Source organism: Variovorax sp. Varisp85 (assembly GCF_047304045.1).
Lineage (GTDB): Bacteria > Pseudomonadota > Gammaproteobacteria > Burkholderiales > Burkholderiaceae_C > Variovorax.
Genome location: NZ_JBGLYN010000011.1, coordinates 1 through 57,167 on the forward strand (window position 1 = coordinate 1; position 57,167 = coordinate 57,167).

Consider the following 57,167-nt stretch of genomic DNA (forward strand, 5'->3'; position numbering starts at 1 on the left):
CCCCCCCCCCCCCGCCCCCGGCGCCCCGCCCCCCGCCCCCCCCCCCCCCGGGGGGGGGGCCCGGGGGGGGCGGGCACCCAAACTGCCTTGACAAAATCAGAAGGCGAAGCGGCGAGATTTCATAGAGGACTTTGTCAATTCAATGTCACGGAATCGACTTCGATTTCGAAAAATTAGAAGGCTGGAGGTGCCCCGGGCGAACGCCGTGCTGCTGCACGGAGCACCGGGAAAGTCGTCGCCGGAGGGCTGACACGACCTTATGTCCCTCGTACCATGGCCCGATGCGAACACTCCAACTTCCCACCGGCGGCGAGATGCCCGTCCTCGGCCTGGGCACCTGGCGCATGGGCGAAAACGCGGGTCATCGTGCGGCGGAGGTGAAAGCCGTGCGCGAGGCCATCGCCCTCGGCTACCGGCTCATCGACACGGCCGAGATGTACGGCGAAGGCGGGGCCGAAACAGCGGTGGGCCAGGCCATTGCCGAGGCCCTGCGCGCGGGCGATGCACGGCGTGAAGAGCTCTTCGTCGTCAGCAAGGTTTATCCGCACAACGCCAGCCGGCGCGGCACGCGCGACGCCTGCGAGCGCAGCCTGAAGCGGCTTGGCCTCGACGCCATCGACCTCTACCTGCTGCACTGGCGCGGCAACCATCCGCTGCGCGAGACCGTCGCCGCGATGCAGTCGCTGGTGGCGGACGGACGCATCGGCCACTGGGGCGTGAGCAACTTCGACACCGACGACATGGAAGAGCTGATGCAGGCCGTGGGCGACGGGCCGGGCTGTGCGGCGAACCAGGTGTACCTGTCGCTCGGCGAGCGCGGCCCCGAGTTCAGCCTGCTGCCCTGGCAGCGCGAACGCGGCATGCCGCTGATGGCCTACAGCCCGATCGACCAGGGGGCGCTGGCCGAAGACGATGGGCTGAGCGAACTGGCCGGCCGGCTCGGCGTGACGGCTGCGCAGCTTGCACTGGCCGCCGTCGTCGCACGGCCCGGCGTGGCCGCGATTCCGAAGGCGGTGCGCAGCGCGCACCTGAAGGAGAACCTGGCTGCCGCCGATCTGCAGCTCGATGCGGCGACCCTGGCCGAGCTGGACCGCCTGCATCCACCGCCGCGGCGCAAGACGCCGCTGGCAGTGATCTGAGAAGAAGAAAGAAGGATCAGTGCGCCTCGGCCTGCTTGGCCGCGGCGATCACAGCCTGCTCGTCGTGCTTCGCGCCGTTGAGGAACAGGTTGAGAAGCACGGCCGCGATCGACGCCAGCAGAATGCCCGACTCGATCAGCGAGTGGATCGCGTGCGGCATCCATTGCTTGAAGTTGGGCGCGATCAGCGGAATCATGCCGATGCCGATGGACACCGCGACGATCATCGCGTTGTGGCGGTTGGTCTTGAAATCCACGCCCGAGAGAATGCGGATGCCCGTGGCCGCCACCATGCCGAACATCACGAGGCCCGCGCCGCCGAGCACCACGGTGGGCAACGATTCCACCAGCGCGGCCATCTTCGGGAGCAGGCCCAGCACGATCAGGATCACGCCGCCGGCCACGCACACGTAGCGGCTCTTGATGCCCGTGACGGCCACGAGACCCACGTTCTGCGAGAAGCTGGTGTACGGGAAGGTGTTGAAGATGCCGCCGATCAGCGTGCCCAGGCCGTCGGTGCGCAGGCCGCGCGCCAGGTCCTTCTGGCTGATCTTGCGGTCGGTCATTTCGCCGAGCGCGAGGAACATGCCGGTCGATTCGATCATCACCACGATCATGATCAGCGTCATCGTGAGGATCAGGATCGGGTCGAACTGCGGCATGCCGAAGTGAAAGGGCAGCACGATGTCGACCCAGGCGGCCTTGCCCACCTTCTCGTAGGTCATGAGGCCGGTGACCGAGGCCACCACCGCACCGATCACGATGCCCAGCAGCACCGAGATGTTGGCGATGAACCCCTTGGCGTACTTGACGATCAGCAGGATCGACACCAGCACCAGCGCCGCCACGCCGAAGCCAGAGAGGTCCGCGTACTTGGGGTTGGGCACCGTGGGCATGATCGCGAAGCCCTTGGGCACCGCGGGAATGGAACTGCCGGGCGAGGTGACCTCGGCCAGCCACTTCGCATACACCGGGTCGACCAGCGCGGGCGCGGTCGGGCCCACGGGGTTGCCGAAGATCCAGTTGATGCCCACGCGCATCAGGCTGATGCCGATGACCGCGATGATGGTGCCCGTGACCACCGGCGGAAAGAAGCGCAGCATGCGGCTCACCAGCGGCGCGATCAGTATCGATACGATGCCCGCGCCGATGATGGCGCCGAACAGCAGCTGCGCGCCGTTCTGGCCCGGGTTGGCGTTGGCGATGGCGACCATTGGCGCCACCGACGCGAAGGTGACGCCCATCATCACGGGCAGCTTGATGCCGAAGAACTGCGTGGCACCCAGCGCCTGGATCAGCGTGGCGATGCCGCAGCAGAACAGGTCGGCCGAGATCAGCAGGGCGACCTCGTCGGGCGAGAGCTTGAGCGCGCGCCCGACGATGAGCGGCACCGCGACCGCGCCCGCATACATCACCAGCACGTGCTGCAGGCCAAGGGCCGCGAGCTTGCCAGAAGGCAGGCGCTGGTCCACGGGATGGACTGTCGGAACAGTGGAAGAGGTCTCGGCCGTCATCGTGTATCTCCTGGCGCAGCAAGGGGAGAGAGGCGTGAACGGCGCGGTGTTCCGTGGCGTCCACCTGGTGTGTACGCCAAACTGTATACAATTTATGCGGCAATCCGGATGCAGGAAAACCCGCATCGCGGGCCCTGGGCGAAGACGATCAGTTTTCCAATTTCAGCCGCCGCATGAGCCAGTTCGCGGTGAACTCGAAGTGCTCTCGCATGTTCGACTCCGCCGTGTGGCCATCCTCCCCAAATACCAGTTGCGTCACATTGAAGCCAAGAGCCGCAAGGGACGCAGGTTCATCTCTGGAGACGAGATCTTCGCGGGCGCCGTTCACCATGAGAATGGGTTTGTGCAACTGCACCGCGGTTGGCATCTTCAATTGACGTGAGAGTTGGAATGCTTCGTAGTATTCGCACATCGCCTGACGGGGTGTCGTCTGCGGATTCATGTTGGCAAACACGGTGTAGGGCGCGACGATCCATGCAGGCGCCGTCTTGCAATGCGCTTGTCCGAAGCTCGAATCGCTGGGGCCGCCTATGTTGACGATCGCCTTGTAGAAGTCGTTCCTCAGCCCGCCAAGCGTTCCCAAGTAGCCTCCCATGCTCCAGCCGTACACGGCCACTCGGCTTGCGTCCAGGTCGGTGCGGCTCTTGATGTAGTCCGCAACCGTGTCAAGCATCGCGGAGGACTCCGGACGGAATCCCAACTGGTTCTCCCCAGTGTCCGGATTTTCCACAATGAGGGTTGCGAACCCGCGGCCCATGAAGTAGTCGCTGTGCCGGATCATCTCCGTCTTCAGGTTGTCGAGGCCGCCGAGGATGACCAGCACCGGCAGCTTCTCGTTGCTGCCGCGTCGTGCCGACGGGGCTCGGAAGTAGCCAATGAATTCTTTCTCTCCGGTCTTGAATGTGATCCGCTGGAGCGGCTTTCCCAGGACCGCATAGGCTCGTTCGGTCGCCTGCAGATCCGCGGCGGGGACACGCTTGGGCAGCCGATTCATCCGCAGATAGAAAGCGGCCTTCTTGTATTCGGCCGATGCGGCCGCGCTGTCGCCCCTCTCTTCGGCCACGCGGGCTCGTTCCAGATGCACCTGGGCGGGCTTGCTGAAAGTCGCTTGCCAGGCCGCCTGCGACGGCCCGGCATGTTCCGGCAGCGTTCCAACGACGTCGTCGAACGTGCTTGCTTCGATGCCGGCATCCTCGAGCCACCAACAGATGTTGAATTTGGACGAAGGATGCATGCGAGCGATGCCTCCCGGGTACTCCGCCTGTCCTTTCCTGCAGAACTCGGCCATGCTGTCCGCCGCCCTGGCCGAGGGGATGCCCTGTGCCGCGGATTCGTGCGGCGCTGCCGCGACAAGAAGGACGGCTCCGAAGGCCGTCAAGAGTTTCAAGATCAATTTGTTCGTCACGGTCTTTCCTTTATCGGGTTGGGCGGCTCGGGCCCGTCGCAAGGGCGAAAAAGCGATTTGCTTGGCGCTATCGGGGCGACGCACTGGGCAGCCAGCCATTGCCGCGATACCAGGCGACCGTATCGGCAACGGTTTGCTCGATCGGGCGAAACTTCAGTTGAAGTTTCTGCTCGCTCTTCGTGTGATTGAAATGGCTGCGCCCCGCCTCCTTGCGCATCAGCCGCACCGTCGCCAGGCTGAGCAGGATGGGTTTGCCGCTGATCCGCGCATAGAGCTCCTGTGCCGCCGCCAGGAGATACAGGAGCGGGAAGGGCAAGTTGCGTGTCGGCGTCTTGATGCCCGCGATCTTCCCCATCAAGGGCACCAGTTCCTGCATCGTCATGTGGCGGCCGGCAGCCAGATAGCGTTCGCCGCGCTGCCCGTGCTCCGCGGCCGAAATCTGCGCCCTCGCCACATCGCGGGCATCGACAACGGAAAAGCTCCCAGGCAGCAACCCAGGCAATTTTCCAAGCACCACATCGTTGACAAATTGTCCTGACGAGGTGGGGCCAATATCGGCCGGCCCCCACATCCACCCTGGCAAGACAAAGCTCGCGTGCATGTCCGGGTGCGCTGCAAGAAAGGCCGACACGACTTGATCGGCCAGTATCTTGCTGCGGTAGTAGTCGTCGTCGGCATCTGCCAGGTCACGCAGACAGGTCTCGTCGATGGGCATGCCCGGCTCGCCATTCAGCACCGCGATGGACGAGGTCTGAACGAAGCGCCGAATGCCGGCGTCGTATGCCCGCTCGATGAGCTGCTGCGTGCCGTCCACATTGATGCGTTTGAGCTCTTCCCAGTGGCTGCCGCCCTTGAAGTTGTCCCGGAAGAAGGCGGCGGTGTGGAACACCACGTCGCATCCTTGCAGTGCCTTGGAGAAAGCGGGTACATCCGCCATGTCGCCCAGCACCAATTCGACGCCTTTCATCCCCGCAAACTGCTGCTGACCTTTGGCCTTCGAGCGGGCGAGGGCCTTGACGGAGACGCCGCGCGCGACCAGCTCGCGCACAAGGTTGTTGCCGAGAAGGCCGGTGGCGCCGGTGACAAATGCGGACCTCGGGCTCTTGGATTTTTCCATATCGATTGAATGTCCAAGATCAAATGAGTTTTGAATGTACCTTCGGCATTTTGAAATATCAAGTGATATCTGAAGAAGTGTCCAGCCTTGCCTCCGGAAGCACGCGTCCGCCGGTCGACATCCAAAGTTCATGTGATATCTTTTGAGGCATGAGCCCCACGACAGCAAGAAGGCGCCTGACCCGTGAGGAAAGCCGGGCGCAGACTCGCGAGCGCCTGATCGACACCGCGCAGCACCTGTTCGTGTCGAACGGCTATGGGGGCGCGTCGATCCGCGACATCGCGGACAAGGCGGGCTACTCCCAAGGCGCTTTCTATTCGAACTTCTCGAGCAAGGAAGACGTCCTGCTGGAGTTGCTGCGACGGCACATGGAAGCGGAAGCGACGCAGCTTTCCACGGTCTTGGGCAACGACGCGCAACAGCCCGAACAGATGCTGGCCGAACTGGAAGCCTGGGCTTCCACGCTCAATCACGATGCCGACTGGTGCATGCTTTCCATCGAACTGCAGTTGCATGCCAACCGCAGCCCGGCGTTCGCTGCGGAGTACCGGAAGGTGTGGGACAAACACCGGTCCGAGATCGGCGGCGTGATCGGCCTGTTGTTCGACAAGCTCGGGCGCTCGCCCCCTGCCGCACCGGACGAACTGGCCGCGGCCTTCATGGCACTCTCGCATGGGCTGGCACTGCAGCGGATGAGCACGCGCCCGGATCCCTCGGGCCGGCTGATCATGGTGTTCCTGCGCGGACTGATCGCAAGTGCGGAATGCCTGGGAACTGCAGCTGTCGCACCGGCCGACTCCTCTTCGCGCGAGCCCAGGAAGCGCGCTGCGAAGAAAGCTCGGCGCTGAATCGCACCTGGGTGCCCAGGACACCTTCAGGCTGTCCTGCAGACCCTCCCTAGGCGAGCAGCGCCTTCACCAGATCGAGCTGCCGGTCAGGCTTCTCGGTGCCCAGTTCGAGGCTCGCCTCGATGCGCTCAAGGTGGTCATTCATGCTCTTCACGGCGGCCTCGGCATCGCCCTTGCGGCACAGGCGCAGGAAATCGGCGTGCTCGTCCGACGAGCAGTGCGGGTCGTTCGACGAGTGGTACAGCATGGCGATCAGCGAGCTGCGCGCCACCAGTTCGCGCACCAGCTCGGCCAGCGTGCGGTTGCCCGTGGCCTCGGCCAGCGCCACATGGAAGTCGCCCAGCAGCTTCTCGCGCACGGTGCCCGTGGTGGTGGTCTGGCGCAGCGCTGTGCGTTCGAACTTGATGTGCTGCTCCAGCACCTGGTAGTCGCGCGGCCGTGCGGCGGCGACGAACAGGCGCACCACCTCGCTTTCGAGAATGCGGCGCACCGCGAACACCTCGCGGGCCTCTTCCACCGAGGGCTGGCAGACGAACGCGCCCTTGTCGGGAATCATCTCGATGAGCTTGTCCTTCGACAGCATCAGCAATGCGGCGCGCACCTTGGTTCGGCTCACCGAATAGACCCGGCCCAGCGCCTCTTCGCGCAGCCAGGTGCCGGGCGGCAGGCGCTTCTCGACGATCGCGGTGGCGATGTCGTTGGCGATGCTTTCGATGGAGCTGTTCTTGTCTGCTGCGGCCACGCCGTTCTCGGCTGGAACGGCGATGGCGGGGGGTACGGAAGATTTGGAACTGGCGCGGGGCATGCGCGGATTGTGGCCTAGCTCGAAAGCGTAAAGCTTTCCAGTGCGCCAACGATGGGCTTGGGCAAGGGCTTCGCCAGCTCCCCGCGCTTGCTGGTGCGCAGCTTGAGGGCGACGAGCGACTCGATGAGCTTGGTGCCCGCGGCCACGCCGTCGATCACGGGCACGCCTAGCACTTGCTCGATGTGCGCGCACAGGTCTGTCATGCCGGCGCAGCCCAGCACGATGCAGTCGGAGCCGTCTTCCTCGAGCGCGCGCCGGCATTCGTCGACGATGCGTTCGCGTGCACGCGAGCCGGGCTCCTCGAGTTCGAGCACCGGCAGCTCGCAGGCGCGCACGTTGGCGCAGAAGCGTTCCATGCCGTAGATCTCGGCCAGGTGCCAGGCCTGGCCCATGGTGCGGCCCAGCGTCGTCACCACGCTGAAGCGGCTGCCGATCATGCTGGCCAGGTGCATGGCCGCCTCGGCGATGCCCACCACGGGGCTGCGTGCCAGTTCGCGCGCGGCCTTCAGGCCCGGGTCACCGAAGCAGGCGATCACGTAGCCGTCGATGTTGCCCTCGCGTTCGCCCGCCGCGATCTCCTGCAGCAGGCCCGGCACGGCCAGCGCTTCGTCGTAGTGGCTCTCGATGGAGACCGGCCCCATGGCCGGGCTCACGGCGACGATCTCGGTGCCGGCGTGCGCCACCGCGCGGGCGCAGGCACCGATCTTCTCGGTCATGCTCCAGGTGGTGTTGGGGTTGATGATCTTGATGCGCACGGCGCTCCCTTTCTCTTCAGTTCAAGTCTTGCTGTTGCGGTTCAGCACGGCATAGAGCACGAAGCCCAGGCCCATGCCGATGAACCACGCATAGTTCGCGCCACCGCGCAGCGCCGGCACCATCACGCACAGGATCGGCACGATGGCCGCCGGCACCAGCGCCTGGATCGCCTTCGGGTTGTAGCCGCCGCTGTACCAGTACTCGCCCTTCGGGCTCATGCTGTAGAGCGCGTCCACGTCGATGCGCTGCTTGCGCACGATGTAGTAGTCGGCAATCAGAATGCCGAACAGCGGCCCGATGAACGAACCCAGCACGTCGAGCGTGTAGTGAATGACCTCGGGGCTGTTGTAGAGGTTCCATGGCGTGAGAAACACCGAGCCCACCGCGGCGATCATGCCGCCCGTGCGCCAGCTGATGCGCTGCGGTGCCACGTTCGAGAAGTCGAAGGCCGGCGACACGAAGTTGGCCACGATGTTGATGCCGATGGTCGCGATCATGAAGGTCAGCGCGCCCAGCACGACGGCGGTGGTGCTGTCGATCTTGCCCACGGTGTGCACCGGATCGGTGATCAGTTCCCCAAAGACGGGCAGCGTGGCGGCGGTGGTGATGACGGTCAGCAGCGAGAAGAACACGAAGTTCACCGGCAGGCCCCAGAAGTTGCCCTTCTTCACCGCGTCGAAGCTCTTGCCGTAGCGCGAGAAGTCGCCGAAGTTGAGCATCGGGCCGCTGAAGTAGCTCACCACCAGAGCAATGGCCGAGAGCATCACGGGCAGCGCGTCCCAGCCCTGGAACTTGACGCCGCCGAGGTTCAGGTCGATCTTGCTCCAGCCCGCCTTCCACACCAGCCAGCCGCACAGCACGGCCATGACCACGTACACCGCCGGGCCGGCCCAGTCGATGAACTTGCGGATGGCGTCCATGCCGTGCCAGAAGACGAAGGCCTGCAGCACCCACATGACCATGAACGCGACCCAGCCGAGGGCCGACAGGCCGACGAAGCCGTGTTGCGCGACATCGGCATACGGCGCCAGGCCCGGCGCCATGTGCAGCGCCAGCACCATGAATGCGGCCGATGCGAGGTACGTCTGCACGCCGTACCAGGCCACGGCGATCAGCCCGCGGATGATGGCCGGGATGTTGGCGCCCAGCACGCCGAAGGGCGCGCGGCACACCACCGGGTAGGGCACGCCCGTCACCTGGCTGGGCTTGGCCACGAGGTTGCAGAAGAACTGCACGATCACGATGCCGACCAGCAGCGACACCAGCACCTGCCAGCTCGACAGGCCCAGCGCGAACAGGCTGCCGGCCGTGATGTAGCCGCCCACGCTGTGCACGTCGGACATCCAGAAGGCAAAGATGTTGTATTGGCCCCAGGTCTGCTTCTTCAGCGGAGCGAGGTCTTCGTTGGTCAGGCGCGGGTGGTAGCCCGGCTTGATGACGGCGTTCGATTCCGCGTGCGGCGCAATGCCGGCTTCGCTTGCCCCCGCGGGGGCCTGGCTGACGACTGTGCTCATGGTCTTTCCTCGTGCGGGTGGGTGGATCGGGACCCGGTTTTGACGCAAATTTCGCGCCGGTTTTTCGGATGCGTTATTTGTATACAAAAACTGCACGCAATCAAGGCCATTCGAGGAATCATATATCCGTAGATTCCCTGATGTGTGTGGCGCTGTTGTTCGGCTGGGCCACGGCGCACAGGCACGACGGTGGCAGGTCGCCGGACCTCCGTGGGTGATTAATCGAAATTCTTATGGCTCAGATGGAAAATATATCGTTTTCCATTGTGAAAGGTGCTGCTTAGAGTCGGGTCCATCCCCACTCCCCCGATGGAAAGCCCCATGAGCAACACAGCCACCCGCATCCCGTTTCATCTTGCGTTCCCGGTGCGAGACATCGCCGAGGCGCGCGCGTTCTACGGTGACTTGCTTGGATGCCCTGAAGGCCGCAGCGCGCCTGAATGGGTCGACTTCGATTTCTACGGCCACCAGATCGTGGCGCACCTGGCACCCGACGAATGCGGCCACCGCCAGAGCAGTTCGGTCGACGGTCACGACGTACCCGTGCGCCACTTCGGCGCGATCGTTCCGATGGATCAATGGCAGGCCATGGCCGACAAGCTCGTGGCGCGCCAGACAAAGTTCGTCATCGAGCCCTACATCCGGTTCAAAGGAGAGCCCGGCGAGCAAGCGACGATGTTCTTTCTGGACCCCTCAGGCAACGCGATCGAGATGAAGTCGTTCGCCGACTTGAGCTCGCTCTTCGCACGCTGAAAGAACTGCATGACCAAGAGCAGCAAAAGGAGCCTTGCCTTCGCAGCGGCGCTTGCCGTCGTCTGCGGGGCTGCGGCGGCGCAAACCGACACCTTGAAGAAAGTCAAGGAGTCGGGCTCGATTTCCGTGGGTGTCCGCGATGCGTCGGGTGCCATGTCGTTCACCCTGGGGCCCAACAGGTACACCGGCTTTCACGTGGAGATCTGCGAGCGGATCATTGCCGACATCAGGAAGGCAGTTCAACTCGACAGGATCGACGTGAGGTACCAGCTCGTGACGCCACAGAACCGGATTCCCCTCGTTCAAAACGGTACGGTGGATATCGAATGCGGCACGACGACCAACAATGCAGCGCGGCAGAAGGAGGTTGCCTTTGCACCGACGCTCTATGTCGAAGGCGTTCGCATCGCGGTCAAGGCCACGTCGGGCATCACGCGCCCCGCGCAGCTGGCCGGCAAGACCGTGGCGGCCACGACAGGAAGCACGTCCGTGCCGGCGCTGAGAAAACTCAAGCGTGAGGGCGCGAACGGTATCGAGGAGGTGCTCGCCAAGGACAACAGCGAAGGATTCCTGCTCCTCGAGGCGGGCCGAACCGAAGGATTCGTCGCTGACGGGCAGAACCTCGCGACGTTGATCTCGAAGAGCAAGGAGCCGGAAAAATACAGGCTCCTGGACCAGGTTCTCAGCGTCGAGCCGCTCGCGATCATGTTCCGCAAGGGGGATCCTGCATTCAAGAAGCTGGTCGACGACAGCGTCGTGGCATTGGCCAGGAGCGGCGAAGTCGCACGGATCTACGACAAGTGGTTCATGCAGCCGATTCCGCCTCACAACGCCAGGGTGGGGCTGCCGGCAAACGCCATGACGAAGGCTGCCTGGGCCGACCCCACGGACAAGCCGATGGAGTCTTACGAGTCCCGTTGACTGCCGATGGTGCGCGGAAAGTCGGCGAACCAGCGGTGCCGAGTCCGGCCCGCATGCGAGGCGATCGAGCGGCGCTCCCCGGTTTCAGGTACGGCGCGGGATCGATGCCCTTGCGCGGCTGGCATTCCGCGCAGGCGATGTGTTCGGCTTCGCTTCAGCCGCATCGCGCAGGCATTGGGCGAAGTGCGCAACCATGGGCGGGCTGGCCCGGGGCTTTCGCTGGAGCAGGCCGATCTCGCGCTGGAAAGTGACCGCGCCCAAGGAGACGATGCGCACCTGCGCAGGCAAGGGCAGATGCGCCTCGACCAGCGGCACGAGCGCCACGCCCAGGCCCCTGGAGGCCAAGTGGATCAATCCGGGAATCTCGTCGACCTCGATCGCATCGTTGACCGCCAGGCCTTCCCGACGCAGAAACCCCTCGACCATCCGCCCACCGAACGAAGCCCTGTCATAGCGCAGGAATGGCTGTTCCTGGATCAGCGTGCGCCAATTCTTCGTTACCGGCAGGGCCTTGGGCACCACCAGCACGTAGGGCTCGTGCACCAGTGGCTGCCACGTCAGGTCGGCAGGCATGCCGAACGGAGGGCGGATGATCACCGCGGCATCGATCTTTCCGGCGTCCAGGTCGTCCATCAGGCGCATCGAGACGCCAGGCGACACATGGACACGCACGAGAGGAAAGGATTTGCGCAGTTGCTCAAGCGCGCGCGCCAGCAGCGTGGGCTGCGCCGAGGCAATCGAACCTACGCGAAGAAGCCCCTGGGTGGCGTTGTCGTGAGGAAGCTCCCCGAGCTTGGCGAACAGCGCGCAGATTTCTTCTGCCCGCGGCAAGGTCGTCTGGCCTGCGACATTCAAGGTGGCCGATCGGCCTGTTCTGTCGAAGAGCTCGAACCCCAGGGCTTCTTCGAGTCGCTTCATCTGGCTGCTCACCGCCGATTGAGTAAGCCCGATTCGATCGCCGGCCGCCGCGAAGGTGCCGAGCTTGCACACCGCAATGAAGGTCTTGAGTTCGTTGATCACCCTGGAAGCATCGCAAACATCGATGCTCGGGTCAACCAAGCATCATCGCAGGTGATCAATGCCGACCCGTCGAGCGGCATGGGCTATTCTTCGAACCCTTCAAAACGAGTGTTCGCCAGCGCGCCGCACCGATCGATGCCTTCCATCAAATTCCGCACGCGGCTCTCGCTGGCCTTCGCAACGCTCGTTGCGCTGGTGTGCATCCAGGCCGGTTTCATCTACCTGGGTTCCGAGCGCGTTACTTTCGCCAAGCAGCACAGCCGGCTTGCGAGCGACATCCTGTCCGATCTGCTGGAGCTGTCCACCAACAAGCAGCGGCTGCGGGTCTGGGCCTCGCAGCGGCTGATGAACGGCGACGCGCCGATCGAGGCACGCGACCGCTGGCTGGCCGGCATGCGGACCAGCGCGGCCAGCCTGCACGACCTGACGCAGCGCGACCTGGCCTGGTGGACCCAGGCTTCCTCGGCGCGCGGCACGCCTGTGCCCGAGGCGGCGACCCAGCTGGCGGCCAGCATCGACCTGCTCGACGCCAACATCGCCGAAGTCCAGGCCCGCCTGCTGCGGCTGGAGCCGTTGGAGGAGGGCGCGGAGTTTTCATCGGTGTGGCAGCAGCTCAACCAGGTGTTCGACGTGACGCGCGGGCGCGACCTGCGCGAACTCGTCAACGGTGCGATCGCGCGCCAGCGCGAGGCGGTGCCGGTGGCACGCAAGGCCACGGAACGCGCCGTCGAGGTGCTGCGCCTGCAGGCCATCGGCCTCGCAGTGCTGACCCTGGTGGCCGCGGTGCTGATCGCCATTCGCCTGAACCGGCGGCTGCAGGCGCCCATCGCCGGCCTGCTGGCCGGCACGCAGGCCCTGCAGGCCGGCCGCATGGACCATCGCCTGGAGGTCGGGTCGAGGGACGAGTTCGGCCAGGTGGCAGAGCATTTCAATGCCATGGCCGCCGAGCTGCAGCAGCGCCGCAGCGATGCCGAAGCCGCGCGGCACAAGCTCGAAGCGGCGGTGGATGCGCGCACGGCCGAGCTGCAGTCCGCCCACGTCACGCTGCAGAACATCGACCAGCGCCGCCGCCAGCTGTTCGCCGACCTGAGCCACGAACTGCGCACGCCGGCCACCGCCATCCGCGGCGAGGCCGAGATCGCACTGCGCGGCGCCGACAAGCCGCCGGCCGAATACAAGTTGACGCTGTCGCGCATCGTTGGCGGTGTGGAGCAGCTCGCGCGGGTGATCGACGACCTGATGCTGATCGCGCGCGCCGAGGCCGACCAGCTCGTCATTCGGCAGGACCGGGTGGACCTGGGCCTGCTGGTCGGCGATGCGGCCGAGCAGGCCGAGGCGCTGGGGGCGCTGCATGGCGTGGGGGTGCGCCTCGATGCGCCGCACGACGCACAGCCGGCGCTTGTCCACGTGCACGCCGATGCCGATCGGCTGCGCCAGGCCCTGATGATCGTGCTGGACAACGCGGTGCGCTATTCGCGCGCCGGCGGCGCGGTTCGCATCGGTTGGCGCGAGCTCGACGGATGCGTGGAAATTGCCGTGCGCGACCAGGGCATCGGCATCGACGCCGACGAGATGCCCACGGTGTTCCAGCGCTTCACGCGTGGCCAGCGCGCCCGGGCGCACCGCGTCGACGGCACCGGCATCGGCCTGTCGATCGCGCAGGTGATCGTTTCCGCGCACGAAGGCCGCATCGACATCGAGAGCGAGCCATTCGTGGGCACGACGGTCCGCATCCGGCTGCCGCGTTTCGACGGCACCGATTTCCCCACGGCGCCGGAGGCCGCATGAACAACATCCTGGTGGTCGAAGACGATCCGCGCGTGGCCGACTTCCTTCAGCGCGGCCTGCGGGCCGAAGGCTATGGCGTGCAGCTGGCCCGCACCGGAACCGAGGGCCTGGCGCTGGCGCGCGGCGGCGAGCCCGCGCTGCTCATCCTCGACCTGATGCTGCCCGGCCTCAGCGGCCTGGAGCTGTGCCAGACGATGCGCGCCGAGGGCCACCATGTGCCCGTGCTGATGCTCACGGCCATGAGCTCGCTGGAGGCCAAGGTCAACGGCCTGCGGCTGGGTGCGGACGACTACCTCACCAAACCCTTCGCTTTCGAAGAACTGCTCGCGCGCATCGAGGCGCTGCTGCGGCGCGGGCGCGAGCAGCGCGTGAAGGCGAGCAGCCTGCAGGTGGCCGACCTCGTTCTGGACCGCGAGCGCATGCAGGTCACGCGGGCCGGCCAGCCGATCGCGCTGACCGCGAAGGAGCTGGCCTTCCTGGAACTGCTGATGAGCGCACCCGGGCGCGTGTACAGCCGCGAGCGCATCCTCTCGAACGTGTGGGGCACCAGCGAGGACCCGCTGACCAACGTGGTCGACGTGTACGTGCGCCGCCTGCGCGCCAAGATCGACGAGGGCCATCCGCTCGCGCTGCTCAAGACCGTGCGCGGCTTCGGCTACCGGCTCGACGCGCAGGAGGCCTGAGCGCGCGCGGGGCGCCCGTTCATCCGTTGTTCATCTGCGCTTCAACTCGCATTCATGGCCCGGCACGGGTCGTGTTCATGAGCGCGCCGCAGACTTGATTCCTGCCTCGCGAATGCGGTGCAGCGCCGGCCTGAACCGGTGCTTCAACAACTTCCACAACAAGGAATCATCTCCGTGAAGAAAAGTCTCGTCGCCAGCGCCGCCCTCGGCGTCCTCTCTCTCTCGCTCGCCACCGGTGCGCTGGCCCAGGGATCGGGTACGGCCGTCTGCACGCCGGTGGATGCGGCGCAGGTCAGCGCCTTGTTCGACCGCTGGAACAACTCGCTGCGCACGCTGGACCCCGACAAGGTGGTCGCCAACTACGCCGCCGACGGCGTGCTGCTGCCGACCGTGTCGAACCAGCCGCGCACCAACCCGGCCGAGATCCGCGACTACTTCGTCAAATTCCTCAAGGGCGAGCCGCAAGGAAAGATCGACCAGCGCGTCATCAAGATCGGCTGCAATGTGGCGCAGGACGTCGGCACGTACACCTTCCGCTTCAAGGACGGCGGCACGGTGCATGCGCGCTACACCTACGTCTACGAATGGGTGAACGGCCAGTGGCTGATCGCGCATCACCACTCGTCGGCGATGCCCGAGGTGCGCGCCCCGAAGAGCTGACCGGCAGCGACTGCCTACTGCGCGGAGACCTTTACGAACACCGGGTTCGAATAGAACCAGAGGTCGCCGTAGTTGCGCGCGTTGATCGCGTTGAAGCGCGCCACGTTGTCGGTGCCCGTGGTCTGCGCATCGGGCAGCGGCTCGCCGCCGGCGGTTTCGTTGGGCACGTCGGTGCCCAGGTTGGTGCCGCGCAGGCGGAAGTACTGGTTGTTGCCGGCCTTCACCGTGTAGCTCACGGTGAAGTAGCCGTCGGCGTCGAGCTTCCAGTCGCTGCGGGTGAAGCGCTTGAGCACGTGCGTCGACGGGTTGGTGTCGCGCGAGTAGCCCGGCGTGCCCGGCAGTTCGGGGCCGGTCACGTCGCCCGCGATCAGGTCGATGTGATCGACCACCGGCTTCACGTTGGCGAAGCGGCCGCTGCCGAGCTGATACTCGAAGTTGTTGCGCTCGGGGCTCTTGAAGCGGATGATGATCTTAAGGTCTTCACCCGGCTTTGCTCCCAGCTCCGAACCCATCTCGCTTATTCCCTTGGCGCCTTGCACCTTGAAGTCGAGCGCGTCGATCAGGCCGCCGTTCACCGCGAAGAGCTTGCCCGTGCGCATGGCCGCGAGCAGCGACTTCGGGTCCTTGATGTCTCCCCACAGGTGGTTCCTGGCGTACTCGCCGGGCGCGTAGCCGCTGCTGTACTGGCCCTGCGAGACGGTGAAGTGGTAGTCGGAGTCGGCCACGTTCCAGATGCGGCGGCCTTCGGAAAGCAGCGCGTCCCAGGTGCCGCCCAGTTTGGCAACGAGATAGTCGACGCCGCCATAGGTGCGCGAGGGCAGGTTGGCCGCGATATAGGCGCTGTTGTAGCCGCCACGGTCGGGCTCCATCTGGTTGCCGACCATGCCTTCGAGCGAGAACACGATGTTCGGCGCGAGGTCGTTCATCTCGCGCAACTGGGCGATCGTATACTTGCCGGGGTTGCGCGACGGGTGGTTGATCTGCAGGTAGCTGGTGTCGGGATAGTTCTTCTTGAGCCAGGCGATGGCTGCGAGCGTCTCGGCGTGCGTGTTGTAGCCGGTGCCGGCCTTCTGACCCCACGCGGCGACGTCGGCGGCCGGGAAGAGGGCGGGGTCGCGGTTGGTGAAGAGGTACTCGAACTGGTTCGCCGCCTTGAGCGCGGCGCCCGACATGGGGTTGTCGGTCAGGATGCCGACGTTGCCGTGGTCGTGCGAGGGCATGTCCCACTCGAAGGCCGTGAAGATCGTCTTGTCGGCGTACTTGCCGCTGGCCTGCAGCGCCTTGATGCGCGGCACTTGGTACTTGGCCATGCCTTCCGAGAACGGAATCTGCGCGGCCAGCTTGTTGCCATCGTTGTCGTAGGAAGACAGGCGCAGGTGGTCGGACAGCGCGGCCCAGTCGAGCCCGAACTCGTCGAAGGCCTTGGCCAGCACCTGGTCGAGCGTGGAGATCTGCTGGGTGTCGTCCGACTGCATCGTGTGGATGTGCAGGTCGCCGACGGTCCAGCGTCCGGGCGGCACGGACGGGGCGGGATCGGCCGGCTGCGCAGGAGCAGGTGCGGGCGCGGGCGCCACAGCAGTCGGGGTGCCGGGTGTCGTGGGGAAGAAGGCCGGGGCGCTGGAGCCGCCTCCGCCACCGCAACCGGCAAGCGCGAGCGTGCCGATGGCGAGTGTGGAGAGCAGGCTGCGGCGCAACGGCGGGGTGGTCGGTAGAGCAATCGGGAAGATGGACATGGCTGGCTTGAAAAAAGCGACGCGGACTGGAAGCGCGCGTCTCTGCGAAAGCCGCGAGTCTGGGATGGAGCCATGACATCCGGGTGAAAGTCGAACGAAAGTTCGTTGTTGCCGCGCACCAGTCGGGGCGCTGGCGCGGCCCGCGCCCTAAACTGTGCTCCTTTCATGATTCCCCGCGCGCCTTCTCCCGAGCTCACTGCGTCCGTCGACGACCTGGTGCTGTCCCGCACGGTGCGCACCGACCAGCTCGTGGCGATACGCCGCAGCGTGCTGCGGGCCATTCCGATCAACGTGGTGCTGAGCTGCGCGGCGGCGCTGATCGCCGTCAACGCCGGCCGCGCGTTCGAAGGGCTGTGCTGGCTGCTGCTGTCCCTCATGGTGAACGGACTGCGCCGCTACATCTGCCGCTGGCCGTTCGCACCGTCGCCGGGCACCACGCCCGACAGCAGCGTCGCCACATCGCCGAGCGCCCGCCCGGTCGAATGGCACCTGCGGTTGACAGCCGGCCTGGCCGCGGTGTCGGGCTGTGTGTGGGCGCTTATTCCGCTGCTGTGCGACGGCTACTCCTCGCCGCAGGCGGTGTTCTACCTGACGGTGGTGTGCGGCATCTGCGCGGGGGCGGTCACCTATGGCATCGCCTATGCGCTCGTGCCCATCGGCTTCATCACGCCGGCGCTGCTGTCGGTGGCGGGCTGCCTGGCGTATGCGGGCGGCTTCGACAACCTGTGCCTGGCGGCGCTCGTGCTGCTGTACCTCGGGGCGCTGGGGCGCGGCGCGCTGCACAGCGACAAGGCCTTCCGCGAAGGCAGCCGCATCCGCAACGAAGCCACCGCCATGGCCGCCCAGCTGCGGCTGGCGCACGCGCTCTCGCTGGATGCAACGCAGCAACTGGCCTTCCGGGCCTCGCACGATTCGCTTACCGGCCTGTTCAACCGCGAGGGCTTCACCGAGGCCGCGACGCTGCGCATCGCCACGACCGATGGCCGCCAGCACGGCCTGCTGCTGCTCGACCTCGACGGCTTCAAGGCGGTGAACGACGCCTTCGGCCACAAGGCCGGCGACCGCGTGCTGCAGGACGTGGCCCGCTGGCTGCAGCGGGAAACCGCAGACATGCAGGCGGTCCTCGGGCGCTGGGGCGGCGACGAATTCGCGCTGCTCTACAGCCTGTGGGACGAGCGGCAGGCGCCCACGGCCATCGCGCAGGGGCTGATCCGTTCGGTCTCTTTCGCCACGGCGCACTACGGCGGTCACCTGGGCGTGAGCATCGGCATCTCGGTGTCGGGCGAGGCCGAGATCGCCGACATGATCAGCTTTGCCGACGAGGCGCTCAACGAGGCCAAGCGCCTCGGGCGCAACCGCTGCCAGCTCTTCGACAACGCGCTCAACCAGCGGCTGGCCACGCGGCGGGACGTGGAGCGCGACCTGCTGCGCGCCATCGAGGCGCGCGACATCGGCGTGTGGTTCCAGCCGATCATGAACAGCGACGGCTGCGAGGTCCATAGTCTCGAGGCGTTGATGCGCTGGAACCACCCGCGCCACGGCCAGATCGCTCCCGAGGAAGTGATCTACGCGGCCGCGAGCACCGGCGTGGCGGAGCCGCTGCTGCGGCACCTGGTCGACGAGGCCTGCCTGGCCATGCGCCAGCTCGAGGCCGCGGGCTCCAGCCTGGCCGCAGCGCCGGTCGCCATCAACGTCTCGCCACGCGAGATGGCGCAGCTCGCGGTCGACGACATCGTGCTGGGCATGCTGAAGGAGCGCGGCATCGCGCCGCGCCGGCTGCAGATCGAGATAACGGAAGAGGTGGCGCTCGACACCCATGCCACGCGCGGCCGGTTGAGCACGCTGTCGGCCGCGGGCGTGGCGATCGTGGTCGACGACTTCGGCGTGGGCTATTCGTCGCTGGCGTCGCTGCGCAGCGAGCACGTGCGGCAGGTGAAGATCGACCGCAGCTTCACGCTCGGCCTGTCGTCCTCACCGGGCAACGTGGTGCTGGTGGATGCCATCGTCCAGCTCGGCCGTTCGCTGAACATCCAGGTCGTGGCCGAAGGCGTCGAAACGCAGGACGAGCTCGAGGCCCTGCGCGCGCTGGGCTGCAAGCTGGTGCAGGGCTACCACCTGGCGCGGCCCGCGCCGCTGTCCGAACTGATGGCGTGGGCGGCTTCGCGGGCGCTGCCGGCGCACGCCAAGGGCGCCTGAGCCGGATCAGGCCAGCAGGTCGCAGAGCGTGCGCGCGATCACCTTGGTGGCGCGGCGCAGGTCTTCGAGCACCACGCGCTCGTCGCTGCGCTTGGCATGCGACTCGAGCACGGTGCGCGGGCCGGCGCCGTAGATCACGCCAGGAATGCCGGCTTCGACGTACAGGCGCACGTCGGTGTACAGCGGCGTGCCCATGGCCTTGATCGGCTCGCCGAACAGCTCGCCGCCGTGCTTCTGGATGGCATCGACCAGCGGCTTGTTGCCGGCCAGCGGCTGCATTGAGTTGGCGAGCAGCAGGCGCTTGATCTCGACCGTGATGCCCGCGCTTTCGGCGGCGGCATCGGCGATCACCTTGCGGATCGTGGCTTCGACCTCGACCGGGTTCTCCTCGGGGATCATGCGGCGGTCGAGCTTGAACACCACCTTGCCCGGAACCACGTTGGTGTTGGTGCCGCCCTCGATGCGGCCGACGTTGAGGTACGGGTGCGTGATGCCCTCGACCTTCGACGTCACCTGCTGGTAGAGCATGTTCTGCGCATAGAGCGCGTTGAGGATCTTCGTGGCGCCCTGCAGCGCATCGACGCCGGTGGTCGGAATGGCGGCATGTGCCATCTTGCCGTGCACCGTCACTTCCATCTGCAGGCAGCCGTTGTGCGCGGTGACCACTTCGTAGCTGAAGCCGGCCGCGATCATCAGGTCGGGCTTGGTCAGGCCGTTCTTGAGCAGCCAGCCCGGGCCGAGGATGCCGCCGAATTCTTCGTCGTAGGTGAAGTGCAGCTCGACGCTGCCCTTGGCCGGTTTTGCTACCGCTTCGAGCGCGCGCAGCGCGAAGGTGAAGCTCGCGAAGTCGCTCTTGCTGACCGCGGCGGCGCGGCCGTAGAGGCTGCCGTCGGCGATCTCGCCGCCGTACGGGTCGTGCGTCCAGCCTTCGCCGGGCGGCACCACGTCGCCGTGGGCATTCAGCGCGACGGTACGGCCTTCGCTGCCGTACTTGCGGCGCACGATCAGGTTGGTGATCGATTCGAGGCCGTACTCCTTCACATCCTGCGCAGGCACGGCGTGCTTCTCGGCGTCGAGGCCGAAGTCCTTCAGCAGTTCGGCGGTGCGTTCGGCGTGCGGCGCGTTGTTGCCGGGCGGCGTGTCGGTGGGCACGCGCACCAGTTGCTGCAGGAACTGCACTTCCTCGTCGAAGTGGGCGTCGATCCAGGCGTCGAGTTTGGCGTAGTCGGTCATGGTTGTTCTTCTGTGGTCGGTCAGTGGGCTTGCTCGGTGGCGAGGTTGTCCAGCAGGAGCTGGAATGCTTGCACCGCCAATTGAATATCGTCGTTGGTGCTCGATTCGAGCGGGTTGTGGCTGATGCCCGAGTTGATGCCGCGCACGAAGAGCATGGCCTGCGGCATCACCTCGTGCAACTTCATCGCGTCGTGGCCGGCGCCGCTGGGCATGCGGAAGAGCGGAATGCCGAGGGCATCGACCGCTTTTTCCCATCGCTGCTGCCAGGCCGGTGCGCTGGGCGCGGCGGCGGCGCGCATCGTCTCCTCGAGCTCGTAGCGAACGCCGCGGCGCTCGCAGATGTCCTTCAGTGCGTTGACCACGTCGTTGGCCAGCGCGTCGCGCTGCGCATTGTTGGGCGCGCGCAGGTCGAGGCTGAACTTGCAGCGCCCCGGCACCACGTTGATCGAGCCGCTGGGCACTTCGAGCATGCCGACAGTGCCGACCGAGTCCCCGTCCTTCGCGGCGCGCTGCTCGGTGTAGAGGATCAGCTCGGCCACGGCCGCTGCTGCGTCGCGGCGGCGGTCCATCGGCGTGGTGCCGGCGTGGCTGGCCATGCCGATGACCTCGCCCACGTAGCGCACGCTGCCGTTGATGGAGGTGACGATGCCCAGCGGCAGGTCGAGCTCGGTCAGCACCGGGCCCTGCTCGATGTGCACTTCGACGAAGCCGAGGTAGCGGGCCGGGTCGCGCTGGATCTTCGGAATGTCTTCCTGCTTCAGGCCCGCGTGCTGCATGGCCTCGCGCATGGTGATGCCGTCGGCATCCTTCTGGTCGAGCCAGCGCGGGTCGAAATGGCCGATGAGCGCGCCCGAGCCCAGGAAGGTCGCCTTGTAGCGCTGGCCTTCTTCTTCCGCGAAGCCCACCACCTCGAAGGCGAAGGGCAGGCGCCTGCCTTGCCGCTTGAGTTCGCGCACGCAGGCCATGGGCACGAAGATGCCGAGGCGGCCGTCGTACTTGCCGCCGTTGCGCACGGTGTCGTAGTGCGAACCGGTGAGCAGCGTCTTCGCGTCGGGCGTGCTGCCTTCATAGCGACCCACCACGTTGCCGACCGCATCGATGTCCACCGAGTCGAAGCCGCACTCGCGCATCCACGTGGAGATCTGCGCGGCGCAGGCACGGTGCGCATCCGTCAGGTAGGTGACGGTGAGCTGGCCCTTCTCGGCATAGCCCGGGTCGGTGTGCACCGAGAGCTGCTCCTGCCAGTCCCACACGTCGTTACCGAGCGTGATGTCGGCGGCGAACTTGTCGTCCAGGCGGATCTCGGCGATGCGATGGATGTTGCGCAGCGCCTCACCGAGTTCGAACCCCGGGTGGTTGTACAGCCGGCGCTCGAAGGTGTCGATGATCTCGCGCTTGGTCAGCCCGGTGCCGCGCGGGCCGCGCACCGCGAGGATGAACGGAAAGCCGAACTTCGCGTTGTAGTCGGCGTTGAGCTGCTGGATCTTCGCGAACTCCTCGGGCGTGCAGCCGGTCAGGCCGGCCTTGCTCTGCTCGTTGGTCGATTCGGCCGTCAGCGTCTTGCTGACCATGGCCTTGCCAGCGAGCTCGGGGTGGGCGCGGATGAGGCCGATCTGCTCGTCGGTCGACGACGCGGCCAGCGCCTGCACCATCGAATGCTTCAGGTGTGCGAGCGAGCGGAAGGGGCGCGCGGCGAGCGCGCGCTGCGCGATCCAGGGCGAGTGCTCGTAGATGCCGTCGAGCAGTGCGACGGCTTCGGCCGGCACCGCGGCGTTGAGTTGGGCGATGGTGAGGCTCATGATGCGGCTCCGGCTTCGAAAGGATGCGCGTGCTTCCAGTGGCGCGCGATGTCGACGCGGCGGCAGACCAACACCTTGTCGTGCTTGGCGATGTGATCGAGAAAGCGCTGCAGTGCCGTGATGCGGCCGGGCCGCCCGAGCAGCCGGCAGTGCATGCCGATGCTCATCATCTTCGGGCTGTTGTCGCCATTCGGGTCGCCCTCGGCATAGAGCGCATCGAAGCTGTCCTTCATGTACTGGAAGAACGGATCGGCGTGCGAGTAGCCCTGCGGCAGCGCGAAGCGCATGTCGTTGCAGTCGAGCGTGTAGGGCACGATGAGCTGGGGCACCACGCTGCCGTCGGTCTTCTGTACCTTCATCCAGAAGGGCAGGTCGTCGCCGTAGTAGTCGCTGTCGTATTCGAAGCCGCCGTAGTCGGCCACGAGGCGGCGCGTGCGCGGGCTGTCGCGGCCGGTGTACCAGCCAAGCGCCCGCTCGCCGGTGAGCTTCTCGATGGCTTCCATGCCCAGGCGCATGTGCTCGCGCTCGGTGGCTTCGTCGAGGTTCTGGTAATGAATCCAGCGCCAGCCGTGGCAGGCGATCTCGTGGCCGAGTTCCTTGAACGCAGCCGTGAGCTCGGGGTAGCGCTCCAGCGCCATGCCCACGCCGAACACGGTCAGCGGCAGGCCGCGCTTCTCGAACTCGCGCAGGATGCGCCACACGCCGGCGCGCGAACCGTATTCGTAGATGCCTTCCATGCTGATGTGCCGGTCGGGAAAACTCGCCGGGTTGAACATCTCGGAGAGGAACTGCTCGGAGCCCGCGTCACCGTGCAGCGTGGCGTTCTCGCCGCCCTCTTCGTAGTTGAGGACGAACTGCACCGCGATGCGCGCGCCGCCCGGCCACTGGGCGTGCGGCGGGTTGCGGCCGTAGCCGACGAGGTCGCGCGGGTAGGGCAGGGTGGTGTCGTAGACGGTCATGGATGTTCAGGCCAGGGCGAGCGAGATGTCGTTGGTGGGGACCTTGCGGTCGAACGTGAGGTTGGCTTCGACGTGCTCCAGGTGTTCGGTCATGAGGCGCACGGCGCGTTCCTCGTCGCGCGCGGCCAGCGCCTTCACGATGTCGGCGTGCTCGTCGTTGGAGTGCTCGGCAGCGCTGGCGCTCTGGTACATCAGCGTGATGAGGGCACAGCGAGAGATGAGTTCGCCGAGGATCTGCGCCAGCACCTGATTGCCCATGAGCTCGGCCATGCGCACGTGGAAGTCGCCGAGTAGCTCTGTGCGGCCCGAGATGTCCTCGCCCGACACGGCGGACTTTTCGAGCGCGACGTGTTCCTTCAGCGCCTTGATCTTGGCCGGCGTGACGGTGCGCACGAACTCGCGCGTCATCTCGGCCTCGAGCATGCGGCGCACAGCGAACACTTGCCTGGCCTCGTCGACCGCGGGCGCGGCCACGAAGGCGCCGCGCGCGGGTTCGAGGCGGATGAGCTTGTTCTGAGACAGCTGGAACAGCGCCTGGCGCACCAGCGTGCGCGACACGCCGAAATGATCGGCCAGCTTCTGCTCAGCCAGCTTGGTGCCGGGCTGAAGCCGGTGCTCGACGATGGCCTTCGTGAGGGCATCGACGATCGAACGGGTGGTGGAGGACTCCATGTTTTTCATGATAGACCCAAAGCCGGTAACTGTATACACTTTTGTCCACCGGAATTTCCCGCACCCGATTCGACATTCGAAGGAGCGCCCCATGGGCCTGAGCACTCACGTACTGGACACGATGCACGGCGGCCCGGCGGCCGGCATGGAGGTGGCGCTGTACACCACCGACGGCGACGCCGCCACGCTGGTGAAGCGCTTCACGCTGAATTCGGACGGCCGCAGCGACGGGCCGCTCTACGACAACAACTCGCTGAAGGCCGGCACCTACCGGCTGGTGTTCGACGTTGCGGGCTACTTCAAGGCCCGCGGCGTGAAGCTGCCCGAGCCGAATTTCCTGAACAAGGTGTCGCTGGACTTCGGCGTGGCGCACACCGACCAGCACTACCACGTGCCGCTGCTGGTGAGCCCGTGGAGCTACTCGACCTACCGCGGGTCTTGATGCTCGCCCCCAGGCTTCGCGCACTTCGTGTCGCTTCGCCAACCCCCTACCGGGGGCGGGCCGGCCGCTTCGGGCGGCCGTGCGCGGCGGCCCCCGCGCAAATGCCTCCGGGTGTGTCTTCAGTCCCCTTGCTGTTGGCCTTCAGTCAGGGTGTCGAGCTGGAAGCGCCCGCTCTTGTCCCACAGCCAGGTATCGGTCCAGGTGACCGCGCCGAGGCGGGGGGCGGCGGGGAAGGGCGCGGCCTTCAGCACCATGCGCTCGATCTCGGCGATGACCTCGGGTGCATGCTTGGGCGCGCGCATCCAATGCAGCGACACCACCTTGCCGCCGGCATCGAGGTTGACCTGCAGTGTGCCGACGGCGTAGAGCATGGGCGGCAGCTGGCCGCTGTAGACGCGGGACTTGTTGGCGTCGTAGATGTGGCGTGCCGCATCGCGGCGGTACTCGCGCGCGGTGGCCGCATTCGAGGTGCGCGGCGCGGCGCCCGCCGCACTCCGTTCGGTCTTGGCCTCGCTCAATTGGCCGGGCACGGCCCCGGGGCCTGCGCAGCCGGCGAGCCAGAGTGCGGAAATGACGGATGCCACCAGGGCAAGGTGGCGCGGCGTAAGCTGACGGTTCATCGCAGGTTTATACCGTGAGTCTCGTGCAACCCCGCAACCGAAGGTGTCGGAAATGAACGGCATGGTCGATCAGCTGCTGGCCCGTCTTGCCCGCGAAGACGCGGTGCTGGTGCGCGTCGAGTCGACGCAGGGCTCGGCGCCGCGCGAGGCCGGCACCTGGATGGCGGTGTGGGCCGATGCGCTCACGGCCACCATCGGCGGCGGGCAACTCGAATTCCAGGCCACGAAGGAAGCGCGCGAACTGCTGGCCGGCATGCGCGCCCCCTTCGACGGCATCCAGCGCTATCCGCTCGGGCCCAGCCTGGGGCAGTGCTGCGGTGGCGTGATGTTCCTGTCGTACCAGCGCATCACGGCGGCCGATGCGCCGAGGCTGCAGCGCGAACTGGTCGCGCAACTCAAGCCCGTGGCGCTGTTCGGCGGCGGTCACGTGGGCGCCGCGCTGGCGCGCCTGCTGGCCGCGCTGCCGTTCGCGGTGCGCTGGATCGACAGCCGCGACGGCGTATTCCCCGAAGAGCTGCCGGCACAGATCGACACCGAGCATTCCGAGCCCGTGCAGGACGCCGTGGCCGCGCTCGCGCCGGGCAGCCGCGTGCTGATCATGAGCTTCAGCCATGCCGAAGACCTCGACATCGTCATCGCCTGCCTCAAGCGCCTGCGCGAGCGCAACGACCTGCCGTACATCGGCCTGATCGGCAGCAAGACCAAGTGGGCCACCTTCAGCCACCGGCTCGAGGCGCGTGGCTTCACGGCCGACGAACTGGCGCGCATCACCTGCCCCATCGGCGTGCCCGGCATCACCGGCAAGGAGCCCGAGGTGATTGCCGTCGCGGTGGCGGCACAGTTGTTGCAATCGCTGGGCTGAACAGGGTTTTCCCCGGCGGCGACGCTCAAAAAACCAACCCGCCTCGTGTCAAAACTGTATACACTTTCGGTCCACAACAAGCCGCAGCGGAGCGAGGCCCATTTCATGGCGCCTGCGTTCGCGGCACTTTCTCTGCTTACAGCGCCCGCGGTGGTGAGCAGGCTGAAACCCTTTGGCGGCGTCTCCACGCGCCGAAAGGGCTGAGAGAGAGCACATGGAAAGCTACTACCTCGACTGGGCCAACCTGCTGCTGCGCTGGGTCCACGTCATCACAGCCATCGCCTGGATCGGCGCCTCCTTCTACTTCGTGATGCTGGACAACAGCCTCGAGAAGCCGCAAGACCAGGAATCGCTCGACAAGGGCGTGGGCGGCGAGCAATGGGCCGTGCACGGCGGCGGCTTCTACAACATGCAGAAGTACGCGCTGGCGCCGAAGAAGCTGCCGGACCACCTGCACTGGTCGTACTGGGAGAGCTATTCGACCTGGATCACGGGTTTCTCGCTCTTCACCATGTCGTACCTGTGGAATGCGAGCACCTACCTGATCGACAAATCGAAGATGGACTGGCAGCCCGGCGCCGCCATCGGCGTGGCGCTGGCCTTCTTCGTCGTGTTCTGGATGGTCTACGACGGCATCTGCCAAGTCTTTGGCCGGCGCAAGAACGGCGACACCATTGTCGGCGTGCTGATCGCGCTCTTCATCGTCTTCGCGACCTGGCTGGCCTGCCAGTGGTTCGCGGGCCGCGCGGCCTTCCTGTTGGTGGGCGCCATGATGGCCACGACCATGAGCGGCAACGTGTTCTTCTGGATCATCCCCGGCCAGCGCAAGAACGTGCAGGCCCTGCGCGAAGGCCGCCCGGTTGACCCGGTGCACGGCCAGCGCGGCAAGCAGCGCAGCGTGCACAACACCTACTTCACGCTGCCGGTGCTGTTCGCGATGCTGAGCAACCACTACAGCTTCACCTACACGCACAAGTACAACTGGATCGTGCTGCTGCTGATCATGCTCGGCGGCGCGGCGATCCGGCAGTTCTTCGTGGTGCGCCACCGCTTCAAGCTGGGCAACGCGGGCAACCCGCTGCCCTACGCGCTGATCGGCATCGTGGTGCTGGGCCTGACCATCGTCTGGATGAAGCCCGAACCCGCGGCCGCGCCCGCCGTGGCTGCAGCCGCGCCCGCGGTGCCGTTCAAGGACGTGCAGAAGGTGCTCGAGCAGCGCTGCTACATGTGCCACGGCGCGGCCACGCAGATGAAGAACGTGCGTGTAGATTCGCCCGAACAGGTGGCCGCGAATGCGCAGGCGATCTACCAGCAGGTGGTGGTCACGAAGATCATGCCTATGAACAACGCCACGGGCATCACCGACGAAGAGCGGGCCCTCGTCAGCCGCTGGTTCCAGGCTGGCGCCAAGACAAACTAGACCGGGATCAAGAGTGCAGGGCGCCGTGGCCCGCACAATCGCCGGTTGGAGATAAGCAAAGCCATGACCACATCGAATCCATCCTTCGGCCCCGCCCCCGATCCGCGCGAGGCCCCGCGCGCCTTCCTCGAACACATCTACCGCGTGGCGGTGGACCGCGCACTGCCGCTTTCCACCTTGGGGGCCCACCTGCCGCCCCCGCCCAAGGGCCGCACGCTGGTGCTGGGCGCCGGCAAGGCCGGCGGCTCGATGGTGCAGGCGCTCGAAGCCCTGTGGCCGGCCGATGCGCCGCTGTCGGGGCTCGTCGTCACGCGCTACGACCACATTCCGCCGCGGCCCGAAGGCGTGCCGCAACGCATCGAGATCGTCGAGGCCGCGCACCCCGTGCCGGACGCGGCCGGCCAGCAGGCCGCCGAACGCATCCTCGCGCTGACGCAGGGGCTGACGGCCGACGACCTCGTGCTGTGCCTGATCTCGGGCGGCGGCTCGTCACTGCTGGTGCTGCCGGCCGAGGGCCTGACGCTGGCCGACAAGCAGCGCATCAACAAGCAACTGCTCGAAAGCGGCGCGGGCATCGGCGAGATGAACTGCGTGCGCAAGCACCTGTCGCGCATCAAGGGCGGCCGGCTGGCGGCCGCATGCGCGCCGGCCCGCGTGGTGACACTGACGATCAGCGACGTGCCCGGCGATGACGCGGCTGTCATCGCGAGCGGCCCAACCGTGCCCGATGCGAGCACCTGCGCCGACGCGCTCGCGATCCTCGACCGCTACGGCATCGAGGTGCCTGCGCCGGTGCGCGCCCGGCTCGAAAGCGGCGAACTCGAAACGCCCAAGCCGGACGATGCCGTGTTCCGGGGCCACGCAACCCACATGATCGCAACGCCGCAGCAGTCGCTCGAAGCGGCGGCCAGGGCGGCGCGCGAGGCCGGTATCGAGGCGCACATCCTCAGCGACGAAATGGAAGGCGAGTCGCGCGAAGTCGGCAAGGTGCATGCCGCGCTGGCCCGCGCCGTCGCGCACCGCGGCGAGCCGTTCGCGCGGCCCTGCGTCATCCTTTCCGGCGGCGAGACGACAGTCACGATCCGCCCGCGCCAGCCCGGCCAGGCCAAGGGCCGCGGCGGCCGGGCCGGCGAGTTCTGCATGGGCCTGGCCGGCGCGCTCATGGGCCAAGCGCAGGTGTGGGCGCTGGCCGCCGATACCGACGGCATCGACGGCGTGGAAGACAACGCCGGCGCCTTCGTAACGCCCGACACGCTGGCGCGCGCCACGGCCGCTGGCAAGAAGCTGTCGGACCACCTCGACCGCAACGACGCGTACGGCTACTTCGACGCCATCGGCGACCTGTTCGTGACGGGCCCGACGCACACCAACGTCAACGACTTCCGCGCCCTGCTGGTGCTGTAGGCAGGAAACGCCTCACTCCTTGAGGACCATGTCGATGCACATCACCGCCGCCACGATCAGCAGGCGGCGGGCGTCGTTGGCCGGCACGCCCGGATCGATCGACAGCATGTAGTTGTCGGCGGTGGTGAACAGTTCCTTGCCCAGCCCGGCCCACTTCTTGGACACGGCAGCGAACTCGGTGCTGTCCTGCACGAAGCGGAAATCCCAGCTGGTCCACTTGCCCCTGAGCGTGCAGGCGATCCGCTCCTGTGCGTCGAGCACATCGAACTTGCCGCCGATGGAGAAGAGCTTCTGCTTGAACGAGCCGACGACCCGGTCGTTGCCGTCGAGCACCTGCACCTTCGACAGGAAGATGGACACGCCGCGCTTGACCGACAGCACCTTCTGCCCCTCGGGCGTGGACACGACCACGTCGAAGGGCGTGAAGCGCTTGTAGTCGGTGAAGCGCAGCAGCTTGCTGAAAAAGCCGAGGTTCGGCTCGCGGCATTCCAGGATCTTCTGCTGCGAGTGCGGATCGAAGATGTCGTAGTTGTTGGCGGCCTTCAATATGCCGACGTGTTCCTTGATGAAGAACAGGTTGTTGCTGAGCGCTGCGTGCATGGATTTCCCTCGGTCCTCTGTGTGTTGGTTTGGCGGGGATTATGTTCGGCGCGCATGACTGCCCCATGCCCGGCCCGTGACCGGTGGTGGGCGGGGTTTGCGAACTCGGGTTAATCTATGCCCCCCGGCGGCCTGTGGCTGCCGTTGTCGCCGGCGCACCCTTGCGGGTGCCGCGTCGCACATCCAGATTTCCCATTCCTCCTTTCATCATCCAGTCCCGAAGGAAAAGTTCGCCATGACCGCCACCTACACCGACACCCGCCTGCTGATCGACAACGAATGGGTCGACGCCGTCGGCGGCAAGACGCTGGACGTCGTGAACCCGGCCACCGGCAAGGCCATCGGCAAGGTGGCGCACGCCAGCATCGCCGACCTCGACCGCGCCCTGGCCGCCGCCCAGCGCGGCTTCGACAAGTGGCGCAACACCCCCGCCAACGAGCGCGCCGCCGTGATGCGCCGCGCCGCGGGCCTGATCCGCGAACGCGCCGGCGACATCGCCAAGCTGCTGACGCAAGAGCAGGGCAAGCCGCTGGCCGAAGCCAAGGGCGAGACGCTGGCCGCCGCCGACATCATCGAGTGGTTCGCCGACGAAGGCCGCCGCGTGTACGGCCGCATCGTGCCCTCGCGCAACCTGGCCGCGCAGCAGCTCGTGCTGAAGGAGCCGCTCGGCCCCGTCGCAGCATTCACGCCGTGGAACTTCCCGATCAACCAGATCGTGCGCAAGCTCGGCGCCGCGCTGGCCACCGGCTGCTCGTTCCTGGTGAAGGCGCCTGAAGAAACCCCCGCATCGCCCGCCGCGCTGCTGCAGGCTTTTGTCGACGCCGGCATCCCGCCCGGCACCGTCGGCCTCGTGTTCGGCAACCCCGCCGAGATCTCGAACTACCTGATCTCGCACCCGATCATCCGCAAGGTCACGTTCACCGGCTCCACCCCGGTCGGCAAGCAACTGGCCGCGTTGGCCGGTTCGCACATGAAGCGCGTCACGATGGAACTGGGCGGCCACGCCCCGGTGATCGTGGCCGAAGACGCCGACGTTGCGCTGGCCGTCAAGGCCGCGGGCGCCGCCAAGTTCCGCAATGCGGGCCAGGTCTGCATCTCGCCGACCCGCTTCCTGGTGCACAACAGCCTGCGCGAAGAATTCGCCCGCACGCTGGTCAAGTACACCGAAGGCCTGAAGCTCGGCGACGGCCTCGCCGAAGGCACGACCATCGGCCCGCTCGCCAACGCGCGTCGCCTCACCGCAATGGCCCATGTGCTGGAAGACGCGCGCAAGAAGGGCGCCACCGTGGCGGCCGGCGGCGAACGCGTGGGCGACACGGGCAACTTCTTCGCCCCCACCGTGCTGACCGACGTGCCGCTGGACGCCGACGTGTTCAACAACGAGCCCTTCGGCCCCATCGCCGCCATCCGCGGCTTCGACACGCTCGAGGAGGCCATCGCCGAAGCCAACCGCCTGCCGTTCGGCCTGGCCGGCTATGCCTTCACCAAGTCGATCAAGAGCGCGCACCTGCTGAGCCAGAAGCTCGAGCTCGGCATGCTGTGGATCAACCAGCCCGCCACGCCTTCGCCGGAAATGCCGTTCGGCGGCGTGAAGGATTCGGGCTACGGTTCGGAAGGCGGCCCGGAAGCGCTCGAGGCTTATCTGAATACCAAGGCTGTTTCGATCCTCGGCGTTTGAGTCGGCTCACTCCTCGGCGGTGGCATTCCAGAAGGCTTGCTGCACGCCGTCGAGCGATTCGAGATCTTCAATGACACGGTCGAGCTCCGCGGGCTCGACCGCTGTCGCATAGAGCGTCGCACCGATCTCGGTGTCGGCCGGCCCGAACGGATGCTGGTCGACATCGCGCACCGGATAGTTCGCGGCTTCGAGCAACAGCAGCAGCTGGTCCATCACCTCGGGACGTGCCGCGCGTGAACAGATCACGCGCACCACGTACGTCGCCTCGCTCGCTTCCTCGCTGATCGGCTGCCGGTTGATGCGGTTCACCACGGGCCGCAGCAGCGTGTTGCTCGCCAGCACGAACAGCGCCGCGATCAGCGCTTCCCCCAGCAGGTTCGCGCCCGCGCAGGCGCCCACCGCGGCCGACCCCCACAGCGTTGCCGCCGTGTTCAGCCCCGTGACGTTGGCGCCTTCCTTCATGATCGCGCCCGCGCCCAGGAAGCCGATGCCCGACACCACGTAGGCCACCACGCGCACTGCGCCGCCGCTGCCGTCGAGCCGGTTCGCCAGATCGACGAATACCGCAGCACCTACTGCCACCAGTGTGTTCGTTCGCAAGCCTGCAGTGCGTTGCCGAACCTGGCGCTCCAGGCCGATCAGCGAGCCGAGGATGAAGGCCGCCGCTACGCTGACGAAGGTGTCGAGCAGCGAGTGCAAGTTGATGTTCTGGATGGCTTGCATTGGATGGATCCCTTTCTTGTTGTGATTTCGGTGTGCAGTTTGTGGGGGCCGGGTGTCATGTGCGTGTCACGGGGCGTTCGGGAGGCTGCTGTTCGGGGGGTGTTCACGCCCCGAACACTCAGCGGAAAGATCACTGCCACCCATACCGCCGCGCGTACCACCCCTTCACACCCTGCGTCAGCAGCGCATACCCGAGCAGCATCGCGACCAGCCAAGGGAAGTACATCAGCGGCAGCGCCTGCAGCTTGAAGTAGTGCGCCAGCGGCCCCATCGGCAGCCAGATGCCTACGGCCGCGATCGCCGCACCCATGATCAGCAGCGGCCATGCCGCGCGGCTTTGCAGGAACGGGATCTTGCGCGTGCGGATCAGGTGCACGATCAGCGTCTGCGACAACAGCCCTTCGACGAACCAGCCTGACTGAAAGAGCGTCTGGTGGCCCGCCGTGTTGGCCGCGAACACGAACCACATCACCGTGAACGTGAGGATGTCGAACACCGAGCTCAGCGGCCCGAAGAACACCATGAAGCGCCCCAGGTCCGCCGGATTCCAGCGCTGCGGCGCCTTCAGGAATTCATCGTCCACGTTGTCGAACGGAATCGCGATCTGCGACACGTCGTACAGCAGGTTCTGCACCAGCAGATGCAGCGGCAGCATCGGCAGGAACGGAAGGAACGCACTCGCCACCAGCACCGAGAACACATTGCCGAAGTTCGAGCTCGCCGTGAGCTTGATGTACTTGAGCATGTTCGCGAAAGTGCGGCGCCCCTGCACCACGCCTTGCTCCAGCACCATCAGGCTCTTCTCCAGCAGGATGATGTCGGCCGACTCCTTGGCCACGTCCACCGCGCCGTCCACCGAGATGCCGATGTCCGCGGCGCGCAGCGCGGGTGCGTCGTTGATGCCGTCGCCCATGAAGCCGACAACGTGCCCGTTGGCATGCAGCGCGTGCACGATGCGCTCCTTGTGCGCGGGCGTGAGCTTGGCGAACACCTGGTGCTGTTCCACCAGCGTGCGCAGGTGGGCGTCGTCCAGCTCTTCGATCTCGCGGCCGAGCACCATGCGGCCGACCTCCAGTCCCACGTCGGCGCAGACCTTGCGCGTGACCAGCTCGTTGTCGCCGGTCAGCACCTTCACCGACACGCCATGCTCGGCCAATGCGCGCAGCGCCGGCGCGGTCGATTCCTTCGGCGGATCGAGAAAGGCCACGTAGCCGAGCAGCGTGAGCCCCGATTCGTCGGCCACGCCGTAAGCCGGCTTCTGTGCCCCGGCCGCCAGCGCGCGGCTCGCCACGGCCACCACGCGCAGGCCCTGTGCGTTGAGCTCCGACGCCACGCGATGGATGCGCGCCAACACCTCGGCATCGAGCGCCAGCACCTCGGCACCGCGCTCGACCGAGGTGCACACCGACAGGATCTCCTCCAGCGCACCCTTGCAGATCAGCAGGTGCTCGCTGCCGCCGTTGGCCACCACCACCGACATGCGGCGGCGCGAGAAATCGAAGGGCACTTCGTCGATCTTGCGCCAGGCCGTCTGCAGGCGCGTCTCGAGCTGCATCTCGGCGTGGCTCAGCACGGCCTTGTCGAGCAGGTTCTTCAGCCCCGTCTGGTGAAAGCTGTTGAGGTAGGCCAGCTGCAGCACATGGTCCGACTCCTCGCCCCAGGCGTTGGTGTGGCGCTCGAGCACGATGCGGTCCTGCGTCAGCGTGCCGGTCTTGTCGGTGCACAGCACGTCCATCGCGCCGAAGTTGTGGATCGCTTCGAGCCGCTTCACGATCACCTTCTGGCGCGACATCACGACCGCGCCCTTGGCCAGCGTGGCCGTCACGATCATCGGCAGCATCTCGGGCGTGAGGCCGACCGCGATCGACAACGCGAACAGCGCCGCCTCCCACCAGTCGCCCTTGGCCACGCCGTTGATCACCAGCACCAGCGGTGCCATCACCAGCATGAAGCGGATCAGCACCCAGCTCACGCGGTTGATACCGGCCTGGAAGGCGCTGGTTCCGCGGTCGGTGGCCGTCACGCGCTGGGCCAGCGCGCCGAAGAAGGTGCGGTCGCCGGTGTGCACGATGAGCGCGGTGGCCGTGCCGCTGATCACGTTGGTGCCCATGAAGAGCAGGTTCTCGCGCTCTAGCACGCCCGCTGATTGGTCGCCGCGGTCGACCACGAATTTCTCGACCGGCATGGCCTCGCCCGTCAGCGCGGACTGGCTGATGAACAGGTCCTTGGCGGTGAGCAGGCGGCAGTCGGCCGGGATCATGTCGCCGGCCGACAGCGCGATGACTTCGCCCGGCACCAGGTCGCGCATCGGCACCTCGACGCGCACCGTGCCGGCGTGCGTGGCGTCGAAGCCCTCGATGCCGGCCACGCCCGCCTTGTAGCCCGGCTCGGGTCGCAGCACGGTCGAGGTGTTGCTCACCATCGCCTTGAGCCGGTCGGCCGCCTTGTTGGAGCGCGACTCCTGCAGGAAGCGCAGCACCGTCGACAGCACGACCATGCTGCCGATCACGAGCGTGGCCTTCATGTCCTCGGTGACGTATGAGACCAGCGCCAGCACCGTCAGCAGAAGGTTGAACGGATTGCGGTAGCACTGCCACAGGTGCTGCCACCAGGGCAGTGGCTGCTCATGGCGCACCTCGTTGCTACCGAGGCGCTTGCGCAGAACCTGCGCATGGCCTTCGCTCAGGCCGCGCGGCGAGCTGTTGAGCTTGACGAGCATCTCGCCGGCATCGGTGCGCGAGGCGGCGCCCAGTGCCTTCGCGATGTCGGGCGGCATGCTGACGGAGGAGCCGGTGCCGACGGGCTTCGAGCCCAGCAGCGTCTGCCAGCGCTCGAAGTGATGCAGCATGTGGCGGCTGCGCAGGAAGCTTTCGAAGAAAGACTTCAGGACGTTTTTCATGGGGTTCTCCTTCGGGGCGGCCGCCGCCCGCCCCGGGGAGAACCACCGGCCTCAACGAGCCAGGGGCAACCCTTTGCGAAGCGCGGCGGCGGGCCGCGTTGTTGGTGCTGTAATCGATCGAAGCGAAGGGGGCGCGCTACGGCGCCAACGAGAGGCTGGGTCCATGGGGTGCTCCTGTATTGCTGGCAGGTCGAGGAAGGACGGGCGCGTGGAGCGGCTCAGCGGCGGCGCGTGCAGGTCGGCTGGAGCACGAGAAAGCTGCGGATGCGGCGTGTGGTCCACAACGCGGCGGCCTGGTCCAGCGCCGCATCGACGGCCGGCGCTGCGGCAGCATCGACGGTGCGCGCAGGCTCCTGCGCCGACGAGCGAACGCGCTGTTCGTGCGGCTGACGACAAAGATGAAAGTGACGCATGACAAGGCTCCTTCGCGTTGAAGGGCCTCGCGCACGGACGCACGCAAGCTGACTGAAAAAGTCAGTAACGAGAACGACGGGAATCGGGAGGAGGGAGCCGCTTGCCGCAAGGCAAGAGAGTCACGCTGTGTGCACACCGGCAACGCAGCGCGGGGGAGCCTGCGCTAGAGAGCCGGGTGTGTCACGCCTGCCGAGGCACGCGTCTTGTCACTGATCCAACTGGCACTGTCCACGCACGGGGCTCCGAAATGAAGATTCCGGATTGTTGCACTGCGGCATGCGGCGAGTCAACCCTTGGGACGGCGTTCCACGATGCGGTGCAAGGTCTTCTCGCGACGCGACTTATTCGCAGAGCGCGCGAATCGATGGCGGAATCTGCACCGCGCGAATGCCGCCGCCCTCACGCTTCGCAGCGAAGATCCGCACCTCTTCGCATTCGAGGATCAGGTCGTCCCCGCGCGTCGCCCGGTACGTCTGCACGAAGCTCTTCTCGCGCCACTCGGTGATGCGCACTGCGATGCGCAGCGTGTCGCCGTAGGTCGCCGCCTTCACGAAGCGCGTGTGCGTGTCGACCAGCGGCGTGCCGATCACGCCGAGCGTGCCCGTCGCTTCTTCCCAGCGCGGCACGCCGCATTCGGCAAAGAAATGCCGCGAGGCCGCATCGATCCAGCGGAAGAAATTGGGAAACCAGACGATGCCGGCCGGGTCGCAGTCGCCGAATTCGATGCGCACGGTGTAGACGATTTCTTTGTCGCTGTTGCTCATCAGCCCATTCTCGTCGGTAGCCACAGGGCAATGATGGGGAACGCGATCAGGATCACCAGCCGCACGATGTCGGTCACGATGAACGGCAGCACGCCCTTGAAGATGGTGGTGAAGCTCACGTCCTTCACCACGCTCTTGATGACGAACACGTTCATGCCCACCGGCGGATGGATCAGCCCCAGCTCCACCGTCATCACGATGATCACGCCGAACCAGATCGGGTCGAAGCCCAGGTGCACGATCACCGGATAGATGATGGGCACGGTCAGGATGATCATGGCCATCGCGTCCATCAGGCAGCCGAGCACCAGGTACATCAGCATGATGAGCGCGAGCACGCCGTAGCGGCCGATGCCCAGGCCGGTGAGGAATTCGGTGAGCTTCTGCGGGCTCTGCGTGATGGTGAGGAAGTAGCCGAACAGCAGCGCGCCGATCAGCACCGTGAACACCGCCGCCGCCGTGCGCGTGGCCGAGAGCAGCGCCTCGCGGATCTTCGGGCCGTCGAGCTTGCGCCGCACCAGCCCGAGGATGAACGCGCCGCTCGCGCCCACGCCGCCCGCCTCGGTCGGCGTGAAGAAGCCGCCATACAGGCCGCCGATTACGAACACGAACAGCACCAGCGGCGCCCACACGTTCTTCAGGTCCTTGAAGCGCTCCGGCCACGGCTTGACCTCGCCGCCGGGCAGCCAGTCGGGCCGCAGCTTGACGATGATGGCAATGGTCATCACGTACATCGCCATCGCGAGAACGCCGGGCACGATGCCCGCCATGAAGAGCTTGCCGATGTCCTGCTGCGTGAGGATGGCGTACACCGCGAGCACCGTCGATGGCGGCAGGATCGCGCCCAGCGTGCCGCCCGCGGCGATCACGCCGGTGGAGAACGACTGCGGATAGTTGAAGCGCCGCATCTCCGGGTACGCCACCGCCGAGAACGTGGCGGCCGTGGCCACCGACGATCCGCAGATCGCCGCGAAGCCGCCGCACGCCACCACGGTGGCGACGCCGAGCCCGCCGCGCAGGTGGCCGATCATCGAGTTCGCGGCCTTGAAGAGCTCGCGGCTCACGCCCGACACCGACACCAGCGCGCCCATCAGCATGAACATCGGGATCACGCCGAAGGTGTAGTCGGTCACGGTGCGCATGGAGGTCTGGCCGACCAGTTTCAGCGCGGGGCCGGGGCCGACGAGGTAGCTGTAGCCGACCACACCCACCAGCCCCATCGCCATGCCGACCGGCACGCGCAACAGCATCAGGACAAAGAGGGCGACGAAGCCCAGGACTGCAACTGCATCGGGGCTCATTCGTCGGCTTTCTGTTCAGCGTGGAGTTCTTCGAGCTGCTCCGGATGGAAGATCAGGCGGTAGGTGCGGATGGCGATCAGCAGCACCGCGCACACGTCGCCCGTCCAGGCCACGGCGTAGAAGGGCCAGGTCGGGATGTTGAGGTCGTAGGTCTGCACGTTGTCGACGTAGGTGCCGCGCACCTTGTCGAACAGCATGATGGTCTGCACCGCCACCACGAACAGCAGTACCAGCGTGGCGAACACGTCGATCACGCGCTTCATGCGCGGGCTCGCCGCCGTCCACACCAGGTCGACGGTGATGTGGCCGCCCCGGTAGCTGGTGGCTGCGATGCCCCAGAAGATCAGGATGCCCAGCAGCATGCGGCCGAAGTCGTACGCATCGGGAATCGAGGTGTCGAAGAACTTGCGCAGCACCACGGCCACGAAGATGTTGAGCGCGACGATCCCCACGAAGATGGCGGCAAGCCACTCAATCGTGCTGATCGCGCGGTCCATGTAGCTGGCGGACCGTGTAGCCATCGCTCAGAGCGCCGATTTGTACTTGACGAGGCTGGCCTTCAGTGCGTCCATGATGGCCTTCGGGTCTTCACCCACCTTCTTCACGCTCTCGGCCCATTGCGCTTCCGACGGCGCGGCCGCCTTGCGCCATGCATCGAGCTGCTCAGGCGTGAGCTTGTAGATCTCGTGGCCCGGCAGCGCGGCCATCTTGGCGTGCCCCGCGAACTCGAAGTCCGCCCACGGCCCGGCCACCTTCTGTGCCCATTCGCTGGTGCAATGGCCGTCGATCACCTTCTTCTGCGCGGTGGACATGGCGTCGTACTTGCCCTTGTTCATCACCCACACGAAGGGCGTGACGTACAGCGGCACGTCCATGTGGTACTTCACCACCTTGTCGATCCCGAACAGGCCGATGGAGCCCCACGGAAAGGTGATGGCGTCGGCCACGCCGCGCTCCAGCATGTCGCGCGACTCGGGCGCGGAGGCCTGTACGTTGGTGCCGCCCAGCGAGGTGATGAGCTGGCCCACGGTGCTGGTGGCCGGGCGCACCTTCATGCCCTTGATGTCGGTGGGCACGGTGATCTTCTTGCGAGAGTGGAAGGTGCCGGGGTCGTGCACGAACGCGAAGCAGTACTTGACGTCCTTCATCTCCTTGGCCGCGTAGTTGCGGTACCAGGCGTCGATGGCGGCAGAGCCTTCCTTGCCGTTGGCGAAAAGGAAGGGCAGCGACGCACCCGCCATCACCGGGAAGCGGCCGGGCTGGTAGCCGGGGTTCACGTACGAGAAGTCCGCGATGCCGTCGCGCGCCATGTCATAGTGGTCGAAGGCCTTGCCGAGCTGTTCCGACGGAAACAGGATCGCGGTGATGGTGCCGCCCGATTCCTTCTTGATGTCGTCGGCCCAGGCCTGCAGCGCGGGGTTGAGCGGGTGTTGCGCGGGCACCCAGCTCGACAGCTTGAGCTGCACCGGCTTGTCTTGCGCCTGCACGGCGGGCGTGCCCGCGACGAGCGCGGCGCAGGCTGCGAGCAGGGCGAGGGGGCGGATGCGGGCGATGCGTTGCGGACGCGTGCCGCGGCGGCGGGAATGGCGATTGGCTTTCATGGTCTCCTTCGTTATGGGTGGCGTGAATCGTCGAGCTGGGGCGAGCCTAGGCAGGCGCGCGTGCGGGGTAAATGGAGGGTTTCCCGCGCGTGCCTTCCAGAGGCCGTTGCGCGAAGCCGTTCTGTGCGTCAGGCGAACGCGGTGCGGGCTGGTCGACGTGGCGCGGCCCGAGTTCGCGCGGATGCGCCGCGCCGAGCAGCGTCATCGTGCGTTCGGTCTCCTGCGCCAGCAACTGCAGCACCGACAGCGCGCCCTGCCCGCCGTCGCAGGCCAGTCCATAGAGCGGCGCACGGCCAAGGAGGACCGCGCAAGCGCCCAGTGCGAGCGCCTTCGCGACGTCGCTGCCGCGCCGGATGCCGCCATCCACGAGCACGGGAATGCGGCCGCCGACCGCATCGGCAATGGCGGGAAGCGCTGCGATGCTGGCCGGTGCCGCGTCGAGCTGGCGTCCGCCGTGGTTCGAGACCACGATGCCGTCCGCGCCGTGCCGCACGGCACGCCGGGCGTCTTCCGCGCCCAGCAGGCCCTTGACGAGCAGCGGGCCGTCCCAGAGCCGGCGCAGCCACGCCAGGCTTTCCCAGGTCAGCGTGCGGTCCATGGTGCGCGAGAGCAGCGCGGCCTGGGCTTGCGGGGAGATGGGGGCGCCGTCGTCGTCGGGCAGCAGGTTGGCGAACCGCGGCATGCCACTGCGCGCGAGCCGCAGCAGCCATGCGGGGCGCCTCGCCATGTCGAGCACCGTGCCGGGCGTGAGCCGCATCGGCACGCGGAAGCCGTGGCGCAGGTCGCGTTCGCGCAGGCCGCCGACGGGCACGTCCACCGTGAGCACCAATGCCTCGAAGCCGGCGGCGCGCGCACGGTGCACGATGCGCTCGGCGATGGCCCGCTCGCCCATCACGTAGAGCTGCATCCACAGCGTGGCATTGGGGGCGGCGGTGCGAACGTCCTCGATGCGGGTGTTCGATGCCGTCGAGAGGATGAAGGGCACGCGCGCGGCCTGTGCGGCGCGGGCCAGCAACGCATCGGCATGCGGGCGCACGATGCCGGCCAGCCCGATGGGTGCGACCGCGAAGGGGGCGCGCCAGCGGCTGCCGAAGAGTTCGATGCCGATGTCCAACATGCTCGTGTCGCGCAGACACTCCGGGATCAGCGGCAATGCCTCCAGCGCATCGCGGTTGCGCCGGAGGCAGCGTTCGTCTTCCGCGCCGCCGTCGACATAGTCGAACACCAGGCGCGGCAGAACGCGCCGGGCACGGCGCCGGTAGTCCTCGACATTGAGCAGCAGTGCCATCGCAGGTGCCTTCTTCTTTCTGTCTCAGGCGCCGCCGATGGGCTTGCGCTTCATCCAGCGGATGGGCTGCGCCTTGACGGGGCGGGCGGGCGCGCCGTGTTCAACCAGCGCCGCATCGAGTGCCTTGCCTGCGTCGTCGGCCAGTGCGGCCGTGCGCGCGGCGGCGACGGCCCGCGTTCGCTCGGCCGGCGCAATGCCGGACTGTGCGGCGAGGTGGTCCGTCATGTGCAGCAGGTTCTCCTTGCCGCGTTCGTTGGTGCTGCCGTAACCCTTGATGAGCCGCCCGCACAGCGCCAGCTCGTGGCCCAGGGCCCACGCTTCGCGCGTGCCCGCCTCCACGGCGGCGAGCCAGCGTTCGATCAATGCCTGCTCCTCGGCAAAGCGGCTGCCGCGGCGGCGCAGCCAGCGCAGCGAAGCCAGCAGCCGCAGCGAGGCCATGCCGAACACCGAATGGCTGCCCACTTTCAGCGGCAGCGCCCACGGCGCGAGGCCGCGCGCCTGCCGGCCCCGGTCCCAGGTTGTCACGCGGCGTGACAGCGAAGGAGGCAGCAGCGCCGCGAACTCGGCGGCGCCGGGCTTGAAGTGGTCGTAGACCTTCACGATGTCGTCGTCGCCGGCCCGCACCTCTTGCCGCACCCGCTGTGCGCGGCTCGCGCGGCCCTTGAGTGCGGCCACGCGCACGATGTCGTCGAAGGCCATCCACAGCGCGAGCCAGCGCGCCATCTCCCGGGTGATGGCGAAGCCCTGCGTGCCGGCCGGGTCGGCGGCGCGCTCGGCGTCGAGCACGCGGGCCAGCCGGTCGGCGTAGAGCGCGGCGTAGGCGGCGTCCTGGTAGTCGAGCACGCGGGCATGGCCGAGCGCGAGCATGTCGTGCACGGCGGGCGGGAAGCGCCCTGCGAGGTCGGCGGGCAGGGCGCTGGCCGGCGGTGGCGCGTCGTTGGTGTCGCCGGCGAGCACGCTGCTGACGAACGCGGCCTGCACGCGCGGCGCACTCACCGCGTCGAAAGCCGCCGCAAAGCCGCGCAGGCTGGCGGCCGCCATCTTGCCGAGCTTGCCGGGTGCGCTGGTATCGCCGCCGCGCACCACGTGTTCATAGGCTTCACGTGGGAACGGGAACAACCCGCTGCCCGCGATGGCGCCGAGCATCACCGCGCTGACCACCGTGCCACTGTCGCGCGCGATGGCATTCATGTCGAACACATGGTGCTCGCGGCTGAAGGCCTTTACCACGTCGACGAGGCGCTGCGCATCGGCGCGGCCGTCGCCGGGCTCCATGCGTTCGGCCGTCGTGAGGATGCGCGCCGACGAACTGATGACCAGCGTGCGCAGCGGCGCGCTCATGCCGTTGCCGATCTGGCGCGCGGTCTCGAGCAGCTCCGACGACACGATCGCATCGAGCGTGCCCGGCACCGGGCTCAGGCTGAACACCGGGCGCCTGCCGCCGAGCTGCGCGAGCGGCACGGGGAACACCTCGATGTAGTAGGTGGTGGCGCCGGTGCGCTGTGCCACGCCGGGGATCGACGTGCTCTGCGCGGCGTAGCCGGCGTGGCGCGCGATGTCGACCAGCCATTCGGTGAGCACGCCGCCGCCTTCGCCGCCGAGGGCGCAGACGAGCAGGGTGATGGGGCGGTTGTTCTCCATGACTTCGCTCCTCATGCCGGTTGAAGCGCGCGAACGACCGCGCCGCGCAACCCGTGCAGCAGGCGTTCATGCCACCTCGGGTTCTGCACCACCTCGGCGCGGTAGAAGCTCGGGCACAGCGTGGCCGCGTGCGCATTCGCGCCGCACAGCCCGCAGCCCACGCAGCCGTCGATCACGGTGGCCACGGGGTCGACCTTGAGCGGATCGGGGTTGTCCTTGAGCGTGAGCGTCGGGCAGCCCGACAGGCGGATGCAGGCGTGGTCGCCGTTGCACACGTCCTCGTCGACGCCGTACTTCACGCGCACCACGCGTTCGCCGCGCTGAAGCAGGCCGGCGAGCCACGGCTTGATGCGGCGCTGGCGCTCGAGCTGGCATTCGCCCTCGGCGATCACCACCTTCAGGCCGTTGAAGTCGCTGGTGAGCGCTTCGGTGAGCGTCTTGCGCATGCGCTCCACGTCGTAGGTGGTGACGGTGCGCATCCATTTCACGCCCAGGCCCTTGAGCGTGTCCTCGATGGTCTGGTTCTTGTCGACCAGGCTCTGCTGCTTGTCGACGGCGCGCTCTTTCGTCTCGTTGTCGGGCGTGGAGATGATGTCCTGCGTGCCGGTGGCCGAGGTGTAGCCGTTCTTGAAGATCAGCAGCACCGCGTCGTCGCCGTTGAACAGCGCGCTCTGCACGCCGGTGAGCAGGCCGTTGTGCCAGAAGCCGCCGTCGCCCATGATCGAGAGCGTGCGGCGGTTCATCATCGGCGCCACGCCCGCACGGCTCGCGAGGCTCATGCCGTAGCCCAGGATCGAGTGGCCCATCGAGAAGGGCTCGAAGGTGCCGAAGGCATGGCAGCCGATGTCGGCCGCGATGTGCACCGGCCCTGTTTCCTGCTGCGCGAGCTTGAGGGCCGAGAACACGGGCCGCTCCGGGCAGCCGATGCAGAAGCTTGGCGGCCGGTTGGGCAGCGGTGTGGCCAGTTGCCGCGCCACCGCTTCGCGGCGTTCGCGATTGCCGGCCAGCCAGGCCTGCGCTGAAGACAAGGCCTCGCTCGCCGCGACGTACTTCGCGGCAAAGGCGCCGATGCCGCCCGACAGCACTTCGACGCCGTACTCGCCCGCCGACGGCAGCATGTCCTTGCCGTGCAGCGGCGTCTGGATGTCGCGCCGGCGCAGCAGCGTGGCGATGTCCTGCTCGATGTACTCGGGCTGGCCTTCCTCCACCACCAGCACCGCGCGCTTGCCCACGCAGAAGTCGGCGACCTGCTCCGGCACCAGCGGATAGGTCACGTTGAGCACGAGGATCGGAATGTCCGTCTCGCCGAAGGCATCGGCCAGCCCCTGCTGCTGCAGGCTGCGGATCAGCGCGTTGTAGAGGCCGCCCTGCACCACGATGCCGAGGTCCGCGTGGCGCCCGCCGGGCATCAGCTCGTTGAGGCCGTGCTCGACGATGTAGCGGCGCGCCGCCGGCATGCGTTCGTCGCCCTTGAGCTTCTCGTGGCGGAAGGTGACGGGCGGGTGCGCGAGCCGCATGTAGTCGAAGCCCGCGGGCTCGGTCATCAGCGCGCGGGTCGATACGGCAGGCGCGATGTTGTCCTTGCACTCGAAGCTGCCGCGCACGTGGCAGGTGCGGATGCGCAGCTCCATCAGGCAGGGCATGTTCGAGCTCTCGGACAGGCGGAAGCCTTCTTCCACCATGCGCACCATCACGCCGAGGTCGGGCCGCGGGTCGAGCAGGCACATGCTCGACTTGAGCGCATAGGCATGCGTGCGCTCCTGGATCACGCTGGCGCCTTCGCCGTAGTCCTCGCCCACCACTACCAGTACGCCGCCCGTGACGCCCGGCGAAGAGAGGTTGGAGAGCGCATCGGCCGCCACGTTGGTGCCGACTATCGACTTCCAGGTGACCGCGCCGCGCAGCGGGTAGTGAATGGACGCGCCGAGCATCGCGGCGGCCGAGGCCTCGTTCGAACAGGCCTCCACGTGCACGCCCAGCTCGTCCATGTAGGCCTTGCCCTGGACCATGACGTCGAGCAGGTGCGACACCGGCGCCCCCTGGTAGCCGCCGACGTAGGCCACGCCCGACTGCAGCAGGCCCTTGGTGATCGCGAGGATGCCCTCGCCGTGGAAGGTGTCGCCTGCGCCGAGGCGCAGCATTTCCACTTCCTTGCTGAATGAAACTTCCATCGTGTCTCGCCGTGTTCTGGTCGTGAGGGGGAACGCGGCAGTGTGGTGGTTGCGGCGCCATACTTCAATAAAATAATCCAGCTATCCAATATGAACTCAGTGCATATCGATGAGGTGGACCTCAACCTGCTGCGGCTCTTCGATGCGGTCTACCGGACCCGCAACGTGAGCCGCGCGGCCGAGGCCCTGGGCCTGACGCAGCCGGCCGCCAGCCACGGCCTGACCCGGCTGCGCCTGCTGCTGGGCGACGCACTCTTCACACGCACCCCCGGCGGCGTGGCGCCGACGCCGCGCGCCGAGCGGCTGGCGGTGTCGGTGCAGTCGGCGCTGGCCACCCTGCAGCAGGCGCTGAGCGAGCCCGAGCGCTTCGACCCGGCGGCCTCCCGCAAGCTGTTCCGAATCCACATGAGCGACATCGGCGAGGGGCGCTTCCTGCCGCCGCTGATGGCGCGGCTGCGCGAGCTGGCGCCGGGCCTGCGGGTCGAGACCATGCCGCTGGCGGCGGGCGAGATCACCACTGCGCTGGACAGCGGCAAGGTCGACTTCGCCTTCGGTTTTTTGCCCCGCGTGAAGGACACGCAGCGCACGCAGCTGCTGAAGGACCGCTACATCGTGCTGTTGCGCAAGGACCATCCCTTCCTGAAGCGCCGGCGCAGCGGCCAGGCATTGCTCGATGCGCTGCAGGAGCTCGACTACGTGGCCGTGCGCACACACGCCGACACCCTGCGCATCCTGCAACTGCTGAACCTCGAGGACCGGGTGCGGCTGACGACCGAGCACTTCATGGTGCTGCCGGCCATCGTGCGCGCGACCGACCTGGCGGTGGTGATGCCGCGCAACATCGCGCGCGGCTTTGCCGGGGAGGGCGGCCATGCCATCGTCGAGCCGCCGTTTCCGCTGCGCGACTTCACGGTGTCGCTGCACTGGAGCAAGCGCTTCGAGGCCGACCCGGGCAACCGCTGGCTGCGGCAGGTCATTACGGCGCTGTTCTCGGAGAAGGCGTCATGAGAAGCCATGAGCCTGCGCGCGGTTCATGTACTGGTCAGGCTCGGCATGCCACCATCGGGCGAACATGAAAAAACGCATTCCCTCCTTCCTGCGCCATGTCGGACCGGGCGTCGTCACCGGCGCGGCCGACGACGATCCGTCGGGCATCGCGACCTACACCCAGGCCGGCGCGCAGTTCGGCACCGGGCTGCTGTGGACGGTGTTCCTGTCGCTGCCGTTCATGGTGGCGATCCAGCTGGTGTCGGCGCGCATCGGGCGCGTGACCGGCAAGGGCGTGGCGGCCAACCTGCGCGAGCACATGCCGCGCAGCTTCCTGGTCGCGCTGGTTTTTCTGCTGGTGGTGGCGAACACCATCAACATCGCGGCTGACATTGCGGCGATGGGGGAGGCACTGCAGCTGGTGGTGGGGGGCGGGGCGCATTTCCATGCGCTGGCCTTCGGCGTGGTGACGGTGCTGCTGCAGGTGTTCGTGCCCTACCGCAAGCTGGCCCACATCCTCAAGTGGCTGACGCTCACGCTGTTCGCCTACGTTGCCGCGGTGTTCGCGGTGCAGGTGGAATGGGGGCGGGTGCTGCACGACCTCGTGGTGCCCAGGCTGCAATGGAGCGGCGACTACTGGATGATGATCGTGGCGCTCCTGGGCACCACGATCTCGCCCTACCTGTTCTTCTGGCAGGCGTCGCAGGAAGTCGAGGAGCTCCGGCTCAAGGGCGGGCGGCGCGGGACGGACGAGCAGGTGCAGCACGACCTGCGGCGCGTGCGCCTGGACACCTGGGTGGGCATGACCTTCTCCAACCTCATCGCTTTCTTCGTGATGGTGGTGGGCGCATCGGTGCTGTACACGGCCGGGGTGCACGACGTGACCTCCGCGGCGCAGGCGGCCGAGGCGCTGCGCCCGCTGGCCGGCGATTTCGCCTTCTGGCTGTTTGCCGGCGGCATCATCGCCACCGGCCTGCTGGCCGTGCCCGTGCTCGCGTCTTCCGCGGCTTATGCGGTGGCCGAGGCCTTCGGCTGGGAAGAAGGACTGGAGCGGCACTGGCGGGAGGCCAAGGAGTTCTACGGGATCATCGCCGTGGCCACGCTGGTCGGCACGGCGCTGGACTTCACGCCCATCGACCCCATGAAGGCGCTTTATTGGAGCGCGGTCATCAACGGGGTGGTCGCGGTTCCGATCATGGCGGCCATGATGGTTCTCGTGACGCGGGAGAAGGTGATGGGCGTGTTCACCTCCGGGCGCCGGACCCGGTGGCTCGGCTGGGGCGGCACCGCCCTGATGGGATTCGCGGCCCTGATGATGGGCTGGGACATGGTGCGCTGAGACCGGACCCGTGCAAGCGATTCTTTCCGAGGCCGGCCCGGTGCTGGTCTTCATGGCCTGCGTCGCGCTCGCCACCTATGCGCAGAACCTCACGGGCTTCGCATTCAGCCTGATCCTGCTCGGGCTGGTGTCGGTGTTCCACGTCGCCAGCGTGAGCGACACGGCCAACGCCGCCACGGTGCTGAGCCTGATCAACGCATGGACGTACTTCCGCGCGCGGCCCGGCGTGGTGCCCTGGCAGCTCATGAAGCCGGCGCTCAATGGCAGTACGGTCGGCGTGATTGTCGGGCTCGTGCTGCTGAACTGGCTCAGCGGCGACGCGGTCGACTGGCTGCGCGGGCTGCTGGGCGTGTCGATCCTGGGCTGCGCGGTGCTGCTGGTGCTGCAGGCCAGACCGCTGCCGGCGGTGTCGGGCCGCGCGAGCTTCGCCGTCGTCGGCGGGTTGTCGGGCGTCCTGGGCGGGCTGTTCTCGAGCTCGGGGCCGCCGATCGTCTTCCACATGTACCGCCAGCCGCTGGACCGCGAGCTGGTGCGCCGCGCGCTGCTGCTGATGTTCGCGTTCAACTCGCTGGTGCGGCTCGTCATCGTGGTGCCGACGGGGCATTTCTCGTGGCGCGCGGCGCTGCTGGCCGGCTGCGCGATGCCGGTCGTCTACGGCGCGACGCGGCTGCACCACCGGCTGCCGAACAGGCTGCAGCCGCGCACGCTCAAATGGCTGGTCGGCGGCCTGCTCGCGGCGGCGGGTTGCACGCTGGTCGCCACGGCGTGGGTGGCCATCGCGCACAGCTGACGGCCGACGGGGCCTTCGCGTGGCCCGGGAATTGCAGCATGCGCGCAAGGGTTTCCCCGTACGTGGCATACCGACCCCCACATACGCGTTATGGGCGCCCCCGTATGCAAGACCCCGGACAAGCCGCTAACGTCCATGACTGACCCACGACGGGTCTCCCACGAGCCCAAAAGCATGAGCACCGACAGCAGCACCAGCAGCCAGATTCAACCGATCCGCTTCTTCCATCGCGGAAGGATCGTCGACGTCACCGGCGTCCACCCGACCCGCTCCGTGCTCGACTGGCTGCGCGAGGACGCCCGCTGCACCGGCACCAAGGAAGGTTGCAACGAGGGTGACTGCGGCGCCTGCACCGTCGTCATCGGCGAACTCGCCACCGACCCCGATGCCGAAGGCACCATCGACGGGCTGAACCTGCAGACCGTGAATGCCTGCATCCAGTTTCTTCCCACGCTGCATGGCAAGGCGCTGTTCACGGTCGAGGACCTGAAGAGCCAATGCAAGACCCGGGAGGCCGCTGAAAAGAAGCAGCACGCCGTGCACACGCTGCACCCTGTCCAGCAGGCGCTGGTCGACTGCCACGGCTCCCAGTGCGGTTTCTGCACGCCCGGCTTCGTGATGTCGCTGTGGTCCACCTACGAGCACCACCAGGCCGAAGGCACGCAACCCACCCGCCAGCAGCTGGCCGACGAACTCTCGGGCAACCTGTGCCGCTGCACCGGCTACCGCCCGATCCTCGATGCCGGGCAGCGCATGTTCGACCTGCCGGCCGTGCGGCTCGACACGAAACCGGTGGTCGCGGCCCTCACCGCGCTGCAGAACGACGGCCTTGACTATGCCGCCCCGCTCGGCGCCCGCGTCGACCACTTCCATGCGCCGAAGACCCTGGCGCAGCTCGCCGCGCTGCGCGAGCAGAAGCCACGCGCCCAGCTGCTGGCCGGTTCGACCGACGTCGGCCTCTGGGTCAACAAGCAGTTCCGCGACCTGGGCGACATCATCTACGTGGGCGACGTGGCCGAAATGAAGACCATCGAAGACCGCAAGGAGGAGCTCTACATCGGCGCCGGCGCCTCGCTCGAATCCGCCTTTGCCGCGCTGGTCCAGCGCGTGCCGAGCCTCTCCGACGTATGGCTGCGCTTCGCCTCGCCGCCGATCCGCCATGCCGGCACCATGGGCGGCAACGTCGCCAACGGCTCGCCCATCGGCGATTCGCCGCCGGTGCTGATGTCGCTTGATGCACAGATCGAGTTGCGCCGCGGCGATGCGGTGCGCCGCATGCCGCTGTCCGAGTTCTATCTCGACTACATGAAGAACCAGCTGCAGCCGGGCGAGTTCGTCCAGGGGCTGGCCGTTCCGCACGCTGCGCTGCGCCGCCAGGTGCGCGCCTACAAGATCAGCAAGCGCTTCGACTGCGACATCTCGGCGCTGTGCGCGGGCTTCGCCATCGAACTCGAAGCCGGCAGCGACACGGTCAAGGCCGCGCGCCTGGCCTTCGGCGGCATGGCCGCCATCGTCAAGCGCGCCGCGAACGCGGAGGCGGCGCTGGTCGGCAAGCCATGGACGCAGGCCAGCGTTGCCACCGCCAAGCTCGCGCTGGCACAGGACTTCAAGCCGCTGTCGGATATGCGCGCTTCGGCCGACTACCGGCTGCAGGTGGCGCAGAACCTGATCCAGCGGCTCTGGCTCGAGACCCGCGCCGAAGACGCCCTGTCGCTGGAAGAAACCAGCGTATGGAGCGTGATGCCCCATGCCACCAAGGCCGCCGCCGAAGGAGTCTGACCATGAACAAGCCCATCGACGCCCGCCTGCTGCAGCCCGCCGAGGCCTTTGCCGATTACCTGGCCAACACCGCCGCGCGCATCGACGTCGGTGCCGAAGCGCTCGCGCACGATCTTGGCGCGCGTGTCGGCATCAGCCGGCCGCACGAGTCGGCCCACCTGCACGTGGCCGGCGAAGCGACCTACATCGACGACATTCCCGAACTCGCCGGCACGCTGCACTGCGCGCTGGGCCTGTCGCCGGCCGCCAACGGCCGCGTCACGGCGCTGTCGCTCGACGCGATCCGTGCGATGCCCGGCGTGGTCGCGGTGCTCACGGCCGACGACATTCCCGGCAGCAACGACTGCGGTTCGATCATTCACGACGACCCGATCCTGCTGCCCGTGAACCACGGCGGCGAGATCCGCTACCTCGGACAACCCGTATTCGCCGTGATCGCCGAGACGCGCGATGCAGCGCGCCGCGCCGCTGCGAAAGCCAAGGACGCGCTGACCATCGACGCGCAGCCGCCGGTGATCACACCGCAGGACGCCCATGCGCGCGGCCAGTACGTGGTGCCGCCGATGCACATCGTGCGCAGCGGAGGCAGCGCCAACGAGGGCGACGAGGCCGCAGTGCGCGCCGCCATCGCCAAGGCGCCGCATCGCCACAAAGCCACGCTCGACGTGGGCGGGCAGGAGCAGTTCTACCTGGAAGGCCAGATCAGCTACGCCATTCCGAAGGAAGGCGGCGCGCTGCACATCCACTGCTCGACGCAGCACCCGAGCGAAATGCAGCACCTGGTGGCGCATGCGCTGCACCTGCAGTCGAACGAAGTGCATGTCGAATGCCGGCGCATGGGCGGCGGCTTCGGCGGCAAGGAGTCTCAGTCGGCGCTGTTCGCTTGCGTGGCGGCCATCGCGGCGCGCCAGTTGCAGCGCCCGGTCAAGCTGCGGCTCGATCGCGACGATGACTTCATGATCACCGGCCGGCGCCACTGCTTCTGGTACGAGTACGAGGTGGGCTACGACGACGAGGGCCGCATCCTCGGCGCCGAGATCACCATGGTCTCGCGCGCCGGCCACTCGGCCGACCTGTCGGGTCCGGTGATGACGCGCGCGCTGTGCCACTTCGACAACGCCTATTGGCTGCCCAACGTGGCCATGCACGGCTTCTCGGGCAAGACCAACACGCAGAGCAACACGGCGTTCCGCGGCTTCGGCGGTCCGCAGGGCGCCATCGCCATCGAGAACATCATGGACTCGGTGGCGCGCGAACTGAAGTGCGACCCGCTCGACGTGCGGCGCGTCAACTTCTACGGCAAGACCGACAACAACGTCACGCCGTACCGCCAGACCGTGACCGACAACATCGTCCATGAACTCGTGGCCGAGCTGGAAGCCAGCAGCGGCTACCGCGCGCGGCGCGAAGACATCGCGGCCTTCAACAAGGCGAGCGTGGTGCTCAAGCGCGGCCTCGCGCTGGCGCCGCTGAAGTTCGGCATCTCGTTCAACGTGAAGCACTTCAACCAGGCCGGCGCGCTGGTGCACGTGTACACCGACGGCTCGATCCTCGTGAACCACGGCGGCACCGAGATGGGGCAGGGCCTGAACACCAAGGTGGCGCAGGTGGTGGCGCACGAGCTGGGCGTGAGCTTCGAGCGCGTGCGGGTCACCGCCACCGACACCACCAAGGTGGCGAACACCTCGGCCACGGCAGCATCGACCGGCGCCGACCTGAACGGCAAGGCCGCGCAGGACGCGGCGCGCCAGATCCGCGAGCGCCTTGCCGAATGCGCGGCCGAGCGCCACGGCGGCAAGGCCGGCGAGGTGCGCTTTGCGAACGACAAGGTCGAGGTCAATGGCCGCTCGCTGGCCTTCAGCACCGTGGTGGGCGAGGCGTACCTCGACCGCAAGCAGCTGTGGTCCGATGGTTTCTACGCCACGCCCGGCCTGAGCTGGGACAAGGACAGGATGCAGGGCCGCCCGTTCTACTACTACGCCTACGGTGCCGCCGTGAGCGAGGTGATCGTCGACACGCTCACCGGCGAGTGGAAGTTATTGCGCGCCGACATCCTGCACGACGCGGGCAAGTCGCTGAACCCGGCGGTGGACATCGGCCAGGTCGAGGGCGCCTTCATCCAGGGCATGGGCTGGCTCACCACCGAGGAGCTGGTGTGGCACCCGCAAAGCGGCATGCTCACCACGCACGCGCCCAGCACCTACAAGATTCCGACGGCCAACGACTGCCCGCCGGTGTTCAACGTGCGCCTGTTCGAAGGCCAGAACTTCGAGGACTCGATCCACCGCAGCAAGGCTGTGGGCGAGCCGCCGCTCTTGCTGCCGTTCTCGGTGTTCTTCGCGATCCGCGATGCGGTGTCTGCCGCGGGCGGCCACCGCATCGATCCGCCGCTGAAGGCGCCGGCCACGAGCGAGTCGATCCTTCGTGCCATTACCGCTGTCCAGTCCGCATAGTCACTCGTAGACTTTGGCGCATGTCCAAAGTTCTCCCAATGCCCTACCTCCTGATCCCCTTCGCGAAACACCGCGGAACCGGCTTTGCCGGGCCGCTGGTGTTGCCCCCGGCAGGGGGTTGGCGAAGTGACACGAAGTGCGCGAAGACTGGGGGGACGTCACATGCGTGACCAGGCACTTTTCGACAAGATCGATCTCCACCTGATCCGGGTGCTTCACACCGTGCTGACCGACCGCAGCGTCTCGCGCGCCGCCATCCGGCTGGGCATGTACCAGCCGGCCGTGTCGGCCGCGCTGAAGCGCCTGCGCGAGCTGTCGGGCGACCCGCTGCTGGTGCGCTCGGGCTCGGGCATGGTGCCGACCGATGCGGGGCTGCGCATGATCGAGCCGGCCGCCAGCATCCTGCGTGCGGCCGAGATGCTGTTCTCCGACGCGCGCGGCTTCGAGCCGCAGTCGGCGGCCACCACCTTCCGCATCGCGGCCAGCGACTACATGGACCCGCTGTTCCTGCCGATGCTGGTGGCGCACGTGAAGCGCGAGGCACCGCTGTGCCAGATCGAGATCCACGCGCTCACACCCGACTCGGACTACCACGGCCACCTCGCGCTCGGCCAGGTCGACCTCGTCATCGGCAACTGGCTCAAGCCGCCGGAAGACCTGCACATGGCGCGGCTCTTCGGCGACGAGGTGGTGTCCCTGGTCAACAAGGACCATCCGGCGGTGCGCCGCGGCTGGGACCTGGAGACCTGGCTCGCGGCCGAGCACATCGCGCCCACGCCCATGCATCCGGGCGGGCGCGGCATCATCGACCAGATGCTCGACGAGCTGGGGCGGCAGCGCAACATCACGGCGCGCTGCGCGCACTTCAGCCTCATCCCGGACATGGTGGCCTCGAGCCTGCTGGTGTTGACCACCGGGCGCCAGTACTGCGAGCGCTTCGCGTCGCGGCTGCCGCTGAAGATTCTCGATTGCCCCGTGGCGCTGCCGCGCCTCATGTACTACCAGCTCTGGCACGAACGCACCCATTCGTCGAGCTCGGCGCGCTGGCTGCGCGAATGCATCAAGGACGTGGCGGCGTCGCTGCGTCCAACGGTTTCCGCCCTGTCCGGTGTATCCGGCGCCGCAACGCGCCTGCCCGCCGCGCCTGAAACCTTCGATCCCTGAGAGATCCCCGTTCGCGCCGGCGTCGTGAGCGGGGCAACGATGAAGCAACCGCCACTACAACAGCTGGAGACAAGCGAAATGAGTACGTTCGAACAGGCGCCGCAGGGCGCCGATCCCCGCACGCCGGGGCATGTCGAGTCCGCGCGTGCGCGTGCGGCCGTGAGCGGTGCAAGCGGCCCGGGCCTGCTTGAACGCGTGTTCAAGCTCAGCGCGCACAACACCACGGTGCGCACCGAAGTCATCGCGGGGCTGACCACCTTCCTGACGATGGCCTACATCATCTTCGTGAACCCCTCGATCCTGGGTGACGCGGGCATGCCGAAGGGCTCGGTCTTCGTGGCCACCTGCCTCATTGCGGCGCTGGGCACGCTGATCATGGGCCTGTACGCCAACTACCCGATCGCCATGGCGCCGGGCATGGGGCTGAACGCCTACTTCGCCTACGTGGTGGTGCTCGGCATGGGCTACACGTGGCAGGTTGCGCTGGGCGCGGTGTTCATCTCGGGCTGCCTGTTCCTGATCGTCACGGTCACGGGGTTGCGGGAGCTGTTCATACAGGGCATACCGCAGTCGCTGCGAACGGCGATCACGGTGGGCATCGGCATGTTCCTGGCGCTCATCGCATTGAAGAGCGCTGGCGTCGTCGCGGCTTCGCCGGCCACCTTCGTCACGCTGGGCGACCTGCACTCGGCGCCGGTGATCCTGGCCACGCTGGGCTTCCTCATCATCGTGGCGCTCGACAAGCTCAAGGTGCGCGGCGCGATCCTGATCGGGATCGTCACGGTGACGGTGCTCTCGTTCTTCTTCGGCGGCAACAAGTTCCACGGCGTGTTCGACGCGCCGCCGTCCATCGCGCCCACCTTCATGCAGCTGGACATCCTGGGTGCGCTCAAGGGCGGCATCCTGAACGTGGTGCTGGTGTTCTTCCTGGTCGAGATGTTCGACGCCACAGGCACGCTGATGGGCGTGGCCAAGCGCGCCGGCCTCTTGGTGCCGGGCAAGATGGAGCGCATGAACAAGGCGCTGCTGGCCGACAGCGGCGCGATCTTCGCGGGCTCGCTGCTCGGCACCTCGAGCACCACGGCCTATGTGGAGAGCGCGGCCGGCGTGCAGGCGGGCGGACGCACCGGCCTCACGGCCGTGGTGGTGGCGCTGCTGTTCCTGGCCTGCCTGATGATCTCGCCGCTCGCGGGATCTGTGCCGGCCTACGCCACCGCGCCGGCGCTGCTCTTCGTGGGCTGCCTGATGCTGCGCGACCTGGTCGAGCTCGACTGGGAAGACACGACCGAGGTGATCCCGGCCGCCGTCACCGCGCTCACGATGCCCTTCACCTATTCCATCGCCAACGGCCTGGCCTTCGGCTTCATCACATACGCCGTGCTGAAGCTCTGCACCGGCCGGGCACGGGAAGTGCATGCGATGGTCTGGGTCATCGCCGCCGTGTTCCTGTTCAAGTTCGCCTATATCGGCGGACACTGACTTGAACTGAGCAAAGCGCCGTCGGGCGCCGATGGTCGCGGGGACGTTATTAAACTGATAGCCGTTTCCGCTTTGTTGCTGTTGACGAGACAAAAATCCACGAAACCCGGCATGACAACCCCAAGACTCCAACTGGCGAACATCACCAAGCGATATCCCGCGGTGGTCGCCAACAGCGACATTTCCCTGGCCGTGCAGCCCGGCGAGATCCACGCCGTGCTCGGCGAGAACGGCGCCGGCAAATCGACCCTGATGAAGATCATCTACGGCTCGGTCAAGCCCGACGAAGGCACCGTCATGTTCGACGGCCAGGCCGTGAACCTGCGCAACCCGCAACAGGCGAGGGCGCTGGGCATCAGCATGGTGTTTCAGCACTTCAGCCTGTTCGACACGCTCACGGTGGCCGAGAACGTCTGGCTGGGACTCGACAAGTCGCTGCAACTGGCCGAGGTGGCGCGCAGCATCACGGCCAAGGCGGGCGAATACGGGCTCGACATCGACCCGGCGCGGCCGGTGCACACGCTGTCGGTGGGCGAGATGCAGCGGGTCGAAATCATCCGCGCGCTGCTCACCAACCCCAAGCTGCTGATCCTCGACGAGCCGACCTCGGTGCTGACGCCGCAGGCGGTGGTCAAGCTCTTCCACGTGCTGAACAAGCTGGCCTCCGAGGGCTGCAGCATTCTCTACATCAGCCACAAGCTGCACGAGATCCAGGAGCTGTGCAGCGCCTGCACCGTGCTGCGCGGCGGCAAGGTCACGGGCGTGTGCAATCCGCAGAACGAAAGCACCCAGTCGCTGTCGCGGCTGATGATCGGCAGCGAGCCGCCGCCGCTGCAGCACCGGCCGGTGCATGCGGGCGCGGTGGCGCTGCGCGTGCAGGGGCTGACGCTGGCGCGCGAAGACCAGTTCGGCATGGACCTCGAGGGCATTTCGTTCGAGGTTCGCGCGGGTGAAGTGGTCGGCATCGCCGGTGTCTCCGGCAACGGCCAGAAGGAGCTGCTCTACACGCTGTCGGGCGAGGACGTGCGCGCCGAGGCGCCGATGGTCCGGGTGTTCGACCAGCCCGCCGGCCGGCTGCGCCCGCGCGCGCGCCGCGCGCTTGGCCTGCACTTCGTGCCCGAGGAACGGCTGGGCCGCGGGGCGGTGCCCACGCTGGGGCTCGCGCACAACCTGCTGCTCACGCGCGGCGATGCGGTGGGCCGGGGCGGATGGATCCGCACCGGCGCGCTCGAGCGGCAGGCGAAAGCCATCATCGAGCGCTTCAAGGTCAAGGCAGGAGGCCCTCGCGCGGCGGCGCGGTCGCTGTCGGGCGGCAACCTGCAGAAATTCATCGTCGGGCGCGAGATCGACGCCAACCCGAAGCTCTTCATCGTCTCGCAGCCGACCTGGGGCGTGGACGTGGGCGCGGCCGCGCTGATCCATGCCGAGATCCTCGCGCTGCGCGATGCCGGCTGTGCGGTGCTGGTGATCAGCGAGGAGCTCGACGAGCTGTTCAACATCTGCGACCGGCTGCACGTGATCGCCAAGGGCCGGCTGTCGCCCTCCATCGACCGCGCGGCCGCGACGCTGCCGCAGATCGGCGAATGGATGAGCGGCCTGTGGAAGAAGGAGGCGGCCCATGTTTAAGCTCGAACCCCGTCCGGAGCTTTCGCGCTTCTGGAGCTATGCCTCGCCGATATTGGCGCTGGCGATCACCGTGCTGATCGGCGTGGCGCTGTTCGCGGCGCTCGGCAAGGACCCGGTCAAGGGCCTGCTGGTGTTCTTCTACGAACCCATCAAGAGCGGCTATGCCATCGGCGAGCTGATGGTCAAGGCCACGCCGCTGCTGATCATTGCGCTGGGGCTGGCCGTGTGCTTCCGCTCGAACGTGTGGAACATCGGCGCCGAAGGGCAGTTCGTGTTCGGCGCCATTGCGGCCGGTGGCGTGGCGCTGCTGGCCGACAAGAGCACGGGGCAGTGGATCGTGGCCGCCATCCTGGTCGCGGGTGTCCTCGGCGGCATGGTGTGGGCGGGCATCGTCGCGTTCCTGCGCGACAAGTGCAACGCCAACGAGATCCTGGTGAGCCTGATGCTGGTCTACGTGGCGACGCTGCTGCTGGGCTACATGGTCTACGGGCCGTGGAAGGATCCGAACGGCTACAACTTCCCGCAGACCAAGACCTTCGAGGCGGTCACGCAGATCCCGCGCCTGTTCAAGGGCTCGCGCGTGAGCATCGGGCTGGTCATCGCGCTGGTGGGCGCGGGGGCGCTGTGGGTGTTCCTGTTCCGCACGCGCGCGGGCTTTGCGCAGCAGGTCGGCGGGCTGGCGCCGGCGGCCTCGCGCTACGCGGGCTTCTCGGCGCGGCGCGCGGTGTGGATCGCGCTGCTGACCTCGGGCGGCGCGGCCGGCCTCGCCGGTGCGCTCGAAGTGGCGGGGCCGCTCGGCCAGCTCACGCCCTACGTGCCGGCGGGCTATGGCTTCGCGGCGATCATCGTGGCCTTCGTCGGGCGGCTGCATCCGGTGGGCATGATCTTCTCGGCCCTCCTGATGAGCATGTTCTACATCGGCGGTGAACTGGCGCAGTCGCGTCTCGGCTTGCCCAAGTCGCTCACCGGTGTGTTCCAGGGCCTGCTGCTGTTCACGCTGCTGGCCTGCGACACGCTCATTGCCTATCGCATTCGCCGCAAGGCGGCTGTCAAGGCTGCGGGCTTGACGACGAGTTCGCTGCAGGCGAGCACACCGCTCACTGCGCCTGTCGCGCGACCGAACGAAGGAGCACTTTGAATGAAGGCCTTCGCTTCGATTCGAGTGCCGCGTGTGTCGTGGGGCGCTCACGCCGGCGGGGGACATTCGCGCAGGGGAGTACCCGGTGTCCTGTGCACGCGCCCTGAGCGACAGCGCCCCGAACATCAGCCCTCGAACACAAGCAACCCGCGCCGGAGCAATTGAATGGACAGTTACGCACTCCTCCTGGGCTCCACCCTGAGCGCCGGAACGGTCCTCGCCATCGCGGCGCTGGGCCTGTTGATCAACGAGAAGGCCGGCGTCGTCAACCTCGGCGCCGAGGGCCTGATGCTCTGCGCCGCCATCGCGGGCTTCGCGACGGTGGTCACCACGCACAACCCCTGGCTCGGCTTCCTCGCCGGCATGGCGGCCGGGGCGCTGCTCTCGGCCTTCTTCGGCGTGCTGGTGATCTGGCTCAACACCAACCAGTACGCGACCGGCCTCGCGCTCAGCCTGTTCGGCGTTGGCTTCTCGGCCTTTGCCGGCATCAACTTCGTGCAGGCCAAGCTGCCCGCGAGCGTGAGCTACGCCATCCCCGTGCTGGGCGACATCCCGCTCGTCGGCCCGGCGCTGTTCCGCCACCACCCGATGGTGTACTTCGCGGTGGTGCTGACCGTCGCGCTGATCTGGTTTCTCTACCGCACGCGTGCCGGCCTGGTGCTGCGCTCGGTCGGCGAGTCGCCCGAGTCGGCGCATGCGCTGGGCTACCCGGTGCGGCGCATCCGCTTCATGGCGGTGATCGCGGGCGGCGCGTTGTGCGGGCTGGCGGGCGCGTATCTGTCGACCGTGTACACGCCGCTATGGGTCGAGGGCATGGTGGCAGGGCGCGGCTGGATCGCGCTGGCGCTCACCACCTTCGCCACCTGGCGGCCGGTGCGCGTGCTGCTGGGCGCCTACCTGTTCGGCGGCGTGTCGATGCTGGGCTTTCACCTGCAGAGCAGCGGCGTCGACGTGCCGGCGCAGTTCCTCAGCATGCTGCAGTACATCGCGCCCATCGTGGTGCTGGCGCTGATCTCGCGCAACCCGGCATTCATCCGCGCCAACATGCCGGCCTCCATCGGGAAACCGTT

Annotated in this window: 47 protein-coding genes (1 of these 47 running past the window's edge); 23 read left to right on the top strand and 24 right to left on the bottom strand. The window is 67.2% G+C overall.

Going from position 1 to position 57,167, the window contains the following annotated elements:
• Positions 1-281 precede the first annotated feature (281 nt).
• Positions 282-1,139 (top strand): aldo/keto reductase, encoded by an 858-nt coding sequence (locus ACCC97_RS06595; protein ID WP_413331908.1) that lies wholly within the window; start codon positions 282-284, stop codon positions 1,137-1,139.
• A 16-nt stretch (positions 1,140-1,155) separates the two neighbouring features.
• On the opposite strand, the gene ACCC97_RS06600 is transcribed toward ACCC97_RS06595, so the two are convergent.
• The 3 genes from ACCC97_RS06600 to ACCC97_RS06610 form a co-directional block, all read right to left on the bottom strand.
• Positions 1,156-2,652, bottom strand: a complete 1,497-nt coding sequence (locus ACCC97_RS06600) for a nucleobase:cation symporter-2 family protein (protein WP_007838380.1) — start codon at positions 2,650-2,652, stop codon at positions 1,156-1,158.
• Between the two features lie 148 nt (positions 2,653-2,800).
• Positions 2,801-4,057 (bottom strand): alpha/beta hydrolase, encoded by a 1,257-nt coding sequence (locus tag ACCC97_RS06605; RefSeq protein WP_413331909.1) that lies wholly within the window; start codon positions 4,055-4,057, stop codon positions 2,801-2,803.
• Between the two features lie 67 nt (positions 4,058-4,124).
• Complete coding sequence (locus ACCC97_RS06610; RefSeq protein ID WP_413315596.1) at positions 4,125-5,174, bottom strand: SDR family oxidoreductase; 1,050 nt, start codon at positions 5,172-5,174, stop codon at positions 4,125-4,127.
• Between the two features lie 149 nt (positions 5,175-5,323).
• Between ACCC97_RS06610 and ACCC97_RS06615 the strand changes: the two genes are divergently transcribed.
• Complete coding sequence (locus ACCC97_RS06615) at positions 5,324-6,022, top strand: TetR/AcrR family transcriptional regulator (RefSeq protein WP_007838374.1); 699 nt, start codon at positions 5,324-5,326, stop codon at positions 6,020-6,022.
• A 49-nt stretch (positions 6,023-6,071) separates the two neighbouring features.
• Here ACCC97_RS06615 and ACCC97_RS06620 read toward each other — a convergent pair whose 3' ends face one another.
• From ACCC97_RS06620 to ACCC97_RS06630, 3 genes are read right to left on the bottom strand one after another with little or no spacing between them, the layout of a single operon-like run.
• The gene (locus ACCC97_RS06620) at positions 6,072-6,827 is read right to left on the bottom strand and encodes a GntR family transcriptional regulator (protein WP_007838371.1); all 756 of its coding nucleotides are present in this window, start codon (positions 6,825-6,827) and stop codon (positions 6,072-6,074) included.
• A 14-nt stretch (positions 6,828-6,841) separates the two neighbouring features.
• Positions 6,842-7,582: an aspartate/glutamate racemase family protein gene (locus ACCC97_RS06625; RefSeq protein ID WP_007838370.1), complete on the bottom strand. Its 741-nt coding sequence runs from the start codon at positions 7,580-7,582 to the stop codon at positions 6,842-6,844.
• A 21-nt stretch (positions 7,583-7,603) separates the two neighbouring features.
• Entirely contained in the window at positions 7,604-9,097 is a 1,494-nt protein-coding gene (locus ACCC97_RS06630; protein ID WP_007838369.1) for an NCS1 family nucleobase:cation symporter-1, read from the bottom strand.
• 366 nt (positions 9,098-9,463) lie between these two features.
• Between ACCC97_RS06630 and ACCC97_RS06635 the strand changes: the two genes are divergently transcribed.
• Both ACCC97_RS06635 and ACCC97_RS06640 read left to right on the top strand, forming a co-directional pair.
• Positions 9,464-9,850 (top strand): VOC family protein, encoded by a 387-nt coding sequence (locus ACCC97_RS06635; RefSeq protein WP_413315623.1) that lies wholly within the window; start codon positions 9,464-9,466, stop codon positions 9,848-9,850.
• Positions 9,851-9,859: 9 nt separating this feature from the next.
• A complete protein-coding gene (locus tag ACCC97_RS06640) occupies positions 9,860-10,771 on the top strand; it encodes an amino acid ABC transporter substrate-binding protein (protein WP_413331910.1) in 912 nt (303 codons plus the stop codon).
• 84 nt (positions 10,772-10,855) lie between these two features.
• Here ACCC97_RS06640 and ACCC97_RS06645 read toward each other — a convergent pair whose 3' ends face one another.
• Complete coding sequence (locus ACCC97_RS06645; protein ID WP_413331911.1) at positions 10,856-11,791, bottom strand: LysR substrate-binding domain-containing protein; 936 nt, start codon at positions 11,789-11,791, stop codon at positions 10,856-10,858.
• 135 nt (positions 11,792-11,926) lie between these two features.
• Between ACCC97_RS06645 and ACCC97_RS06650 the strand changes: the two genes are divergently transcribed.
• From ACCC97_RS06650 to ACCC97_RS06660, 3 genes are all read left to right on the top strand, one after another.
• Positions 11,927-13,579: a sensor histidine kinase gene (locus ACCC97_RS06650; RefSeq protein WP_413331912.1), complete on the top strand. Its 1,653-nt coding sequence runs from the start codon at positions 11,927-11,929 to the stop codon at positions 13,577-13,579.
• Complete coding sequence (locus tag ACCC97_RS06655) at positions 13,576-14,262, top strand: response regulator transcription factor (RefSeq protein ID WP_007838360.1); 687 nt, start codon at positions 13,576-13,578, stop codon at positions 14,260-14,262. Before ACCC97_RS06650 ends, ACCC97_RS06655 begins: the two co-directional genes overlap by 4 nt.
• Before the next feature lie 174 nt (positions 14,263-14,436).
• Entirely contained in the window at positions 14,437-14,922 is a 486-nt protein-coding gene (locus tag ACCC97_RS06660) for an SgcJ/EcaC family oxidoreductase (RefSeq protein ID WP_007838358.1), read from the top strand.
• Between the two features lie 14 nt (positions 14,923-14,936).
• Here the strand turns inward: ACCC97_RS06660 and ACCC97_RS06665 are convergent, their stop codons facing one another.
• The gene (locus tag ACCC97_RS06665; RefSeq protein ID WP_413331914.1) at positions 14,937-16,655 is read right to left on the bottom strand and encodes an S-layer protein; all 1,719 of its coding nucleotides are present in this window, start codon (positions 16,653-16,655) and stop codon (positions 14,937-14,939) included.
• Positions 16,656-16,820: 165 nt separating this feature from the next.
• Between ACCC97_RS06665 and ACCC97_RS06670 the strand changes: the two genes are divergently transcribed.
• Positions 16,821-18,851, top strand: coding sequence for a putative bifunctional diguanylate cyclase/phosphodiesterase (locus tag ACCC97_RS06670; RefSeq protein ID WP_007838355.1), 2,031 nt, complete (start codon positions 16,821-16,823; stop codon positions 18,849-18,851).
• A gap of 6 nt (positions 18,852-18,857) precedes the next feature.
• Here ACCC97_RS06670 and ACCC97_RS06675 read toward each other — a convergent pair whose 3' ends face one another.
• Genes ACCC97_RS06675 through ACCC97_RS06690 form a run of 4 tightly spaced genes read right to left on the bottom strand, consistent with a single transcriptional unit; the run spans position 18,858 to position 23,523 of the window.
• Entirely contained in the window at positions 18,858-20,084 is a 1,227-nt protein-coding gene (locus ACCC97_RS06675) for a M20 family metallopeptidase (protein ID WP_413314636.1), read from the bottom strand.
• Between the two features lie 20 nt (positions 20,085-20,104).
• Positions 20,105-21,883: a 2-oxo-4-hydroxy-4-carboxy-5-ureidoimidazoline decarboxylase gene (gene uraD, locus ACCC97_RS06680; RefSeq protein ID WP_413331915.1), complete on the bottom strand. Its 1,779-nt coding sequence runs from the start codon at positions 21,881-21,883 to the stop codon at positions 20,105-20,107.
• Positions 21,880-22,842: an allantoinase PuuE gene (puuE, locus tag ACCC97_RS06685; RefSeq protein WP_413331917.1), complete on the bottom strand. Its 963-nt coding sequence runs from the start codon at positions 22,840-22,842 to the stop codon at positions 21,880-21,882. The genes uraD and puuE overlap by 4 nt, the downstream gene beginning before the upstream one ends.
• 6 nt (positions 22,843-22,848) lie before the next feature.
• Positions 22,849-23,523, bottom strand: coding sequence for a GntR family transcriptional regulator (locus tag ACCC97_RS06690; protein ID WP_007838350.1), 675 nt, complete (start codon positions 23,521-23,523; stop codon positions 22,849-22,851).
• Between the two features lie 82 nt (positions 23,524-23,605).
• On the opposite strand from ACCC97_RS06690, the gene uraH reads away from it, so the two are divergent.
• The gene (gene uraH / locus ACCC97_RS06695) at positions 23,606-23,956 is read left to right on the top strand and encodes a hydroxyisourate hydrolase (RefSeq protein WP_007838349.1); all 351 of its coding nucleotides are present in this window, start codon (positions 23,606-23,608) and stop codon (positions 23,954-23,956) included.
• Between the two features lie 119 nt (positions 23,957-24,075).
• Here uraH and ACCC97_RS06700 read toward each other — a convergent pair whose 3' ends face one another.
• Positions 24,076-24,576 carry a hypothetical protein gene (locus tag ACCC97_RS06700; protein ID WP_007830609.1) on the bottom strand — a complete coding sequence of 167 codons (501 nt, stop codon included), beginning with the start codon at positions 24,574-24,576 and terminating at the stop codon, positions 24,076-24,078.
• Positions 24,577-24,628: 52 nt separating this feature from the next.
• On the opposite strand from ACCC97_RS06700, the gene xdhC reads away from it, so the two are divergent.
• From xdhC to ACCC97_RS06715, 3 genes are all read left to right on the top strand, one after another.
• Complete coding sequence (gene xdhC / locus ACCC97_RS06705; protein ID WP_007830607.1) at positions 24,629-25,438, top strand: xanthine dehydrogenase accessory protein XdhC; 810 nt, start codon at positions 24,629-24,631, stop codon at positions 25,436-25,438.
• 214 nt (positions 25,439-25,652) lie between these two features.
• Entirely contained in the window at positions 25,653-26,858 is a 1,206-nt protein-coding gene (locus ACCC97_RS06710; protein ID WP_007830605.1) for a urate hydroxylase PuuD, read from the top strand.
• A gap of 63 nt (positions 26,859-26,921) precedes the next feature.
• On the top strand, positions 26,922-28,262 hold the full coding sequence (locus tag ACCC97_RS06715) for a glycerate kinase (RefSeq protein ID WP_413331918.1): 1,341 nt from the start codon (positions 26,922-26,924) through the stop codon (positions 28,260-28,262).
• Positions 28,263-28,274: 12 nt separating this feature from the next.
• Here ACCC97_RS06715 and ACCC97_RS06720 read toward each other — a convergent pair whose 3' ends face one another.
• Positions 28,275-28,862 (bottom strand): phospholipid scramblase-related protein, encoded by a 588-nt coding sequence (locus ACCC97_RS06720; RefSeq protein ID WP_413331919.1) that lies wholly within the window; start codon positions 28,860-28,862, stop codon positions 28,275-28,277.
• 235 nt (positions 28,863-29,097) lie between these two features.
• Here ACCC97_RS06720 and ACCC97_RS06725 point away from each other — a divergent pair, with 235 nt between their 5' ends.
• A complete protein-coding gene (locus ACCC97_RS06725; RefSeq protein ID WP_413314628.1) occupies positions 29,098-30,540 on the top strand; it encodes an NAD-dependent succinate-semialdehyde dehydrogenase in 1,443 nt (480 codons plus the stop codon).
• A gap of 6 nt (positions 30,541-30,546) precedes the next feature.
• Here the strand turns inward: ACCC97_RS06725 and ACCC97_RS06730 are convergent, their stop codons facing one another.
• The 10 genes from ACCC97_RS06730 to ACCC97_RS06775 form a co-directional block, all read right to left on the bottom strand.
• Positions 30,547-31,263 (bottom strand): MgtC/SapB family protein, encoded by a 717-nt coding sequence (locus ACCC97_RS06730; RefSeq protein WP_007830598.1) that lies wholly within the window; start codon positions 31,261-31,263, stop codon positions 30,547-30,549.
• A gap of 130 nt (positions 31,264-31,393) precedes the next feature.
• Positions 31,394-34,162, bottom strand: coding sequence for a magnesium-translocating P-type ATPase (mgtA, locus tag ACCC97_RS06735; RefSeq protein ID WP_413331920.1), 2,769 nt, complete (start codon positions 34,160-34,162; stop codon positions 31,394-31,396).
• Positions 34,163-34,380: 218 nt separating this feature from the next.
• Positions 34,381-34,575, bottom strand: a complete 195-nt coding sequence (locus ACCC97_RS06740) for a hypothetical protein (RefSeq protein ID WP_007830596.1) — start codon at positions 34,573-34,575, stop codon at positions 34,381-34,383.
• A 342-nt stretch (positions 34,576-34,917) separates the two neighbouring features.
• On the bottom strand, positions 34,918-35,340 hold the full coding sequence (locus tag ACCC97_RS06745; protein WP_056589539.1) for an acyl-CoA thioesterase: 423 nt from the start codon (positions 35,338-35,340) through the stop codon (positions 34,918-34,920).
• On the bottom strand, positions 35,340-36,641 hold the full coding sequence (locus ACCC97_RS06750) for a TRAP transporter large permease (RefSeq protein WP_007830589.1): 1,302 nt from the start codon (positions 36,639-36,641) through the stop codon (positions 35,340-35,342). The genes ACCC97_RS06745 and ACCC97_RS06750 overlap by 1 nt, the downstream gene beginning before the upstream one ends.
• Complete coding sequence (locus tag ACCC97_RS06755) at positions 36,638-37,162, bottom strand: TRAP transporter small permease (RefSeq protein ID WP_237726055.1); 525 nt, start codon at positions 37,160-37,162, stop codon at positions 36,638-36,640. The genes ACCC97_RS06750 and ACCC97_RS06755 overlap by 4 nt, the downstream gene beginning before the upstream one ends.
• Positions 37,163-37,165: 3 nt before the next feature.
• Complete coding sequence (locus tag ACCC97_RS06760) at positions 37,166-38,242, bottom strand: TRAP transporter substrate-binding protein (RefSeq protein WP_413314624.1); 1,077 nt, start codon at positions 38,240-38,242, stop codon at positions 37,166-37,168.
• Positions 38,243-38,288: 46 nt separating this feature from the next.
• Positions 38,289-39,530, bottom strand: a complete 1,242-nt coding sequence (locus tag ACCC97_RS06765) for an alpha-hydroxy acid oxidase (protein WP_007830584.1) — start codon at positions 39,528-39,530, stop codon at positions 38,289-38,291.
• 24 nt (positions 39,531-39,554) lie between these two features.
• Entirely contained in the window at positions 39,555-41,171 is a 1,617-nt protein-coding gene (locus ACCC97_RS06770) for an indolepyruvate oxidoreductase subunit beta family protein (RefSeq protein ID WP_413314620.1), read from the bottom strand.
• A gap of 11 nt (positions 41,172-41,182) precedes the next feature.
• Complete coding sequence (locus ACCC97_RS06775) at positions 41,183-43,342, bottom strand: thiamine pyrophosphate-dependent enzyme (protein WP_413331921.1); 2,160 nt, start codon at positions 43,340-43,342, stop codon at positions 41,183-41,185.
• Positions 43,343-43,432: 90 nt separating this feature from the next.
• Between ACCC97_RS06775 and ACCC97_RS06780 the strand changes: the two genes are divergently transcribed.
• The 10 genes from ACCC97_RS06780 to ACCC97_RS06825 form a co-directional block, all read left to right on the top strand.
• Positions 43,433-44,350, top strand: a complete 918-nt coding sequence (locus ACCC97_RS06780) for a LysR family transcriptional regulator (RefSeq protein WP_007830581.1) — start codon at positions 43,433-43,435, stop codon at positions 44,348-44,350.
• 64 nt (positions 44,351-44,414) lie between these two features.
• Entirely contained in the window at positions 44,415-45,668 is a 1,254-nt protein-coding gene (locus ACCC97_RS06785) for an Nramp family divalent metal transporter (RefSeq protein WP_007830580.1), read from the top strand.
• 10 nt (positions 45,669-45,678) lie between these two features.
• Entirely contained in the window at positions 45,679-46,458 is a 780-nt protein-coding gene (locus ACCC97_RS06790) for a sulfite exporter TauE/SafE family protein (protein WP_081502620.1), read from the top strand.
• Positions 46,459-46,632: 174 nt separating this feature from the next.
• Entirely contained in the window at positions 46,633-48,237 is a 1,605-nt protein-coding gene (gene xdhA, locus ACCC97_RS06795) for a xanthine dehydrogenase small subunit (protein WP_007830578.1), read from the top strand.
• Positions 48,238-48,239: 2 nt separating this feature from the next.
• Positions 48,240-50,690 carry a xanthine dehydrogenase molybdopterin binding subunit gene (xdhB, locus tag ACCC97_RS06800; protein WP_413331922.1) on the top strand — a complete coding sequence of 817 codons (2,451 nt, stop codon included), beginning with the start codon at positions 48,240-48,242 and terminating at the stop codon, positions 50,688-50,690.
• A 162-nt stretch (positions 50,691-50,852) separates the two neighbouring features.
• The gene (locus ACCC97_RS06805) at positions 50,853-51,854 is read left to right on the top strand and encodes a LysR family transcriptional regulator (protein WP_007838608.1); all 1,002 of its coding nucleotides are present in this window, start codon (positions 50,853-50,855) and stop codon (positions 51,852-51,854) included.
• 78 nt (positions 51,855-51,932) lie between these two features.
• Complete coding sequence (locus ACCC97_RS06810) at positions 51,933-53,333, top strand: NCS2 family permease (RefSeq protein ID WP_007838606.1); 1,401 nt, start codon at positions 51,933-51,935, stop codon at positions 53,331-53,333.
• A 111-nt stretch (positions 53,334-53,444) separates the two neighbouring features.
• Positions 53,445-54,959, top strand: coding sequence for an ABC transporter ATP-binding protein (locus ACCC97_RS06815; RefSeq protein ID WP_007838605.1), 1,515 nt, complete (start codon positions 53,445-53,447; stop codon positions 54,957-54,959).
• A complete protein-coding gene (locus ACCC97_RS06820) occupies positions 54,952-56,097 on the top strand; it encodes an ABC transporter permease (protein ID WP_413314614.1) in 1,146 nt (381 codons plus the stop codon). Before ACCC97_RS06815 ends, ACCC97_RS06820 begins: the two co-directional genes overlap by 8 nt.
• A gap of 165 nt (positions 56,098-56,262) precedes the next feature.
• Positions 56,263-57,167 carry the 5' portion of an ABC transporter permease gene (locus ACCC97_RS06825; RefSeq protein WP_413314613.1) on the top strand. Its footprint extends 16 nt past the window's final position, so the window shows 905 of its 921 coding nt (coding positions 1-905); its start codon is at positions 56,263-56,265; its stop codon lies off the right edge, out of view.

What these genes read in the sequence shown, in the direction of transcription:
- xdhC (WP_007830607.1), top strand. Translation starts at nt 24,629, where the DNA reads ATGAACGGCATGGTCGATCAGCTGCTGGCCCGTCTTGCCCGCGAAGAC.
- ACCC97_RS06755 (WP_237726055.1), bottom strand. Translation starts at nt 37,162, where the DNA reads ATGGCTACACGGTCCGCCAGCTACATGGACCGCGCGATCAGCACGATT.
- uraD (WP_413331915.1), bottom strand. Translation starts at nt 21,883, where the DNA reads ATGAGCCTCACCATCGCCCAACTCAACGCCGCGGTGCCGGCCGAAGCC.
- puuE (WP_413331917.1), bottom strand. Translation starts at nt 22,842, where the DNA reads ATGACCGTCTACGACACCACCCTGCCCTACCCGCGCGACCTCGTCGGC.
- xdhB (WP_413331922.1), top strand. Translation starts at nt 48,240, where the DNA reads ATGAACAAGCCCATCGACGCCCGCCTGCTGCAGCCCGCCGAGGCCTTT.
- ACCC97_RS06805 (WP_007838608.1), top strand. Translation starts at nt 50,853, where the DNA reads ATGCGTGACCAGGCACTTTTCGACAAGATCGATCTCCACCTGATCCGG.
- ACCC97_RS06595 (WP_413331908.1), top strand. Translation starts at nt 282, where the DNA reads ATGCGAACACTCCAACTTCCCACCGGCGGCGAGATGCCCGTCCTCGGC.
- xdhA (WP_007830578.1), top strand. Translation starts at nt 46,633, where the DNA reads ATGAGCACCGACAGCAGCACCAGCAGCCAGATTCAACCGATCCGCTTC.
- ACCC97_RS06690 (WP_007838350.1), bottom strand. Translation starts at nt 23,523, where the DNA reads ATGAAAAACATGGAGTCCTCCACCACCCGTTCGATCGTCGATGCCCTC.
- ACCC97_RS06655 (WP_007838360.1), top strand. Translation starts at nt 13,576, where the DNA reads ATGAACAACATCCTGGTGGTCGAAGACGATCCGCGCGTGGCCGACTTC.
- ACCC97_RS06630 (WP_007838369.1), bottom strand. Translation starts at nt 9,097, where the DNA reads ATGAGCACAGTCGTCAGCCAGGCCCCCGCGGGGGCAAGCGAAGCCGGC.
- ACCC97_RS06780 (WP_007830581.1), top strand. Translation starts at nt 43,433, where the DNA reads ATGAACTCAGTGCATATCGATGAGGTGGACCTCAACCTGCTGCGGCTC.
- ACCC97_RS06770 (WP_413314620.1), bottom strand. Translation starts at nt 41,171, where the DNA reads ATGGAGAACAACCGCCCCATCACCCTGCTCGTCTGCGCCCTCGGCGGC.
- ACCC97_RS06665 (WP_413331914.1), bottom strand. Translation starts at nt 16,655, where the DNA reads ATGTCCATCTTCCCGATTGCTCTACCGACCACCCCGCCGTTGCGCCGC.
- ACCC97_RS06610 (WP_413315596.1), bottom strand. Translation starts at nt 5,174, where the DNA reads ATGGAAAAATCCAAGAGCCCGAGGTCCGCATTTGTCACCGGCGCCACC.
- ACCC97_RS06730 (WP_007830598.1), bottom strand. Translation starts at nt 31,263, where the DNA reads ATGCAAGCCATCCAGAACATCAACTTGCACTCGCTGCTCGACACCTTC.
- ACCC97_RS06745 (WP_056589539.1), bottom strand. Translation starts at nt 35,340, where the DNA reads ATGAGCAACAGCGACAAAGAAATCGTCTACACCGTGCGCATCGAATTC.
- ACCC97_RS06775 (WP_413331921.1), bottom strand. Translation starts at nt 43,342, where the DNA reads ATGGAAGTTTCATTCAGCAAGGAAGTGGAAATGCTGCGCCTCGGCGCA.
- ACCC97_RS06720 (WP_413331919.1), bottom strand. Translation starts at nt 28,862, where the DNA reads ATGCACGCAGCGCTCAGCAACAACCTGTTCTTCATCAAGGAACACGTC.
- ACCC97_RS06615 (WP_007838374.1), top strand. Translation starts at nt 5,324, where the DNA reads ATGAGCCCCACGACAGCAAGAAGGCGCCTGACCCGTGAGGAAAGCCGG.
- uraH (WP_007838349.1), top strand. Translation starts at nt 23,606, where the DNA reads ATGGGCCTGAGCACTCACGTACTGGACACGATGCACGGCGGCCCGGCG.
- ACCC97_RS06670 (WP_007838355.1), top strand. Translation starts at nt 16,821, where the DNA reads ATGATTCCCCGCGCGCCTTCTCCCGAGCTCACTGCGTCCGTCGACGAC.
- ACCC97_RS06815 (WP_007838605.1), top strand. Translation starts at nt 53,445, where the DNA reads ATGACAACCCCAAGACTCCAACTGGCGAACATCACCAAGCGATATCCC.
- ACCC97_RS06740 (WP_007830596.1), bottom strand. Translation starts at nt 34,575, where the DNA reads ATGCGTCACTTTCATCTTTGTCGTCAGCCGCACGAACAGCGCGTTCGC.
- ACCC97_RS06675 (WP_413314636.1), bottom strand. Translation starts at nt 20,084, where the DNA reads ATGACCGACTACGCCAAACTCGACGCCTGGATCGACGCCCACTTCGAC.
- ACCC97_RS06810 (WP_007838606.1), top strand. Translation starts at nt 51,933, where the DNA reads ATGAGTACGTTCGAACAGGCGCCGCAGGGCGCCGATCCCCGCACGCCG.
- ACCC97_RS06715 (WP_413331918.1), top strand. Translation starts at nt 26,922, where the DNA reads ATGACCACATCGAATCCATCCTTCGGCCCCGCCCCCGATCCGCGCGAG.
- ACCC97_RS06620 (WP_007838371.1), bottom strand. Translation starts at nt 6,827, where the DNA reads ATGCCCCGCGCCAGTTCCAAATCTTCCGTACCCCCCGCCATCGCCGTT.
- ACCC97_RS06700 (WP_007830609.1), bottom strand. Translation starts at nt 24,576, where the DNA reads ATGAACCGTCAGCTTACGCCGCGCCACCTTGCCCTGGTGGCATCCGTC.
- ACCC97_RS06640 (WP_413331910.1), top strand. Translation starts at nt 9,860, where the DNA reads ATGACCAAGAGCAGCAAAAGGAGCCTTGCCTTCGCAGCGGCGCTTGCC.
- ACCC97_RS06650 (WP_413331912.1), top strand. Translation starts at nt 11,927, where the DNA reads ATGCCTTCCATCAAATTCCGCACGCGGCTCTCGCTGGCCTTCGCAACG.
- ACCC97_RS06765 (WP_007830584.1), bottom strand. Translation starts at nt 39,530, where the DNA reads ATGGCACTGCTGCTCAATGTCGAGGACTACCGGCGCCGTGCCCGGCGC.
- ACCC97_RS06785 (WP_007830580.1), top strand. Translation starts at nt 44,415, where the DNA reads ATGAAAAAACGCATTCCCTCCTTCCTGCGCCATGTCGGACCGGGCGTC.
- ACCC97_RS06820 (WP_413314614.1), top strand. Translation starts at nt 54,952, where the DNA reads ATGTTTAAGCTCGAACCCCGTCCGGAGCTTTCGCGCTTCTGGAGCTAT.
- ACCC97_RS06725 (WP_413314628.1), top strand. Translation starts at nt 29,098, where the DNA reads ATGACCGCCACCTACACCGACACCCGCCTGCTGATCGACAACGAATGG.
- mgtA (WP_413331920.1), bottom strand. Translation starts at nt 34,162, where the DNA reads ATGAAAAACGTCCTGAAGTCTTTCTTCGAAAGCTTCCTGCGCAGCCGC.
- ACCC97_RS06750 (WP_007830589.1), bottom strand. Translation starts at nt 36,641, where the DNA reads ATGAGCCCCGATGCAGTTGCAGTCCTGGGCTTCGTCGCCCTCTTTGTC.
- ACCC97_RS06760 (WP_413314624.1), bottom strand. Translation starts at nt 38,242, where the DNA reads ATGAAAGCCAATCGCCATTCCCGCCGCCGCGGCACGCGTCCGCAACGC.
- ACCC97_RS06710 (WP_007830605.1), top strand. Translation starts at nt 25,653, where the DNA reads ATGGAAAGCTACTACCTCGACTGGGCCAACCTGCTGCTGCGCTGGGTC.
- ACCC97_RS06600 (WP_007838380.1), bottom strand. Translation starts at nt 2,652, where the DNA reads ATGACGGCCGAGACCTCTTCCACTGTTCCGACAGTCCATCCCGTGGAC.